Genomic DNA, 54,819 nt, shown 5'->3' with positions numbered 1-54,819 from the left:
GCTGGTGAACAACGCGGGGTTCGGCAACAAGGGCCGGTTCCTGGAAGTGTCGATGGCCGACGAGCTGAAGATGCTGAAGGTGCACTGCGAGGCGGTGCTGCGGCTGACCTCGGCGGCGGCGGACTCGATGCGGACGCGGGGGCGCGGCGGGGTGGTGAACGTCGCGTCGGTGGCCGCGTTCGTGCCGCGCGGGACCTACGGGGCCTCGAAGGCGTGGGTCGTGCAGTTCACGCAGGGCGCCGCGCGGGACCTCGCCGGGAGCGGGGTGCGGCTGATGGCGCTGTGCCCGGGGTTCGTGCGGACGGAGTTCCACCAGCGGGCGGGGATGGGGACGGACAACATCCCGGGCTGGATGTGGCTCGACGCGGACAAGCTGGTCTCCGCGGCGCTCGCCGATCTGGCCCGGGGGCGGACGCTGTCCATTCCCGATCCCCGTTACAAGGCGCTGATGGGTGTGGTGAAGCTGGCCCCGCGCGGGCTGCTCGGCGGGGTGTCCTCCAAGGCGGGTCGCAAGTACGGCCCGAAGTAGGGACAGAGGGCTCCCGGCGAGGGCGAGGGCGAGAGCGGGCGCGGGCGCGGGGCGGGCTCAGTTCACGCCCGGGCCCTCGTACGCGCCGATGTTGGGCGGTGAGGTCGCCGGCACGGCGTTGCCGAACCAGTCCCTGCCGCCGTTGTCCTCGATCGGGGTGCCGGCGGACAGGGCCGGGGAGCCGGTGGCGAGCCTCAGGTCGGGGCGGAGCAGGGGGTCGGCCGTGAGGCCGCCGGGGTTCGGGCGGGTCATGGCGATGCCGTCGAAGAGGTTGTGGGAGAAGGCCAGGCCCGGGGTGGGGTTCTTGAAGGCGTAGCCGCCCGGCGTGCCCTCGTTGACGAAGATGTTGTTGGTGAGGGCGAGTTCGTGGCGGGTGGTGGCGGGGCTTCCCGCGTCGTCCTGGACGAGGTAGGCGGGGACGGTCGTCCGGTTGACGAAGGTGTTGTTGTGGATGCGGGTGTCGAGGATGGGGCCCCAGCAGTTCTGGACGAGCCGGGCGCCGTCGTCGACGCTGAGGTTGTAGCGCACGACGGTGCCGAGGGTGCGGGCGCCGCTGTAGGGGCAGATGAGCAGGAAGCCGCCCTTGTTGTCGTGGCTGTGGTTGTACTGGAAGACGGTGTCCTGGGAGGCGCCGTCGGCGTCGAAGGACATCCCGTCCTTGGTGTTGCCGCCGCCCGAGACCTCGTTGTACTCGACGGTGGTGTCGTCGGTGTTGAAGGTCCAGATGCCGGCGTTGGCGGCCTGGGAGCGCAGTTGGAAGCCGTCGACGCGGTTGTGGTCGACGCGGGCGCCACGGGTCGTGTCGATCTTGATGCCGTCGCCGGCGATCGAGGTCAGCGTGTTGTGGTGGACGCGGACGTTCAGGCTCGGTGTCCAGGGGCCGGGGAAGGCGACCGGGTCCTGCTGGCTGCCGACCAGGTCGCGCTTGGAGAACCGGGACTTGAAGTAGACGCCCTCGCGGTCGACGTCCCGGATGTCGTTGTGGTGGATGTCCAGGCCGTCGTACCAGCTGGGGACGGTGGTGCCCTCGACGGCCACGTGGATGGCGCTGGAGCCGGTGATGGTCTTGAAGTCGCCGCCGCGCACGTCGTGGATGGCGAGGTGGTCGAGGGTGATGTCCTTCGCGACGCCGTGGTCGGTCAGACGCAGCCGGACGCCGTTGCGTTCGGTGCCGGGGGCGGCGGCGTTGGTGATCTCCAGCCGGGTGAGGCGGAGGTACTGCGTGTCGGCGAGGAGTACGGCGTCGTGGGCGCCGTTGCCGTCGATGACCGCGCGCCCGGGCGCCGCGCCGTAGTCGGCGATGGTGAAGGGGGCCCCGGGAGCGCCCCCGCCCCGGGGCGCGAGGGTGCCGGTGCAGGTGGTGCCGCGCCTGAACAGGAGCCGGTCGCCGGGCCCGTAGGGGTGGGCGTTGGCCTCGGTCAGGGTGGTCCAGGGGCGCCGGAGGCTGCCGTCGCCGGGGGCGGTGGCCGAGCAGTCGACGTAGTGGGGGGCGCCGGGCGGGGCGGCGGCCCGGGCGGGGGCGGTGGTCAGCAGCGGTAGTGCCAGGGCGGCGGCGAGGGCCGCGTACGTACGGCGCTGGGTCACTGGTCCTCCGGATCGGGTGCGTCGAGGGCGATACGGGCGGTGGTGCCGTTCCGCCAGGTCACGGTGAGCGCCCGGGCGCCGGTGACCTGGACGTGCGCGAGCTGGGCGACGGGGGCCGGGGCGGGTTCCGCGGTGAGGGAGACGAGCGCGGCGAAGAGGGTGGCGGGGCCGCTCGTGGTGCCGTGCAGGGCGGGGGTGCGGGTGGGTCCGGGGCCCTGGAGGGTGGCGCCGGTGGGGAGTTCGGCGACCTGGGGGGCGTAGCCGTGGACGGGGTGGAGCTGGGAGGTGGGGCCGTCGGGCGCGGTGGTCCAGCCGGTGAGCCGTACGGGGGTCCCTTCCGGGGCGCCCAGGACGAGGTGGGCGCGGAGTTCGGCGCGGCCGTGGACGAGGACGGCGGAGACGACGCGGACGCCGGGGAGCGGGGTGTGCAGGGAGACGGCCCGGTCGGGGCCGGTGCCGAGCGGGGTGGCGGGCCCCCGGGCGGTGGCCGTGCCGTCCGCGGCGAGCAGGGCGAAGTGGTTGTCGGCCGGGTCGGTTCCCGTGGTGGGCCCGGTGCGGGTGGAGTAGGCGTGTCGGGAGTAGCCGGGGTCGTCGGTCCCGGGGTCTCCGACGTGGTTGCTGCCGTGGTTGTGGAGGCGGACGAGTCCGTCGGCGGCGGTGCTCTGGACGAGGAGTCCGGTCGGGCCGAGGGCCCGGACGGTGTCGGCGCGTTCGGCGGGCAGGGGTTCCTCGGGGTCGGTCCAGGCGGGGTGGTCGGCGGGGAGGAGAAGGCCGAGGAAGCCCTTGGACGCCCAGTAGGGGCTGCCGGGGCCCGAGTAGGTCTGCAGGACGGGCTCGTAGGGGCCGTGCCAGCCGAGGGTGAGCAGCCCGCGGGCGTCGGTGGCGCCGCGGTCGAGGAAGTACCGCAGGGTGCCGGAGGCGAGGCGGCGGGTGGCGCCGGGGGTGAGCGGGGTGTGGCCGGTGAGGGCGCCGAGCCAGGGGGCGGCGGCCGCGGCGAAGCGGTAGGTCAGGGACCGCCCGTACGGGAGGGGGGCGCCGTTGGCGTCGAAGAGGCGGGTGTGGGCGTCGAGCTGGGCGCGCAGCCGGGGGCCGTAGCGGTCCAGGAGGGCGCGGTCGCCGGAGAGGTGGGCGTGCAGGACGGGGTAGAAGTGCAGGGCCCAGGCGTTGTAGTGGTCGAAGGCGCGGTTGTCGCCGTCGCTGTACCAGCCGTCGCCGAGGTACCACTTCTCGATGCGTTCGAGGGCGCGGTCGACGGTGGCGGCGGCCCGGTCGGTCTCGATGCCGGCGTCCTGGAGGAAGCCGGCGACGGTGAGGCCGAAGAGCCACCAGTTGTTGTCGACGGGGGACGGGCCGAGGGCGGGGAGCAGCCAGTCGACGGTCCGCTCGCGGACGCGGGCGTCGAGGCGGTCCCAGAGCCGGCCGCGGGTGAGGCGCAGGGCGAGGGCGACGGAGGCGGACTCGACGAACGCCTGGCGGGTATCGGCCAGGCGGGGCCAGGCGTCGGGTCCTTCGGTGCCGGGCTCGCGGGTGCCGGCGGCGAGTCCTTCGGCGTAGCGGTCGAGGTGTCCGTGCGGGTCGTCGCCGTGCGCGGCCCGCAGGGCGGCGAGCAGGAAGGTGCGCGCGTATCCCTCCAGGCCGTCGGAGCGGGCGCCGGACCGGCTGGGGCGCGGTCCCGGCAGGTCGATCAGGCCGCCGCCGGGCGAGGCGTGGGGGCGCACGGCGAGCAGGAGGCGGTCGGCGGTGGTCTCCCAGTGGGCACGGGTCCAGCCGGTGTACGGGCTGAGCTCACGGTTCTCGGGCGGCGTGGGCATGATGCTCCCTGGGATTCCGAGCTTCCGCGCGGTGACGGCGGCGTCGCCCGGAATCCTGGAGACGCTTCGATCGAACGTCAAGGGGAAGCGGAGCGAATGATCGAAATTCCTTCCGTTCGATCATTCGGGTCCGGTCTGCTCTAAGGTCGGGGAAACGACCACCACCGCCAGGGGAACCGAGGGGAACCGCACCGTGCGCGAGAGTGCTGCCGAACGACACGACCGACTGCTGGCCCTGGTGCGCGAGCGCGGCACGGTCCGCGTCTTCGACCTGGCCGGACTGCTCGGGGTCTCGCCCGTCACCGCGCGCCGCGACGTCGAGGCGCTGGCCGCCAAGGGCCTGCTCGACCGGGTGCACGGACAGGTCTCCTGGCCCCGGAGCCAGGGCCCGGCGGGGCCCAGGGGCGGCGGCCTGGTGCTCGGCCTGCTGGCGCCCTCCGCCACCTACTACTTCGCCGAGGTCATCCGGGGCGCGCACGAGGCGGCGGCCCGGGCCGGCGCCCGGCTCATCCTGCGGATCTCCGACTACCGCCCCGAGGAGGACCGGGCCCGCACCGAGGGCCTGCTCGCGGCGGGCGCCGAGGGCGTGCTCGTCGCACCGGGCTGGCGGGGCCCGGAGGACCGGCTCGCCTACGGCGACTGGCTGGCCGAACTGCCGGTGCCCGCGGTGCTCCTGGAGCGCCGGGCCGAGCCGGGCACCCCGCTCGACGGCCTGGACCGGGTGTCCTCCGACCACGCCCACGGCGTGCTGCTCGCCCTGCGCCACCTGCTCGGCCTCGGCCACGCGACCCCGCTGCTCGTGGCGCGCGGGGACAGCCCGACGGCGCTCGCGGTGCGCGCGGGGTACGCGGAGGCGCTGCGGGTGCTGGACCTGCGGGCGCCGCGGGCCGTGATCGACTCCGTACCCGCCGAGAACGACCCCGAGGGCTTCGAGCGGGCGGTGCGGGCCCTGCACGAGGCGGTGGAGTCGGGGCGGGCGAGCGCGGCGCTCGTCCACAACGACGTGGACGCCATCCAGATCGTGCAGCGCCTGGCCGAGCTGGGCGTACGCGTACCCGAGGACCTGGCCCTGATCGCGTACGACGACGAGGTCGCCGCGCTCGCCGACACCCCGCTGACCGCGGTGGCCCCGCCCAAGCGCCAGGTGGGCCGGCACGCCACGGAGCTGCTGGTGGAGCGGGTCTCGAAGAGCGGGGACGAGGAGGCGGCGCGGCGGCATCTGAGCCTGCTGCCGAGCCTGCGGGTGCGGTCCTCGTGCGGGGCGCCCTCCCCCACCGGATTCTGATCTTTTTTCGATCATTCAATCTTTCGCTCTTGACTTCGGTCATGAACGGTCACAGGATCACGGCCAACCCCGTCCGTGCCGCCGTGTCAGGAGCCGTGCCGTGCCCCGTAGTCGGAGAAGCACCCGTGTCGTCATAGCCGCCACCGCCACCGCCACCGCCCTGGCCGTCCTCACGGCCTGCGGCGGCGGGGGCGGTGACGACTCCCCGGCGAAGTCCTCCGGTCCCGTGACCATCACCTTCTGGGGCTGGGCGAAGGGCTCGAAGAACGTGGTCGACGCGTTCAACGCCTCCCACAAGGACATCCAGGTGAAGTTCGAGGAGATCCCCTCCGGCACCGCCGGCGGCTACGCCAAGATCTCCAACGCCGTGAAGGCCGGCAACGCACCCGACCTGGTCTCCATCGAGTACTCCTCGCTCCCCGAGTTCGTCTCCTCGGGCGCCCTGCAGGACATCGGCGGCGAGTTCACCGAGCAGGACCGCGCCAAGCTGCTGCCCCAGGCCGTGCAGCTCACCACCCTCGGCGGCAAGAACTGGGCGGTGCCCTTCGACGCCGCCCCGCAGGCCTTCTTCTACCGCAAGGACCTCTTCGCCAAGTACCGGATCGCCGTCCCCAAGACCTGGGACGAGTTCAGGACGGCCGCGGAGAAGGTGAAGAAGGCCGACGCCAAGGCCCGGATCGCCACCTTCTTCCCCGACGACCCGACCACCTTCGAGGCCATGGCATGGCAGGCCGGCGCCCAGTGGTTCAAGGCCGAGAACGACACCTGGAAGATCGACACCACCGACCCCGCGACCACCAAGGTGGCCGGCTACTGGCAGGGCCTCCTCGACGCCGACCTCGTCCACAAGAACGCCTCCTTCAGCCCCGAGTGGACCGGCTCCCTGAAGAACGGCACCACCATCGGCTATCTCGGCGCCTCCTGGGGCGCCGGCGTGCTCAAGGGCACCCTGCCCGAGCAGAGCGGCAAGTGGGCCGTCGCCCCCATGCCGAACTGGAACGGCACCCCCGCCAGCGGCATGCTCGGCGGCACCTCCTTCGCCGTCACCAAGGACAGCGGCAAGAAGGCCGCGGCCGTCGAGTTCGCCGAGTGGATGTCCACCACCGAGGCGGGGGTCAAGGCCCGCATCGCCTCCGGCACCTCCAGCGCCTTCCCCGCCGCCACCGCGCTGCGCCCCGTCGCCAAGCAGGTCTTCGACGCGAGCTACTACGGCGGCCAGGACATCTACGCCCTCTTCGAGCAGTCCGGCGCCTCCATCGCCCCCGGCTGGGCCTGGGGACCGACCACCGGCACCACCAACACCACCATCAAGGACCAGTTCGGCAAGATCGCCAAGGGCGGACCGGGCATCACCGACGCGATCAAGGCCGGCCACGACGCCACCGTCGCCGAACTCACCAAGCGCGGACTGAAGGTCGAGGGCTGAGCCGGTGAAGGCCCGCACCCGCGCCGCCGCGACCCTGCTGACCCCGTTCTTCCTGCTGTTCACCGCGGTGATGGTGGTGCCGATCGGATACGCGGTCTGGCTCAGCCTCTTCACCGAGAAGCAGTCGGGGCTCGGCTTCGGCGGCACCGAGACCGTCTTCAGCGGACTCGACAACTACACCGCGGCGCTGGGTGACCGGGCCTTCCTCGAAGGCTTCGGCGTGCTGCTCGGATACTGCCTGCTCTACATCCCGCTGCTGCTCGCCGGGGCCCTCGGCCTCGCGCTGCTGCTCGACTCCGCGCTCGCCCGCGCCCGCCGCTTCTTCCAGCTCGCGCTCTTCCTGCCGCACGCCGTCCCCGGCATCATCGCCGCGCTGATCTGGGTCTACCTCTACACCCCCCAGCTCAGCCCGGTCGTCCGGGCCATGGAGGCCGGCGGCGTCGGCTTCGACTTCTTCTCGCCCGCGGGCGCCCTCCCCTCCGTCGTCAACATCGCGCTGTGGGAGTGGCTCGGCTACAACATGGTGATCTTCTACGCCGCCCTGCAGGCCATCGACCGCTCCGTCCTGGAAGCCGCCACCGTCGACGGCGCCGGCGCCTGGCGGATCGCCCTCTCCATCAAACTCCCGCTGATCAGGGCCTCGCTGACGATGGTCGCCCTCTTCACCGTCATCGGCTCGCTCCAGCTCTTCACCGAGCCGCTGATCCTCAACAAGGGCACCGGATCCGCCGTCACCTCCACCTGGACGCCCAACATGTACGCGTACACCGCCGCCTTCGACCGCAACGACTACGGGCTCGCCGCGGCCGCCTCCGTCCTGCTCGCCCTGACCGCCGCGCTGCTCTCCTTCGCGGTCACCCGCCTGACCGGCCGCCGCGCCGGCCGCAGGAAGGAGAAGACGGCATGACCGAACGCCCCGAACGCCCCGGCCGCCCCGAACGCCCCGGCCGCCCCGGCCGCCCCCGGAACGTCTGGCTGTCGAAGACCGCCGTCAACGGCGCCCTCGTCCTCGCCGTCGTCTACATGCTCTTCCCGCTCGTCTGGCTGCTCACCGCCGCCACCAAGGACGCCGGCGGACTCCTCGCCGGAAACGCCTTCTCCTTCGAGGGCTTCGACCTCGGCGGCAACCTCTCCCGCCTCGCCGAACACAACGACGGCATCTACTTCCACTGGTACCTCAACAGCCTCCTCTACGCGGGTCTGGGCGCCCTCGCCTGCTCGCTGGTCAGCGTCGCCGCCGGCTACGCCTTCGACAAGTACGACTTCCGGGGCAAGGAGAAGCTGTTCGGCGTCGTCCTGCTCGGCGTGCTCGTCCCCACCACCGCACTCGCCCTGCCCATGTACCTGCTCGCCAGCGAGGTGGGCATCGTCAACACCTACTTGGCCGTCTTCGTCCCCGTCCTCGTCAACCCCTTCGGCGTCTACCTCGCCCGCGTCTTCAGCGCCGGCTACATCCCCGACGAGGCCCTGGAGGCCGCCCGTATCGACGGGGCCGGCGAGCTGCGCACCTTCTGGTCCATCGGTCTGCGCATGGTCATGCCCGGCTTCGTGACCGTCTTCCTCTTCCAGTTCACCGCGATCTGGAACAACTTCTTCCTCCCCCTGGTGATGCTCTCGGACCAGAAGCTCTTCCCGCTGAGCCTCGGCCTGTACGCGTGGAACAGCAACGCCCACGCCGAACCCGAGTACTACCCCCTCGTCGTCACCGGATCCCTGCTCGCCGTCGTCCCCCTCGTCGTCGCCTTCGTCTCCCTCCAGCGCCACTGGAAGGCGGGTCTGACCGCCGGCAGCGTCAAGTGAGGAGCACAGATCCCACGATGCACCCGACCACTGACAACCGCCCCCGACTCCTGCTGGCCATGGGGCCGGGCATCGCCGAACGCCTCCTCACCGACGCCCACCGGGAGCGCCTCGCCGCCCTCACCCGCACCGACCCGCACCTCGTCGCCCACGACCTGGCCGCGCCCGACCCCCGGGCCGCCGCCGCCCTCGCCGAGGCCGAACTCCTCCTCACCTGCTGGGGCGCCAGCCCGCTCACCCCCGAGGTGCTGGCCCGCGCCCCGCGCCTGAAGGCCGTCGTCCACGCGGCCGGCTCGGTCAAGCACCACATCACCGACGCCTGCTGGACCCGCGGCATCCGGGTCACCTCGGCCGCCGCCGCCAACGCCCTGCCCGTCGCCGAGTACACCCTCGCCGCGATCCTCTTCGCCGGAAAGCGGGTGCTGCGCTCCGCCCAGCAGTACGCGGAGCTCCGCACCGACCAGGCCTGGCTCGACGCGTCCACCGCCTGGGGCAACTACCGCCGCACGGTCGGCATCATCGGCGCCTCCCGCATCGGCCGCCGCGTCATCGAGCTCCTGCGCCCCTTCGACTTCGAGGTCCTGCTCTACGACCCGTACGTGACGAGCGCGCCGCCCGGCGTGGAGCTCGTCCCCCTCGACGAGCTCTGCGCCCGCTCCACCGTCGTCTCCGTCCACGCCCCCCAACTCCCCTCCACCCACCACATGCTGGGCCCCGCCCAGCTCGCCGCGATGCCCGACGGCACCACCCTGATCAACACCGCGCGCGGCTCCCTCGTCGACGAGGAGGCGCTGCTCGGCCACCTGACGAAGGGCCGCCTGCACGCCGTACTCGACGTCACCGACCCCGAACTCCCCTCCCCCGAATCCCACTTGTGGACCCTGCCCAACGTCCTGCTCACCCCGCACGTGGCCGGCTCGCTGGGCAACGAGCTGCACCGGATGGCTGACCAGGCGATCGAGGAGGTGGCGCGGTACGGGAGGGGGGAGGCGTTCGCGGACGAGATCAGGGCGGCCGATCTGACGCGCTCGGCCTAGGCCCCCTCCTGGAGGGGGCCTAGGCCGCGCAGCAGCGCCCGCAGCCGCTCGCCCTCCGCGAGCACCTCCTCCACCGCCCCCGGCTCCCGTCCCAGCACGGCCGGCAGGGCCTCGTACCAGTGGCCCAGGTGCAGGGAGAGGGCGGTGAGCTCGCGCGCGCGGCGGGGGTCGGGGTGCTCGACGGCCAGCACGGTGTACGAGGCGGCGCACTTCGGGCCCAGGTGGTGCAGCCCGGCGAGGACCTCCGCGGCCCGCTCGTGCTCACCGGCCCTGGCCAGGTCGGCGGCGAGCGGCGGCAGCGCCTTCTCGACCGCGTCGGGCTCCAGCTCCCGCGCGAGCCCGAGGGCGTGGTCGTAGGCGCCGAGCAGGACCCACGCGTGCAGCAGGTGCTCGGGCTGGAGCGAGCCGTAGCGGGTGAGCCAGGCCCGGGTGGCCTTCCGCAGCAGCGCCGTCGCCTCGTCCGGGCGGCCGAGGGCGAGCTGGGCGCGGACCAGACGGGGCAGCATGATCGCGGTGGTCGCCGTCAGGGGCCAGGCCAGCTCCACGGCCCGGTCCAGCCACTCGTCCGCCTCCGCGCGGCGGCCAGGGAGGTTCAGCGCATGGGCCAGCGCGGCGGAGGCCTCGATCGTCTCCAGCTCGGTGGACATCCCCGGCACCAGCGCGGCGGCCCGGTCCGGCTCGCCGATCTCCGCGTAGGCGACGGCCACGGCTTCGGCGACGCGGTACCCGCCGGTCAGGGCCAGGGCCTCCGCACGCGCGAAGTCCCCCCGCGCGACCCAGGCGGCGCCGACCTTCAGGATCGGGTTCTCGAACTCCTCGACGAGCCACGCCTGCTCCTCGGCCTCCTCGGTCCGCCCGACGGCGAGCAGCGCCGACACCACGACGCTCTCGCCTCCGTCCTCGTCGAGGTCCAGGGCGTCGAGGAGGGCCGAGGCCGCCTGCGGGTGTCCCGCCTCCGCGAGGGCCTCGGCGGTCCGCGCCAGTCGCCGCACGACCACGCGCCGGGGCGCCCTTCGGCTCCCGGCCTCGGCCGACACCAGCAGGGCCCGCGCCTCGGCGACGTGCCCCGCGTCGTGCAGGGCCTCCGCCGCCGGTCCGATCAGCGCGGAGCTCAGCCGCAGCTCGTGCTCCGGCCCGCTCATGCGCACCACCACTCCGCGCGCCTGCTCGACCCGGCCCCGCGCGGCCAGCTGCCGGACGCACGCGCCGATCGCGGCAAATCCCCGGGCGCTGTCGGTGAGCCGGTCGAGCAGCGGCAGGACGGCGTCCGGTTCTCCCCTTGCCAGACGGGTCTCGGCGATCACCTCCCACAGGTCCTCGACCCACCCGTCCAGCTCCCGGCCCATCTCCTCGGCCTCTCCGTCCTGCCCGGCCCTGGCCATGGCCACGGCGAAGCGGGCCAGGACACCGTCCACCCAGTCCCCCGGCAGTTCGTCGACGGCCTCCCAGGCCCGGTCCCAGGCGCCGATCCCGGCCAGGGCCACGGCGTACTCCTCCGCGTCGAGCGTGCCGCGCGGACCGCTCCGCGGGCTGCGCGCCCGGTCGAACTCCCCCGCCTGCACCAGCGCCTCGGTCAGCTTGCGCTGAATCCCCAACCGCGACTCGTCGGGCGCCATCGCACGCCACTCGTCCAGCCCTTCGGCCAGGAGCGCGGCGCCCGGTCCGGTCTCCCCCGCATCCCGCAGCGTGGTCGCGGCCCGGATCAGGACCACGGCCCGGACCGCATGGTTCGGGTCCGCCTCGCGCGCCACCCGCTCGGCGTCGCCGGTCCGACCCGCCCGCGCCAGGGACCGGACCGCCTCGGAGCGCACATTGGCCCGCAGCCGGAGGTGCGGCTCCTCGCGCGCGAGGTCGAGCACCCGCTCGTACTCCCCCGCCGCGCAGTAGGCGCGGGCCAGGTCGTACAGCGGCCGGTGGCGCTCCAGGTCATGGCCGATCCGCCGGATCTGGCGCCCGGCCCGCTCGTGGAAGCCGAGCGCGACCAGCAGCGAGGCGGCCTCCGACGCCGCGCGGTCCCGGCCGCGGCTCTCCCGGTCCCGCAGCGCCAGTGTCTCCGCCTCCTCCGCCAGCCGGACCGCCGCCGCCCGGTCGCCGCGCTCCAGCAGCTTCGCCGCCACCGCGCACAGCCCGGCGACCGCCCGCTCGTCCCCGGCGGCGCGCGCGAGGGCCACCGCCCGGTCGACCTCGCCGACGGCGGCCCATCCGGCGGCGAGCTCGGGCCGGACGAGCCCGCCGCTCAGTTCCAGGCCGTCGCGGCAGAGCGCGAGTCGCAGCATCAGCGGCACCAGGTCGGGCCGGTCGCCGCCCGCGAGCAGGGCCTCCGACGCCGCCCGCACCTCCGCGAGTGCCGCGCCGTCGCCGCCGGTGACGGAGCGCAGCCGGTCGTGCCGCCCGGCGTCCAGCGCGCAGGCCACGAGCCGTTCGACGTCCCCGGCCGCCCGCAGCCCGGCCATGTACCCCCGCAGCAGGTAGTCGGGCGTTCCCTCCGGCCAGCCGCGCTCACGCCACCGCTCCGCCCAGGCGTGCAGCCGGGACCGGAAGCCGAGCAGTTCACGGACGCCGAGCATCTCGCGGGCCTGGGCGGCGAGTTCCTCGTGGGCGAGGAGGTAGGCGTGGCCCGCGGGGGCGAAGGTGCGGCCGGGGCCGGTGCGCAGCACGTCGCGCACCCGGTACGGCACCTCGCCGGTCAGCTCCGCGAGGTCGTCCGCCGTCAGGCCGCCGCCCGCGGCCGAGAGCAGGGCGAGGAGTTCGTACGGCAGGCCGCCCCCGGCGAGGAGGTGCTTCAGCTCGCGTTCCGCCTCGACGCGGATCGCGCGGGCCGACGGGGACGGGGTGAGGACGCGGACGGCAGCCGAGTCCCGGAGCGGATGCCCCTCCGGCACGTCCGCCGGCAGCGGCGGGTTGAGGCGCCCCGAGACGATGAGCGGCAGGTCGTGCGGGAGCAGGGCCGCGATCGAGTGGGCGTCGGGGCCCGTGGTGACGCCCCGGTCCTCGTCCAGGCCGTCGACGAGCAGCACGAGCCGTTCGCCGCGCCCGGCGCAGGCGCGGGCCGCCGCGCCGTACAGGCGCAGCAGGTGGGCCTCCCGGGTGGCGGCGGTGAGGAGCGCGGGCAGCGGTTCGTCGGCCAGTTCGGCGAGTTGTTCCAGGACGACGTCCGTGTAGGCCGCCGCGTCGTTCTGGGCGGCCCAGCGGGCGGTGACGAAGAAGGGGACGATCCGCACGCCCGGCGGCGGGTTCAGCGCGAAGGCCGCCATGAGCGCGGTCTTGCCGGCCCAGGCGTCCGCCCGCCACCACAGACAAGCGGCCCCGGGCGCCCGGCAGAAGGCGGCGAGCTCCGCCAGTTCCGTCTCCCGGTCGACCAGTTCGGCGGGGGCGATGCGGCGCACCTGTTCCCAGTAGGCGGACCGGACGGCGGGCGCGGCCGTGGCCACGACCCGGTTCCCGTCCCCGACCACGACGATCCCCGTGTCGTTGTCGACCGTGACCGACCGCTCCCCCGGCTGCTCCCGCATGCCCTCATGCTGCCAGGGCACCGGGCGCCCGCGGACCTAAACTGGAAGGGTCCGCCCCGGCCCGGGAGGCGTCATGAGTTTCGTACAGATAATCGACTGCAAGACCAGCCGGATCGACGAACTGAACCGGCTCATGGACCGGTGGGTCGAACAGACCAAGGGCAAGCGCACCGCCACCCACAGCATCGTCGGCACGGACCGCTCGGACGCCTCCCATGTCGTGGAGATCGTCGAGTTCCCCTCGTACGACGTGGCCATGCGCAACTCGCAGCTGCCCGAGACCGACCGGATCTTCCGCGAGATGGTCGCGCTCTGCGACGAGATGCCGACCTTCACCGACCTCGACGTGGTGCGGGACGAGGCGCTCTACAAGGCGAACTCGCGCCGGTTCCTGGAGATGCTCGGCGGCGGGGAGGAGGCGGCGCTGCTCGACGAGGTGCTCGCCGAGGGGTATCACGACCACGATCCGTCGAGTCCGACGGACGCCATCGGGATGGACGCGATCCGGCGCGAGGTGGAGATGTGGCGGGGCGGCTTCGACTTCGCCTTCACCATCGAGGACCAGATCGCCGAGGGTGACCGGGTGTGCACCCGCTGGACCTGGAACGCCAGCCACACCGGCGACTTCATGGGGCTCCAGCCCACCGGCATGGCGGTGGAGATGACCGGGACGCTGATCCAGCAGTTCGGCGAGGACGGCAAGGCCGTCGCGGGGTGGTGGCAGTACGACATGCTCGGGCTGATGGGGCAGCTCGGAGCGGTCGAGGCCTGACCGGGGCGGCGGGAACGGCCGAGACCCGACCGGGGCGGCGGGAACAGCCGAGGCCCGACCGGCGCGGCGGGAACAGCCGAGACCCGACCGGCGCGGCGGGAACAGCCGAGACCCGACCGGGGCGGCGGGAACAGCCGAGGCCCGACCGGGCGGTGGGAACGGGCGAGGCCCGGTGCCCCCGCGACGGGGGCACCGGGCCTCGGCGATCGGCTACCGGACTCAGTGCGAGTGGCCGTGGCCGTGGCTGTGGCCCGCGTCCGCCGGCTCCTCTTCCTTCTTCTCGACGACCAGGGTCTCGGTCGTGAGCAGCAGGGAGGCGATCGAGGCGGCGTTCTCCAGGGCGGAGCGCGTCACCTTCACCGGGTCGATGACGCCGGCCTTGACCAGGTCGCCGTACTCGCCGGTCGCGGCGTTGAAGCCCTGGCCCTTGTCGAGCTCCGCCACCTTCGAGGTGATGACGTAGCCCTCGAGGCCGGCGTTCTCGGCGATCCAGCGCAGCGGCTCGACGGCGGCGCGGCGGACCACGGCGACACCGGTGGCCTCGTCGCCGGTCTTGTCGAGGTTGCCCTCGAGGACCTTGACGGCGTGGACCAGCGCGGAGCCACCACCGGAGACGATGCCCTCCTCGACCGCGGCGCGGGTCGCGGAGATGGCGTCCTCCAGACGGTGCTTCTTCTCCTTCAGCTCCACCTCGGTGGCGGCGCCGACCTTGATGACGCACACGCCGCCGGCCAGCTTCGCGAGGCGCTCCTGGAGCTTCTCGCGGTCCCAGTCGGAGTCCGTGGACTCGATCTCGGCCTTGATCTGGTTGACGCGGCCGAGGACGTCCTCGGAGGAGCCGGCGCCGTCCACGATCGTGGTGTCGTCCTTGGTGACGGTCACGCGGCGGGCGGTGCCCAGCACGTCCAGACCGGCCTGGTCGAGCTTGAGGCCGACCTCCTCGGAGATGACGGTGGCACCGGTGAGGGTGGCCATGTCCTGGAGCATCGCCTTGCGGCGGTCACCGAAGCCGGGCGCCTTGACGGCGACGGCGTTGAAGGTGCCGCGGATCTTGTTGACGACGAGGGTGGAGAGGGCCTCGCCCTCGACGTCCTCGGCGATGATCAGCAGCGGCTTGGAGCCACCGGCCTGGATGACCTTCTCGAGCAGCGGCAGGAGGTCCTGGATGGAGGAGATCTTGCCCTGGTTGATCAGGATGTACGGGTCGTCGAGGACGGCCTCCATACGCTCCTGGTCGGAGACCATGTACGGGGAGAGGTAGCCCTTGTCGAAGGCCATGCCCTCGGTGAACTCCAGCTCCAGGCCGAAGGTGTTGGACTCCTCGACGGTGATGACGCCGTCCTTGCCGACCTTGTCCATCGCCTCGGCGATGAGCTCGCCGACCTGCTGGTCCTGCGCGGAGAGCGCGGCGACGGCGGCGATGTCGGACTTGTCGTCGATCGGGCGGGCGGTCGCGAGGAGCTCCTCGGACACGGCCTTGACCGCGGCGTCGATGCCCTTCTTCAGGGCGGCCGGGGAGGCGCCGGCGGCGACGTTGCGCAGGCCCTCGCGGACCAGGGCCTGGGCGAGCACGGTGGCGGTGGTGGTGCCGTCACCCGCGATGTCGTTGGTCTTGGTCGCCACCTCCTTGACCAGCTGGGCGCCGAGGTTCTCGTACGGGTCCTCGATCTCGACCTCGCGGGCGATCGTGACACCGTCGTTGGTGATGGTGGGGGCGCCGAACTTCTTGTCGATGACGACGTTGCGCCCCTTGGGGCCGATCGTCACCTTCACCGTGTCGGCCAGCTTGTTGACGCCGCGCTCAAGGGCGCGACGGGCGTCCTCGTCGAACTTCAGGATCTTCGCCATGGGAGCGGTTCAGCCCTCTCGGAAATCGTTGAAAGAAAACTGCGCCCCTGGACGCCCACGGGAAGCCAGGGGTCAGGGGCGCAGCTCAAAGCATCTGTACAGGTGCCTTGGTGACTTACTTCTCGATGACCGCGAGCACGTCGCGAGCCGAGAGGACGAGGTACTCCTCGCCGTTGTACTTCACCTCGGTGCCGCCGTACTTGCTGTACAGCACGATGTCGCCGGTCTGGACGTCGAGCGGCAGGCGCTCGCCGTTCTCGAAGCGGCCCGGGCCCACGGCGAGGACGACGCCCTCCTGGGGCTTCTCCTTCGCGGTGTCCGGGATGACCAGGCCAGAGGCGGTGGTCTGCTCGGCGTCGAGCGGCTGGACCACGATGCGGTCCTCAAGCGGCTTGATGGCAACCTTGGAGCTGGTGGTCGTCACGATCCGACCTCCCCCTTCGGAGATCTCACGGGGTTAACTGTCTGAGGTGGCGACCAGCTGGATCCGTCGTCGCGGGTGCCGGACCTGCCCGTCGCTGTTTGGCACTCTCCAGTGGGGAGTGCCAGAGCCGAGACTATGACCGCGATTAGCACTCGGTCAAGCGGAGTGCCAATTCACGACCCCGTGGCGTGAGCGGAGGGCACGGCCGGAAGAACGCACGGCCGGGGCTCGTGGTTCCGTACGAGGGCTCGGAGCGGGCCCGGGCCACGCGCGCCGGGTGCGGCGAGACCTTCTCCGCGGCCTTGCGGCCGAGCCGCTCGATCGGGTCGACGGAGGACGCGCAGGCCGGGAGGGTGAACAGCGCGCCGGTCAGGGCCAGGGCGGCTGTCAGCCGGCGCGCCCGGCTCATACGTAGTCCTCCAGCCTGGCCACCGCGTACCCCTTCGCCGTGATCGTCTTCATCACCCGCCGGATCATGTCCGGCATGGTGCCCTTCCAGTCCTCCTTGCCGCGGAAATGGGTGAGGATGATGTCGCCGGGGTGCAGGTCCCGGTCCCACTCGCGCCACTCCATGTGGTCGGGGAAGGCCTCGGAGGCCCACAGCGGGACCGCCTTGACCCCGCAGCTCTTCGCGGCCCGCAGGGTGTCCTCGTTGTAGTTGCCGTAGGGCGGCCGGAAGAGCGGGGGCCGCTTGCCGAACTGCTTCTCGATGACGTCCTGCATCCCGCAGATCTCGCGCTTCTGGTCGTCGTAGTCGAGACCGGGCAGATAGCGGTGGTGGAGCGTGTGGTTGTGCAGGGCGACCCCGGAGTCCCGCATCCTGCGGAAGTAGCCGTAGTCCTCCTTGACCAGGTAGTCGCTGAGGAACGCGCTGTACGGGATCTTGAGCTCGCTCATCATCCGCAGCAGCGCCGGGTCCTTCTCCGCGCCGTCGTCGATCGTCAGGAAGACGACCTTCTGCTTGGTCGGCACGGTGGTGAAGACCGGCGGCAGCCCCTCCCCGTCGGTCTCGAAGCCCTTGCGGGTGGTGATCCTCGGCTTCACCGCGGGCGGCTCGGGCGCTTCGAGCGGCGGCTTGGCCAGGCCCCACTTCTTCGCCGCGGCCACCCGGGCGGCGCGCGCGGCCCGGACCCGTTCGACGTACGCGTTCAGCGCGCCGGCCGCGTTCTGCGCGGGCTGCTGTCCGGCGGCGGGCTTCGCCGGCGCGGGCCGCCCCTCGCCGCCGGGGCCCGCACAGGCGGAGCCGAGCGCGGCGACGAGGAGGGCGACGCCGATCGCGCGCACGGAGCGGCCGGACCCGAACGACGGCCTTTGTTCCTTTTGTCTGACTAGCTGCATGGCGCCGCATCCTGTCAGCGCCGGACCCCTCCCGGGCCCCGACACCACCGGCGCCGCCCGCACGGTCCCCCGGGCGGCCCACACCGCCCCCGCGCCCCTCAGAATGGGACGGGTGACCGACCTCGCCGCCTTCACCGCCCTGCTCGCCCCCGAGGGGCAGGCCCTGCTCGCCGCCCTGCGCGACTACGACCCCGCCCAGGAGCTGGCGGTCGCCTCCCGGCTGCGCCGCGACCACCCCGCCGAACTGGTCTCGGCCGCGCTCGGCCAGGCCCGGCTCCGGCAGCGCGCGGTGGCGAAGTTCGGCGCCGAGGACGCGTACCGGATGTACTTCACGCCCAACGGCGTCGAGCAGTCCACCCGGGCCACCGTCGGCGCCTACCGGGCGGCCCGCCTCAAGGCGCTCGGCGTGCGCGCCGTGGCGGACCTGTGCTCCGGCATCGGCGGGGACGCGATCGCACTCGCCCGCGCCGGGATCAGCGTGCTCGCCGTCGACCGGGACCCGCTGACCGCCGAGGCGGCCCGCGCCAACGCCGCCGCACTCGGGCTGGCCGATCTGATCGAGGTGCGGTGCGCGGACGTGACCGAGACCGACACCAGCCCGTACGACGCGGTCTTCGTCGACCCCGCGCGGCGCGGCGGGCGGGGCCGGATCTTCGACCCCGAGGCGTACTCGCCGCCGCTGTCCTGGGCGGTGGACGCGGCCCGCAAGGCCCCGCACGCGGCCCTGAAGATCGCCCCCGGCATCCCGCACGAGGCGGTGCCCGAGGAGGCCGAGGCGGAGTGGATCTCGGACGGCGGGGACGTGAAGGAGGCGGTGCTCTGGTTCGGCACCGAGCCCGGCGCCCGCCGCGCGACCCTGCTCCCCGGCGGCGCCTCGCTCACCGGCGGCACGCTCCCCGACCCGGCGGTCCGGCCCGTCGGCCGCTATCTGTACGAGCCCGACGGCGCCGTCATCCGCGCGCACCTGGTCGCGGAGGTGGCGCGGGAGCTCGACGGCGGACTCGTCGACGGGACCATCGCGTACATCACGGCGGACGAGCTGCGCCCGACCCCGTACGCCGCCGCCTACGAGATCACCGACGAACTCCCCTTCAACCTCAAGAAGTTGAAGGCCCTGCTGCGCGAGCGCGAGGTCGGCGTGCTGACCGTGAAGAAGCGCGGCTCGGCCGTCGAACCCGAGGAGATCCGGCGCAAGGTGAAGCCCAAGGGCCCCAACTCCGCGACCGTGCTGCTCACTCGGGTCGCGGGTGCTCCGACGATGCTGATCGGACACCCGGCCGGCCGGTGAGCCGGACGGCCATCCGGTAGTGGCCCGCCGCCTTCGCGAGACCGGTCAGACCCGTCACCCACAGGATCATCGCGGCGCCCATGCCATAGGCGACGGCGCCGTAACCGCCGTCGTCCGGGCCGGTGTTGAGCGGCACCGCGAAGGCCGTCCACAGGCCGACCGCGCACAGCGCGAAGGACAGCACCAGCCAGCTCGCGCTCAGCAGCGGGGCCCGCAGCCGTGCGTCGGAGGGCCCGTGCCGGTCGAGCGCGGCCCACTGCACGAGCCGCTCGCGCGCCTCCCGGTCCTGGCGCAGACTGCGCAGGGTCAGCCACACGGCGGGCACGAACACGGCGATCCCGAGGGCCGCGCAGACCACCGCGAAGAGCATGCCGATCGGGTCCACGGCACCGCCCTCGCCGAGCGAGACGAGCAGCACGCCGATCAGCGACCAGCCCAGCTGGAGCAGCCCGAACCAGACCAGGAACAGCACCAGTCGGGCGCCGCCGAGCAGCCGGCGGGCCAGCTCGTCCATCGCGAGCGCCCGGTCGGCGAGCCGCGCCTCCCGGTCGGGCCAGTTCCGTATCTCGGCAGGGGGCGGCGGCGGGGGCAGCGGGGTGCGGCGGGACATGCGGGGAGCTTAACCGGCGGCCTTCCGCCGCAGCAGCGCCCGCTCCCGCTCGTTGCGGGTGAGCTCCGCCGCCCGCTCGAACTCCGCCCGCGCCTCCGCGTCCCGGCCGAGCCGGGCCAGCAGCTCGCCCCGGACGCTGGGCAGCAGGTGGTAGCGGTCCAGGGCCGGTTCGGCGGCGAGGGCGTCGACGAGCGCGAGGCCCGCCTCGGGGCCCTCGGCCATCGACACGGCGACCGCCCGGTTCAGCTCGACGACCGGGGAGGGCGCGACGGCGGCGAGCTGCCGGTAGAGGGCGGCGATGGTGCGCCAGTCCGTCTCCTCGTAGCTCGCCGCCCGCGCATGACAGGCGGCGATGGCGGCCTGCAGGGCGTACGGGCCGGTGGCGCCGCCCTCCTCGACGGCCCGCCCCAGGGCGGCGAAACCGCGCCGGATCAGCAGCCGGTTCCAGCGCCGCCGGTTCTGCTCGGCGAGCAGCACCGGCTGCCCGTCGGGCCCGGTCCTGGCGCCCGTCCGGGAGGCCTGGATCTCCAGGAGCGCGACCAGGCCGTGCACCTCGCCCTCCTTGGGCATCAGCGCGGCGAGCACCCGGGCGAGGCGCAGCGCGTCCTCGCACAGGGCCGGACGCAGCAGGTCGTCGCCCGCGGTCGCCGCGTACCCCTCGTTGAAGATCAGGTAGATGACCTCCAGGACGGAGCCGAGCCGGGCGGCCCGGTCCTGCCCGTACGGCACCTCGAACTCCACCCCGCTCCTGGCCAGGGTCCGCTTGGCCCGGGTGATGCGCGCGGCGACCGTCGGCTCCGGTACGAGGAAGGCGCGGGCGATCTCGTCCGTGCGCAGCCCGCCGAGCAGGCGCAGGGTGAGCGCGGTGCGGGCCTCGGCGGACAGCACCGGGTGGCAGGTGGTGAAGACGAGCCGCAGCACGTCGTCGTCGATGTCCCCGGGTCCCGAGGGCTCGGGGTCGTACGCCTCCTCTCGAAGCTCGCGGCCGGCCTCCGCGAGCTTGCGGGCGTACGTCTCGCGCCGCCGCACGAGGTCGACGGCGCGGTGTTTGGCGGTGGCCGTGAGCCAGGCGCCCGGGCGGTCCGGGACACCGGTCTCCGGCCACTGTTCGAGGGCGGCGACGAGCGCGTCCTGGGCGATCTCCTCGGCGATCCCGACGTCCCGGACGATCCGCGCCACGGTGGCGATGATCCGGGCGGATTCGATGCGGAAGACCGTGTCCAGCGTGCTCTCGACCGTCACCCCCACACTCTGCCCCAGGCGGGCCCGAATCGGGGCGCTATCCCTCGTCGACCTGGCGGAGCTCGATGCCGACCGTCCACTCCCGGGGGTGGACCTCCAGGAAGCGGCGGCCCCACTCCAGGGCCTCGGCCTTGTCCTTGCACTGCATGAGCGCGTAGCCGCCGACGACCTCCTTGGTCTCGGTGAACGGGCCGTCGGTGTAGCTCAGCTTGCCGTCGGACCAGGTGACCCGGGTGCCCTCGGAGGTCGGCAGGAGCCCGGCCGTGTCGAGCATGACCCCGGCCTTGGTGATCTCCTCCAGGAGCGCGCCCATGCGGTCGAAGAACGCGGGGTCGGCCGTCTCCATGTCGATGGTGTTCTCCTCGATGCGGACGAGGGAGAGGAAGCGGGGCATGGTGACTCCTCGGTGTGCGGGGGCGGGGCCGTTCCCCGCCTTCCACTCATACGTCGATCGGGAGCCGGCCGCATCGACAACGTCCCGGGATTTTTTTCAGAGGTAGTCCTCCAGGCGCGCCACCGTGAAGCCCTGCTCCTCGATGTGGCGCAGCAGATTGGCCGTCATCTCGGTCATCGTCGTGCCCTTGAGCTCGGACGGGCCGCGGAAGTGGGCCAGGATGATGTCGCCGGGGTGCAGCTTCTTGTCGCCGCGCTGGTACTGCATGTTCTTGATCTGCATGGACTCGCGCCACAGCACGATCGCGTCCACCCCGCACCGGGCGGCGGCGGCCCGGGTGGACTCGTTCCAGTTGCCGTAGGGCGGGCGGAAGAGCCGCGGGCGCTTGCCGTACTCGGCGGCGAGCTTGTCCTGCTGGCCGCAGATCTCCCTGCGCTGGGCCTCCGGGGAGAGGGCGCGCAGGTTGGGGTGGGTGAGGGTGTGGTTGGCGACGCCGTGGCCCTGGGCGACGAGCGGGGCGAAGTAGCGGTAGTCGGAGCGGATGGCCGCGTCGGTGAGGAACATCGTCACGGGCACCTTGAGGTCCCGCATCATCGCGACGAACTCGGGGTCCTTCTCGGCGCCGTCGTCGATCGTGAGGAAGACGACCTTGTCGCGGGTCGCGATGTCGCTCACCACCGGGACGGGTCCGCCGACGGCCCGCGTGACCGGCTTCTTCGCGGGCGGGGCCGGCGGCTCCGGGAGCGGCTTCAGGCCCCACTTCGCGTAGGCGGCGGCCCGCTGGTCCGGGGTGGCGGCGCCGGAGGCCTTGTCACCGGACGACGGGGTCACGGAGGCGGCGTTCGGGGCGGCCGGGGTGTCGGCGTCGGCGACGGCGCAGCCGGTCGCGAACAGGGCCACGGCGGTCAGCGCCGCCCACAGCGCGAGGGTCTTCTTCACGCGCTGTGGGATGCCCGAATCGTTCGAAAGGTTGCTCGGACCGTGCCGTTGATACGCCTATCCGACTGATTCGAAGCGCCAGCGGTGGACCGGACGGGTGACGAGACCCGCCTCCGGCTCCGGCAGCTCCGGCAGCTCCGCGTCCAGCCCGTCCGGCGTCTCCCACCAGGTCAGGACGAGGACCCGGTCCCCCGGCGCGCGGAAGGTCTCGCGCCGCAGCGGCTCCGCCGGCAGCTCCCGGGCGCGCGCCCAGGCGAGGAGCTCCGCCCCCCGGCCCTCGGCGGCACGCGCCTCCCACATCAGCGTGACCCTCATGAGTACAGGTTGTCCTTGCTGACCTCGTGCACATGGTCGTGGTCGTGCACATGGGCGTGCGCCCCGGGCACGTGCGGGTCGGTCACCGGCAGCGAGGAGTCGGCCGACAGCTCCAGGTCGGAGGCGGCCCGGTTGCGGGCGACCATCTCGGCTCCGAGGGCCGCGACCATCGCGCCGTTGTCGGTGCACAGCCCCGGCCGCGGCACCCGCAGCCGGATGCCGGCCCGCTCGCAGCGCTCCTGGGCGAGCGCCCGCAGCCGCGAGTTGGCGGCCACGCCGCCGCCGATCATCAGGTGGTCGACGCCCTCGTCCTTGCAGGCCCGCACGGCCTTGCGGGTGAGCACGTCGACGACCGCCTCCTGGAAGGACGCGGCGACGTCCCGCACCGGCACCTCCTCGCCGGCGTTCCGCTTGGCCTCGATCCAGCGGGCCACGGCCGTCTTCAGACCGGAGAAGGAGAAGTCGTACGCCGGGTCCTTGGCGCCCGACAGGCCGCGCGGGAAGGCGATCGCCTTCGGGTCGCCCTCCCTGGCGAGCCGGTCGATGACCGGTCCGCCGGGGAAGCCGAGGTCGAGCACCCGGGCGATCTTGTCGAAGGCCTCGCCCGCGGCGTCGTCGATGGTCGCGCCCATGGGCCGCACATCGGAGGTGATGTCGGAGGACAGCAGCAGCGAGGAGTGGCCGCCGGAGACCAGCAGAGCCATCGTCGGCTCGGGCAGCCGGCCGTGCTCCAGCTGGTCGACGCAGATGTGCGAGGCGAGGTGGTTGACCCCGTACAGCGGCTTGCCGAGGGCGTACGCGTACGCCTTGGCCGCCGAGACGCCGACGAGCAGCGCGCCCGCGAGGCCGGGCCCCGCGGTGACGGCGATGCCGTCGAGGTCCTTCGGGGAGACCCCGGCCTCCTTCAGGGCGCGCTCGATCGTCGGGACCATCGCCTCCAGGTGGGCGCGGGAGGCGATCTCGGGCACGACACCGCCGAAGCGGGCGTGGGTGTCGACGCTGGAGGCGACGGCGTCCGCGAGGAGGGTGGTCCCGTGGACGATGCCGACGCCGGTCTCGTCGCAGGAGGTCTCGATGCCGAGTACGAGCGGTTCGTCAGCAGCCATCAGAATCAGTCTCAGTTCCTTGAACGGTCAGTCGCATCACGAGCGCGTCCACGTTTCCGGGCTGGTAGTAGCCGCGCCGGAAACCGATGGGCTCGAAGCCGAAGCGCTCGTAAAGCTTCTGGGCCCGGGTGTTGTCCACGCGCACTTCGAGCAGGACCTCGTCGCACTCGAAGGCCGTGGCGTGCTGGAGCAGGTCGGTCAGGAGCCGCCCGCCGAGGCCGCTGCCCCACTGCTCGCGGGCGACGGCGATGGTCTGGACGTCGCCGAGGCCACCGGCCGCGGCGAGCCCCGCGTAGCCGACGATCCGGCCGGCACCGCCCTCGGTGGACTCGGCCACCACATAGCGGCGGGTCGCGCGCGGGCCGCGGGAGTGGGCGAGCTCCGACCAGAACATCCCCGCGGACCACGCGTCCTCGGGGAACAGCTCGGCTTCCAGGGCGAGCACGGGGGCGATGTCCCACCACCGCATCTCGCGCAGTTCCACGCCGCTCACTTCGGCGTGACCACCTTGTAGTTCTTGGGCACCTGCGCGTCGGGCCGGCGCAGGTACATCGGCAGCGGGTCGAGGAAGCCGCCGGCGCCCGCGGCGAGCCGCTCGGCCGCGAGGGCGGCGAGCGCGGCGGCGGACTGGTGCTCGGGGTCGCGCGCGTCCGGGAACGCCTCCGGGTACAGCCGGGCGCCGGCGCCGACCACGGGCAGCCCGGCGAGCTGCTCGGCGATGTCGGCGGGCCGGTCGACGGCCGCGTCGCCCACCCGGGTGCGGCGGTCGTCGTAGCGCGCCCAGTAGACCTCCTTGCGGCGCGCGTCCGTCGCGACGGCGAACGGCTCCTCGATCCCGGAGGCGTAGGCGAGTCCGTCGAGGGTGCACAGTCCGTGCACCGGGACGCCGAGCGCGGAGGCGAAGGAGGCGGCGGTGACGAGGCCGACGCGCAGACCGGTGTAGGGGCCGGGGCCGACGCCGACCACGAGCCCGGTCACGGCGTCCAGCTTGAGCCCGGCCTCCTTCAGGACCCGGTCGACGGCGGGCAGCAGCAGCTCCCCGTGCCGGCGGGCGTCGACCTGACTCGACTCGGCGACGACGGTGTCGCCGTCGTGCAGGGCGACGGTGACGGCGGGCGTGGCGGTATCCATGGCGAGCAAGAGCACGCGAACAGCCTACGGCGCCGGAGCGCAGGGCGTGTCCGGCGTACGGCGCCCCGCCCGCACGGGGCGGCGGCTGCTACGGTCAGGCACCGATACGTAGGTACGACAGAAGGTGGGCGCGCGGTGGCAAGGAGCAGCTCGGGATTCGTGGCCGGGCTCACCGCGGCCGCCGTGGCCGTGGTCGGCTTCCTCGCCTACCAGGCCTCGGCGAACGTGCCCTCGGCCGCCGACCTGGCGGCCAGGCCGCAGTCGCCGAGCTCGGCCCCCGCGGTCTCGGCGAAGCCGAAGCAGCCGGCCAAGGACCCGCTCGCGCTGCCCGCGAACTCCGGCAAGGGCGAGCGCGTGGTCTACGCCCTGTCCGACCGCCGGGTGTGGCTGGTGGACGAGAAGGGCCAGGTCACCCACACCTTCTCGGTGATGCCGAGCACGGTCTCGCCGCCGCCCGGCGTGTACGCGGTGACCTCGCGCTCCGGCGCGGTGCGCGGCTCGGACGGGGTGCAGATCGAGCACGTGGTGCGGTTCGCGACCGTCCAGGACGTGTCGATCGGCTTCAGCGCGGCGGTGGACGGCTCGACGCCGAAGCCGGACCCGTCGAAGAAGACCGGCGGCGTGCGGATGAAGCGGGCGGACGGCGACGCGCTGTGGACGTTCGCGGTGATCGGCGCGAAGGTCGTCGTCGTCGCGTAGACGCCGCCTGCCGCGCTCCGTACGGCCTCGGCCGCGTGCGCGGCCCGTGCGCTGGCCGCGCCCTACGCGACCTCCCCCCGCGTGCGCGCCCTTGGCGCTCTACGCGGCCTCGCCCGGCGTGCGCGCCCGCCGCGCTCTACGCGGCCTCGTCGCGTACCGAGGGCTCCGGCTCGTCCGCCGGCCGTTCGGCCTCGCGGGGCGGGGTCGACACGGCGCTGGCCGCGGCGCAGGCGGCCAGCAGCTCCCCCATCGAGACGCTGTCCGCGGTGTGGTCCGGCCGACCGGCGTGCTCCGGCGTCGCCATGAATGCCTCCCGTAGGTTAGGTACACCTAACCAGCTCGTGATTCCATGTCACCACGGCCCGGAGCCCTCACGCAACATTTTCCCGACATGTTGTCGGAACCTCTGTACGTTCAGCCCAGCAGCAGGTCCTCGTCGGCCCACCGCGCGCCGATCCCGTTGAGCACGACGGTCCGCCGGTCGTCCTCGGCATCCGCGGTGTCGCCCACCACCCGGTGGATCAGCACGTGCAGCCGGTCGTCCGCCAGCTCCTCGACCTTGCCGTCGCCCCACTCGACCACCACGACCGAGTCCGGCAGCGAGACGTCGAGGTCCAGGTCCTCCATCTCCTCCAGACCGCCGCCCAGCCGGTACGCGTCGACGTGGACCAGCGCGGGACCGCCGACCAGGGACGGGTGGACGCGGGCGATGACGAAGGTCGGCGAGGTCACGGCCCCCCGGACGCCCAGACCCTCGCCGAGACCACGGGTCAACGTCGTCTTCCCGGCGCCGAGCTCGCCGGTGAGCATGACGAGATCGCCGGGGCGCAGCAGCTTCGCGAGACGGCGGCCGAGCTCCTGCATGCGCTCGGGGGAGTCGACTTCGAGGGTGGTCTGGATGTGCGGAGTGTCCATGGGCGCCAACCTACCTACCCGCCGAGGACTCCTGCTCCCACCCTCCCGAGGAGGTCGCCGAGCCGGTCGGTGACCGCCTCCGGATGCTCCAGCATCACCAGGTGCCCCGCGTCGGGCACGATCACCAGCTCCGCGCCCGGCAGCAGGTCGGCGATGGCCTCGGTGTGCGAACTGGGCGTGACCAGATCGCGGTCGCCGGCCAGCGCCAGCACGGGCAGCCCGTCCAGGACGGCGAGCGCCGCCGTCTTGTCGTGCTCCACGAACGCCGGATAGAACTCGGCGACCACGTCGATCGGCGTCGACTCGATCATCCGCTCCGCGAACCGCACGACCGCGGGATCGACGTCCTTCGACGAGAACGAGTACTTCTTGATCAGCCCGGCGAACAGATCGGCGGTGACCCGCCGCCCCCGCTCCACCAGGTCCACCTGCGAGCCCAGCGCCCGCAGCACGCCCGGCAGCACCCGCCGCACGGCGTTGACCCCGGCCATCGGCAGCCCGTAGCTGATCTCGTCGAGCCGCCCCGCGGAGGTCCCGACGAACGCGGCCCCGACCACCCGCTCCCTGACCAGCTCCGGATACCGGTCGGCCAGGGCCATCATCGTCATCCCGCCCATCGAGTGCCCGACCAGCACCAGCGGGCCCTCGGGGGCGGCGGCGTCGATGACGGCCTTGAGATCGCGCCCGAGCCGGTCGATGGAGACGGGCACACCGTCCGCCCCCGACTGCTCGACCCCCCGGTCCGACCGCCCGTGACTGCGCTGGTCCCAGTAGACGGCCCGGACCAGGCCGCGCAGCGCGGCCCGCTGGAAGTGCCAGGAGTCCTGGTTGAGGCAGTAGCCGTGGCTGAAGACGACGGTGACGGGCGCGGGCGCCTTCCGCCCGAAGAGCCGCCGCCGGCGCGGGGCGGGCGCGTCGCCCGCCACCTCGTCCACCTCGTAGTAGAGCGCCGTCGAATCGTCGGCGACCGCCGTCCCCGGGGTGCCGCGCAGCGCCCCGTAGGGCCCCTCGGCGTCCAGGGCGAGCCGGGCCTTCTCCCGTACGGACCGCCCCACGGTGAGCCGCTCGACGGCGACACCGGCGGCCGCGCCGGCCGCGAGCACGCCTATCGCGGCACCGGCCCAGCCGGCCCGCCGCCAGGTCTCCTCGCCCACGGCCGCCCTCCCCCGCTACTCGCCGAGATAGACGCGCGGGACGCGCGCGCCGATCCGGGTGACGATCTCGTACGCGATGGTGTCGGCGGCCTCGGCCCAGTCCTGCGCCGTCGGCTCGCCCCGGTCACCGGGCCCGAAGAGCACCGCCTCGGTGCCGGGCTCGGGCCGGTCGCCGCCGAGGTCGACGACGAACTGGTCCATGGCGACCCGCCCGGCCACCGTCCGCACCTTGCCGTCGACGAGCACGGGCCCCCGCCCGGAGGCGTGCCGCGGAATCCCGTCGGCGTACCCGATCGGCACGAGCCCCAGCGTCGTCTCACCCGGCGTCGTGTAGTGGTGCCCGTAGGACACCCCGTGCCCGCCGGGCACGTCCTTCACCAGGGCGACGGACGCCTTGAGGCTCATCACCGGCCGCAGCCCCAGCTCGGCGGAGGTGCCGATCTCCGGCGCGGGCGACACGCCGTACATCGCGATGCCCGGCCTGACCAGGTCGAAGTGCGTCTCGGGCAGGGTCAGCGTGGCCGGCGAGTTGGCGATGTGCCGCACCTCGGGCTCGACCCCCGCCTTCTCGGCGAAGTCGAGCATCCCCCGGAAGACGTCCAGCTGCGCGGCGATGGACGGATGCCCCGGCTCGTCCGCGCAAGCGAAGTGCGACCACAGCCCCGTCACCTTGACGAGCCCCTGCGCCTCGGCCTTGAGCGCCTCGGTGACCAGCTCGGGCCAGTCGGCGGGCTGACAGCCGTTGCGCCCGAGACCGGTGTCGGCCTTGAGCTGGATCCTGGCCCGCCGCCCGGTCTCCCGCGCCGCCTCGACGACCTCGGCCAGCGCCCACATGCCGCTCACCGACATGTCGAGCCCGGCCTCGATGCCCTCCGCCCAGGGATCCCCCGGCGTCCACAGCCAGCACATGATCCGCACGTCCACGAGCCCGGCCGCCCGCAGCGCGAGCGCCTCGTGCGGAGTGGCCGTACCCACCCAGGTCGCCCCCGCCTCGACGGCGGCCCGGGCACAGCGCACGGCGCCGTGCCCGTACGCGTCGGCCTTGACCACGGCCATGATCTGAACATGCGGGTCGACCCGGGCGCGCAGCGTACGGATGTTCGCACGCAGCGCACCGAGGTCGATCTCGGCACGGGCTCGGCGGGGCAGCGGTGTCTCAGTCATCGCCGCCAGTCTCTCAGGTTTGACGTGCGACCCGTCCTAAGGGACGGGCCTCCCTGCCACGGCCGGTCGGCCGTCTCGGCGGCTTCCTGCTTCAACGCGCTGCGCCGGGAGTCCCGCCCCGGTCTTACCCGCGCTCGGCGAGGCGTTTCGCGTCTCCGCCCGTCCGGCGGCGACGATACGTCGTCCTTCGAAGAGGACGTTCCGCCCTGCGTTGTGATCACGGTCATGCGCGGTGCCGCACCGGGCGCACGTCCACTCCCGGACGTGGAGCGGCTTGGGACCGTCCCGGTGCCCGCAGACCGAGCAGATCTGCGAGGAGGGAAACGCCCGACCGACCCTGACGAAGGTGCGGCCGTGTCTGGCGGCCTTGTACTCCAGCATGCGGACGAACTGGGCCCATGCCGCGTCGTGTACGGACTTGGCGAGTCGGGTGCGGCCCAGGGCCCGGACGGACAGCGTCTCCACATACACCGCTTGGTTGTCGCGGATGATGCGGGTGGAGAGCTTGTGGTGCCAGTCCCGGCGCCGGTCCGCCACGCGGGCGTGCTGGCGTGCCACCTCGGTACGCGCCCTGGCGCGGTTGTTGCTTCCCCTGATCTTGCGGCTGAGTCCCTTCTGCATGCGCTTGAGCTTCTTCTCCGCCCGGCGCAGGAACCGAGGGCTGTCGATCTTCGTGCCGTCGGCGAGTACGGCGAAGTGGTTCAGCCCCAGGTCGATTCCGGTGTCGGCCTCCGGCCCGTCCAGGACGTCCGGCTCGGTTTCGACGACGAACGAGGCCCAGTAGCGCCCCGCCGCGTCCAGGATGAGCGTGACACTGGTCGGCGTCGTGGGGAGGGAACGGGACCAGCGCACGCGGAGTTCGCCGACCTTCGCCACGTACAGCCGGCCGTTGTCACGAAGGCCGAATCCGTTTGCGGTGAGCCTGATCGACTGCCGCCGGTCCTTCCTCGACTTGAACCGAGGCGGCCCGACCCCCGGCCCCTTGCGCCGCCCCGTGACCGAGGAGAAGAAGTTCCGGTAGGCCGTATGCAGATCTCGAAGCGACTGCACCAGAACCACCGAGGACACCTCCGACAGCCAGGCTCGCTCGTCGGTGCGCTTGGCAGCGGTGATCACCCGCTTCTGCAGGTCGCCGTCCCTGATGTACGGCAGTCCCGCCTCGTGGGCTTCCTGGCGGGCCCGAAGTCCGTCGTTGAAGACCACGCGGGCGCACCCGAAGGCCTTCGCCAGCTCTCGGCGCTGGCCAGGCTCCGGATACACGCGGAAGTTGTAGCGAAGCTGCACAGCCGTGACGGTATGCCGCCTCCGGTGCGGCACGGCCCCCATGGCGAGTACTCGCCGGGACGGGATCGCCGATCAGCGCTCGGGCCGCTTACCCCAGATGTAGACCCGGTCACCCTTGCGCAGCGCGTCCCAGAGTCGCTTCGCGTGGTCGTAGCTCAGATTGACGCAGCCGCGGCTGCCGGTGGGCGTGGCGAGCGGGCCGTAGACGGCGTGGAAGGCCTGGCCGCCGTCGAAGAACTGGGAGTAGGGCATGGGGGTGTCGTAGATGGAGGACCAGTGGTCCTTGTGCCGCCAGTAGATCTCGTGCCAGCCGGTCCGGGTCCGGTAGCCGGGTCGGCCGCTGCGGATGTTGACCACCGCGTACGTCACCCGCTTCCCCTTCTGCACCCACATCAGCTCCCGGTCGAGGTCGACGCAGGCGACGGTGTACGAGCGCACGGGGCAGCGGCCGGCCGCGTTGGGGTTCCTGCGGGCGGCCAGCAGCTCGGCGCGTCCCCAGGTGACGGGTCCGGCGTAGCCGTTCGCGGGCTTGATCTTCTCGCGTTGCTGGAAGGCCCGGATCGCCCGGCAGTCCGCCGCGGACTGCTTCCCGTCGGCCTTCAGGCCGAGGAGCCGCTCCACCCGGCGCTGGTGCGGCCCGGCCGAGGCCGTGCAGGCCGCGCCGGCGGCGCTGCGCGGCAGGTACTCGACGAGCTCGTCGACCGGCTGCTCCGGCTCGGGCACCGGCACCTCGCCCTCGGGCTGCTGCGGGGGCAGCACCTGGTCGGGCGTGTCCATCGGGTACTCCGCCCGGCCGGCGCCGGCCACTCCGGGCACGAGCGGTTCGGGGGCGTCGGCGGACGCGGGCAGGGGCGGCAGGGACGTCACGGCGCACAGCAGCAGGCCGGCGGCCCATGTCTTCGTTCTCCAACTGATCACCCGCCCATCCCACGACGCACCGCCCCCACGCGCCTGCGCTGCACCACGTGCGGCCCAACACGTTCCCCCGAGTGGCGGGGTGCGGGGTCGGGCTCAGCCGCCCGTCACGTCCCGCCACGCCCCCGGCAGCCCCGCCGCCACGTCGCTCGCGGACACCGGCGCGCCCCGCGCGGCGCGGCGGGCCGACAGGCCGTGGAGGTAGGCGGCGGTCGAGGCGGCCTCCAGCGGCGGGAGGCCGGTGGCGAGGAGGGAGCCCGCCAGGCCCGACAGGACGTCGCCGGAGCCCGCCGTCGCCAGCCAGGAGGTGCCCGTCGGGTTCACCCGGACCGGGCCGGCGCCGCCCGCGCCGCAGACCAGCGTGGTCGAGCCCTTGAGGAGGACGGTGGCGCCGAAGCGGGCGGCCAGTTCGCGGACGGCGTCGAGGCGGCCCGCCTCGACCTCCTCGCGGGAGGCGCCGAGCAGGGCCGCCGCCTCGCCCGCGTGGGGGGTGAGGAGGGTGGCGGCGGTACGGGACTTCACCGCCTCCGGGGTGAGGTCGCGCAGTCCGTCCGCGTCGACGAGGACGGGGACGTCCGTGGCCAGGACCTCCGCCACGCCCGGCTCGTCGCCGAGCCCCGGGCCGACCACCCACGCCTGGACGCGGCCCGCCTTCGCCGGCGGCCCCGCGTGCACCAGGGTCTCGGGGTGCGCGGCGATCACCGCGTCGCCGGCCGGTCCCACGTACCGCACCGCGCCCGCGCCGCCGCGCAGCGCGCCCTCGACGGCGAGCACCGCGGCGCCGGGGTAGCGGGCGGAGCCGGCCACCAGGCCGACGACCCCGCGCCGGTACTTGTCGCTCTCGGCCGACGGCGTCGGCAGCCGCCGGGCCACGTCCTCGTGCTGCAGGGCCTCCAGGTCCGGTACGGAGGGGAGCGTGGCGCCGAGGCCGATGTCGACGAGCCGCACCACGCCCGCGTACTCCCGGGCCGGGTCGACGAGCAGCCCCGGCTTGTACGCGCCGAAGGCGACGGTCGCGTCGGCCGCCAGCGCCTGCCCCGTCACCTCCCCGGTGTCCGCGTCGACGCCGCTCGGCAGGTCCACGGCGACCACGACCGCGTCGGAGCCGCGCGCCGCCCGGGCGACGGGCACGGCGTCGGGCCGCAGGCCGCCGCGGCCGCCGATGCCGGTGATCCCGTCGAGGACGAGATCGGCGACGGCCAGCACCTCATAGGGGTCGTCGGCGACCCGTCCGCCCGCCGCCCGCAGCGCGGCGAGCCCGCCCTCGTGGGCGCGCGCCCCGAGCAGGACGGCCGTCACACCGGCCCCGCGCCGGGCGAGGCGGGCGCCGGCGTAGAGCGCGTCGCCCCCGTTGTCGCCGCTGCCGACGAGCAGGACGACCCGTGCCCCGTAGACCCTCGGCAGGAGGGAGGCGCAGACGGCGGCGAGGCCGGCCGCGGCCCGCTGCATGAGCGTGCCTTCCGGCAGTCGTGCCATGAGTGCGGCCTCGGCGGCCCTTACGGTCTCCACGCGGTAAGCGGTACGCATGGCACCACCCTCCCCGTTCGGCGCGGAGCCCGCCACCAGCCCGCCACCGGCCCGCGACCGGCCCGGCGCAATCCCGCCGCTGTCCCGCCGCAATCCCGCCGCTGGTCCCGCCGCTGTCCCGCCGCTGGTCCCGCCGCGGTCACCCCGCCGCTGTCACCCCTCCGCGATCACCACCGCCGACGCCACCCCCGCGTCATGGCTGAGCGAGACGTGCCAGTGCCGCACCCCCAGCTCGGCGGCGCGCGCCGCGACCGTCCCCTTCACCCGCAGCCGCGGCTGCCCGGTGTCCTCGACGTACACCTCGGCGTCCGTCCAGTGCAGGCCGGCCGGGGCGCCCAGGGCCTTCGCGAGGGCCTCCTTGGCCGCGAAGCGCACGGCCAGGGAGGCGGCGCCCCTGCGTTCGCCGCTGGGCAGCAGCAGCTCGCGCTCGACGAAGAGGCGCTGCAGCAGCCCCGGCGTACGTTCCAGCGACGCGGCGAAGCGGTCGATCTCCGCCACGTCGATCCCCACCCCGATGATCATCTGTCCACTCACTCCACCGTCACTGATTTGGCCAGGTTGCGCGGCTGGTCGACCTCGTTGCCCCGTGCCGTCGCCAGTTCGCAGGCGAAGACCTGGAGCGGCACGGTGGCGACCAGCGGCTGGAGAAGCGTAGGCGTAGCGGGGATGCGGACGAGGTGGTCGGCGTACGGGACGACGGCCTCGTCGCCCTCCTCCGCGATCACGATCGTGCGGGCGCCCCGCGCCCGGATCTCCTGGATATTGGAGACGATCTTGTCGTGGAGGACCGAACGGCCGCGCGGCGACGGTACGACGACCACCACCGGCAGGCCCTCCTCGATGAGGGCGATCGGCCCGTGCTTGAGCTCGCCGGCCGCGAAGCCCTCCGCGTGCATGTAGGCGAGCTCCTTGAGCTTGAGCGCGCCTTCGAGGGCCACCGGGTAGCCGACGTGCCGGCCGAGGAACAGCACGGTGTCCTGGTCGGCCAGGGTGCGCGCGAGGGCGCGGACCGGCTCCATGGTCTCCAGGACCCGCTCGACCTCGTCGCCGATGCGGGACAGCTCTCGGACGACGGCGAGGATCTGGTCGCCCCACTGGGTGCCGCGCACCTGGCCGAGGTAGAGCGCGAGCAGGTAGCAGGCGACGAGCTGGGTGAGGAAGGCCTTGGTGGAGGCGACGGCCACCTCGGGTCCGGCGTGCGTGTAGAGGACGGCGTCCGACTCCCGCGGGATGGTCGAGCCGTTGGTGTTGCAGACGGCGAGCACCTTGGCGCCCTGTTCGCGGGCGTGCCGCAGGGCCATCAGGGTGTCCATGGTCTCGCCGGACTGGGAGATGGCGATGACGAGGGTGCGCTGTCCGAGGATCGGGTCGCGGTAGCGGAACTCGCTGGCCAGCTCCACCTCGCAGGGGATCCGGGTCCAGTGCTCGATGGCGTACTTGGCGATGAGCCCGGCGTGGAAGGCGGTGCCGCAGGCGATGACGACGATCTTGTCGGCCTCGCGGAGCACGGCGTCGGGGATGCGCACCTCGTCGAGGTGCAGGCGTCCCTCGGCGTCGATCCGGCCGAGGAGGGTGTCGGCGACGGCCTTGGGCTGCTCGGCGATCTCCTTGAGCATGAAGGAGGCGTAGCCGCCCTTCTCGGCGGCGGAGGCGTCCCAGTCGATGTGGAAGGCCCGTACGTCCGCGGGGGCGCCGTCGAAGTCGGTGACGGTGACGCCGTCGCGGGTGAGCTCGACGACCTGGTCCTGGCCGAGCTCGATGGCGGAGCGGGTGTGCGCGATGAAGGCGGAGACGTCGGAGGCGAGGAAGTTCTCGCCCTCGCCGACTCCGACGACGAGCGGGGAGTTGCGCCGGGCGCCGACGACGACGTCCGGCTGGTCGGCGTGGACGGCGACGAGGGTGAAGGCCCCGTCGAGTCGCCGGCACACCAGCCGCATGGCCTCGGCGAGGTCGCCGACGGAGGAGAACTCCTCGGCGAGCAGATGGGCCACGACCTCGGTGTCCGTCTCGGAGGCGAGCCGGTGGCCGCGCTCGGCGAGCTCGGCCCGCAGGACGGCGAAGTTCTCGATGATGCCGTTGTGGACGACGGCGACGCGGCCCGCGTTGTCGAGGTGGGGGTGCGCGTTGGCGTCGGTGGGCCCGCCGTGCGTGGCCCAGCGGGTGTGGCCGATGCCGGTGGAGCCGCTCGGCAGCGGGCGGTCCACCAGCTCCTTCTCCAGATTGACGAGCTTGCCGGCCTTCTTGGCCGCGGCGAGCCCTCCGTCGGAGAGCACCGCGACCCCGGCCGAGTCGTAGCCCCGGTATTCGAGTCTCTTCAGGCCCGCGATCACGACATCGAGCGCCGACTGACCGCCTACGTAGCCCACGATTCCGCACATAGGGCGCAGCCTACGGCGGAACCCCCTCGACCGGCCGGACTCAGCGCAGCTTGGCCGCCTGCGCGTCGACCAGGTCCTTGGGCAGCTCCTTGACCTTGCCGGTGAGGCTGATGGTGGAGAAGGTGGCGAGGTTGTTGCCCTTGCGGAAGGCGGCCAGCGTGCTGACGAAGGGCTTGGCCTCCATCTTGCTGACGACGGTGAAGGCCACGCCCTCGTCGCCCGCGGTCAGCGCCTCCGGCGTCACCTTCACGACCTGGGTCTTCTCGCCGCTGGCGCTGATGGTGAAGCCGTTGCCGCAGGCGTCGCCGGCGGCCTTGAGCGAGGCGAGGGCCTGCTGGGCGCCCTGCCCGGCGTAGGAACCGAGCGTGACCGAGGTCGCCGGCGCGCCGAGCGCGCTCATGATGTCGTCCGGGGAGGCGGCGGTCTTCTTCTTGGCCTGGACGGCCTGCCGCTGCGCACTGGCGCCGGGCGTGCCGGGCGCGACCGAGGACATGGCCTCGGCGAGCGCCTCGCAGGCGGCCTTGTCGGCACCGACGTCGCCGCCGTTCACGATGTCCTCGGCCGCGGGCTTCTGCACCTTGTAGCCCGGCAGGTCCGCCTGCGCCACGACGAGCTTCTCCAGCTCGGCCGCGCTCAGCGCCTTGACGTCGGGCTTGGCGGCGGCGGACGCGGAGGCGTCGTTGTCCCCCTTCGGCTTGCCGTCGTCGGCTTGGCCACAGGCGGCGAGGAGCAGGGCCAGGGAGGCGGCGGCGGTGGCGGACAGGGCGGTACGTACAGACATGCGCATGACCGAATGATCACGGTCCGGGCCGGTGCCCCACAACCCGTATCCCGCGTGACCCACCCCACGGCCCACGACGGCCCCGCACCCACGACAATGGCTGCGTGATCACTTCGCCGCCACGAAGCCCGAACGGTCCCGCCGGCAACGGAGCCCGGCGGGGGGCCGAGCCGACGCCGTACGTCGATCTCACTCGGGCCGAGTGGAGCGCGCTGCGGGACAAGACGCCGCTGCCGCTCACCGCCGAGGAGGTCGAGCGGCTGCGCGGGCTCGGGGACGTCATCGACCTCGACGAGGTGCGGGACGTCTATCTGCCGCTGTCGCGGCTGCTGAACCTGTACGTGCAGGCCACCAGCGGGCTGCGGGGGGCGCTGAACACCTTCCTCGGGGAGCGCGGCGAGCAGCGCGGGACGCCGTTCGTCATAGGGGTGGCCGGGTCGGTCGCGGTCGGGAAGTCGACCGTGGCCCGACTGCTGCAGGCGCTGCTCGCGCGCTGGCCCGAGCACCCGCGGGTGGAGCTGGTCACCACCGACGGGTTCCTGTATCCGATGGAGGAGCTCAAGGCGCGCGGTCTGATGTCCCGGAAGGGTTTCCCCGAGTCGTACGACCGGAGGGCGCTGACCCGGTTCGTCGCGGACATCAAGGCGGGCAAGGAGGAGGTCACCGCGCCGGTCTACTCGCACCTGATCTACGACCGGGTGCCCGGTGAGCGGCTCGTCGTGCGCCGCCCGGACATCCTCATCGTGGAGGGGCTCAACGTCCTCCAGCCGGCGCTGCCCGGCAAGGACGGGCGGACCCGGGTGGGCCTCGCGGACTACTTCGACTTCTCGGTGTACGTGGACGCCCGCGCCGAGGACATCGAGCAGTGGTACCTCAACCGCTTCCGCAAGCTGCGCGAGACCGCCTTCCAGGACCCCTCCTCGTACTTCCGGCGCTGGACGCAGGTCTCCGAGGAGGAGGCGCTGGACTACGCCCGCACGATGTGGCGGACCGTCAACAAGGTCAACCTGCTGGAGAACGTGGCCCCGACGCGGGGCCGGGCGACGCTCGTGGTGCGCAAGGGGCCCGATCACAAGGTGCAGCGACTGAGCCTCCGTAAGCTCTGAGGATGCTGCACCTTCGGATGATCGTTCCGCCCGACCGTACCGAGGCGGCCGTCGCACTCATCGACCGGACGGTGGGCACCACCCATGTGGTGGTGCTGCCGGGCGCCGCCCGCGAGCCGGCCGGGGACCTCGTGATGTGCGACGTCGCCCGCGAGGCCGGCCACGAACTCATCAACGGGATGCGGGACCTGAGGATCGACCAGGACGGGTCGATCGCCGTCGAGGACATCGACCTCTCGCTGTCGAAGCGGGCCACGGCGGCCGAGGAGGAGGCCCCCGGTCAGGCCGCCGACGCGGTCGTCTGGGAGCAGCTGACCGACGCCACCCACGAGGAGTCGACGCTCACCATCACCTACAGCGCCTTCATGATCCTGGCGACGATGATCGCGGCCTGCGGTGTGGTCCTCGACAACGCGATCCTGATCGTGGGCGCGATGGCGGTCGGCCCGGAGTTCGGCCCGCTCGCCGGCATCTGCACGGGGATCGTGCGGCGCTCCGCGAAGCTGGTGCTGCGCTCCTCGTACGCGCTGGTCGTGGGCTTCGCGGCGGCGATCGTCGCGACGACCGTCTTCAGCCTGGGCATGGACGCGCTCGGCCTGTTCTCGGTCGAGCAGCTCGACGCGCCGCGCAGCAACACCGGCTTCATCTGGAAGCCGGACCCGTTCTCCTTCGTCGTCGCCCTCCTCGCGGGCGCGGCCGGCACCCTCTCGCTCACCTCGACGAAGTCGGGCGCGCTGATCGGCGTCGCGATCTCCGTGACGACCGTGCCGGCCGCCGCCAACGCGGCGGTGGCGCTCAGCTACGGGCAGTACGGCCAGATGTGGGGCTCGGTCGAGCAGCTGGTGCTCAACCTGACGGGCATCATCCTGGCCGGCACCCTGACGCTGTTCGGACAGGTGCTGCTGTGGCGTACGCAGCGGGGGCACTGGATCCGCAAGGGGAGGGGCTCGAACGGGACGGGGCCGGCGGCCTGAGACGGCGTCGACCCCCTCCCGGCGGGGGAGGGGGTCGACGGGGTGCCGTTACCCGGGGGGGGACGGAACGTCAGCCGGGCCGGGGGCGGGGCGACGGACGGGCGTCGGTCAGACCGCCGGTCGGCCGACGAGGCGTCAGGCCGGCACGGGCGGTCAGACGGCACGTCAGCCGACCGGGGCCGGTCGGGCCCTGCGTCAGCCGGTCTGGCCGAGGGCCGACTTCACGACGTCGGCGAGTCGCCCGGCCACCGCGCGGGCCTGCTCGATGTCGGCCGCCTCGACCATGACCCGCACCAGCGGCTCGGTGCCGGAGGGGCGCAGCAGCACGCGGCCGGTGGAGCCGAGCTCGCGCTCCGCCTCGGCGACGGCGGTGGCCAGCTCGCCCGAGGTGCCGACCCGGGACTTGTCGACGTCCGGGACGTTGACCAGGACCTGCGGCAGCCGCTCCATGACGGCGGCGAGCTCGGTGAGGGACTTGCCGGTGGCGGCGACCCGGGCGGCCAGCATCAGGCCGGTCAGGGTGCCGTCGCCGGTGGTGGCGTGGTCGAGCACGATGACGTGCCCGGACTGCTCGCCGCCGAGCGCGTAGCCGTGCTCCTTCATGGACTCCAGGACGTAGCGGTCGCCGACCGCGGTCTGGACGAGGGCGAGGCCCTCGCGCTCCATGGCCAGCTTGAAGCCGAGGTTCGACATCACGGTGCCGACGACGGCGTCGCCGCGCAGGGTGCCGGCCTCGCGCATGGCGAGGGCGAGCACGGCGAGGATCTGGTCGCCGTCGACCTCCTGGCCGGCCGCGTCCACGGCCAGGCAGCGGTCGGCGTCGCCGTCGTGGGCGATGCCGAGGTCGGCGCCGTGCTCGACGACGGCGGCCTTCAGCAGGTCGAGGTGGGTGGAGCCGCAGCCGTCGTTGATGTTGAGGCCGTCCGGCTCGGCGCCGATGGTGACGACGGTGGCGCCGGCCCGGGAGAAGGCCTCGGGCGAGACGCGGGCCGCGGCGCCGTGCGCCTCGTCGAGGACGATCTTCAGCCCGTCGAGCCGGTTGGGGAGGACGCCGATGAGGTGGGCGACGTACTTGTCGAAGCCCTCGTCGTAGTCGCGGACCCGGCCGACGCCGGAGCCGGTGGGACGGTCCCAGGGAGCGCCGGTGCGGTGCTCCTCGTAGACGGACTCGATGCGGTCCTCCAGCTCGTCGGCGAGCTTGTGGCCGCCGCGGGCGAAGAACTTGATGCCGTTGTCGGGCATGGCGTTGTGCGAGGCCGAGAGCATCACGCCGAGGTCGGCGCCGAGGGCGCCGGTGAGGTACGCCACGGCGGGCGTCGGCAGCACGCCGACGCGCAGGACGTCCACGCCCGCGCTGGCGAGGCCCGCGACGACGGCGGCCTCGAGGAACTCTCCCGAGGCACGCGGGTCACGGCCCACGACGGCGGTCGGCCGATGGCCCTCGAAGGTGCCCGCCTCGGCGAGCACGTGCGCGGCCGCGACCGACAGGCCGAGCGCCAGCTCCGCCGTCAGGTCGGCGTTGGCAACGCCGCGGACCCCGTCCGTGCCGAAGAGTCGTCCCACAGCTGTCCTCCGAAGTGCTCCGAAAAATGCGATCCCCTGACCGGCTGATGCCCGTTTCTACGTCGGAGCCGTCCAGGAAGTGCCCAGGGTTGTGCCCAAGATTATGAAACCAAGATGCGAAAAAGCCGTACGCCCCGGCAGCACGGGCAGTGCCGCCGGGGCGTACGTACAAGCAGACCGAGCAGGCGATTAACGCTTGCTGTACTGCGGAGCCTTACGGGCCTTCTTGAGACCGGCCTTCTTGCGCTCGACCGCACGGTCGTCGCGGGAGAGGAAGCCGGCCTTCTTCAGCGCCGGGCGGTTGTTCTCGACGTCCGCCTCGTTCAGCGCACGGGCCACACCGAGGCGCAGGGCGCCGGCCTGGCCGGACACGCCGCCACCCGCGATGCGGGCGATGACGTCGTAGCGGTTGTCGAGCTCGAGCACCTTGAAGGGCTCGTTGACTTCCTGCTGGTGGACCTTGTTCGGGAAGTAGTCCTCGAGCGTACGCCCGTTGATCTTCCACTTGCCGGTGCCCGGAACGATCCGGACGCGGGCGATGGCGTTCTTGCGACGGCCCAGGCCGGCGGCCGGCTGCGGGTCGCCGAAGCGGGACGCGAGGGACTCGGAGGTGTAGTCACCCTCGACGATCTCGGTCTCGGTGGTGTACTCCTCGACGCCCTCGAACTCGTCGACGGGGGTCTCGGGGGTGGTCTCGGCCACGATGCTCCTCAGATTTCTTTCGTTCTTAGGGGGTGTGGCCGGAACTACTGCGCGACCTGGGTGATCTCGAACGGGACCGGCTGCTGGGCAGCGTGCGGGTGGTTCTCGCCCGCGTAGACCTTCAGCTTCGAGAGCATCTGACGGCCCAGGGAGTTCTTGGGGATCATGCCCTTGATGGCCTTCTCGACGGCCTTCTCGGGGTTCTTGTCCAGCAGCTCGTCGTAGCGGACGGAGCGCAGACCACCCGGGTAGCCAGAGTGGCGGTAGGCCATCTTCTGGGTCTTCTTGTTGCCGGACAGGTGGACCTTGTCAGCGTTGATGATGATGACGAAGTCGCCCATGTCCATGTGGGGGGCGTAGACGGGCTTGTGCTTGCCTCGCAGGAGGTTCGCAGCCGTCGTCGCCAGACGGCCCAGGACGATGTCCTGCGCGTCGATGATGTGCCACTGGCGAGTGACATCGCCGGGCTTGGGGCTGTACGTACGCACTTCGTAGCCTTCGCTTCTTCAGTGGATGGAGTCCAGACACACCTGAAGCGATCATGCAGCTGGGGCCTGCACTGCCGGGACCGATGCCCGTATGCGAGCCACTGGTAACTGCTCCAGGGAACTTGCGTAAGGGCTCTTTCGCGTGAGAACGACGAAGCCAATACGCATACGAAGCAGAAGCGTACCCGGGCTCCCCCGAGCGGGTCAAAACGCGGCGGCTCCGGCGTCGTAGGCCTCCCGCGCCGAGGCGACCTCCTCGATGTGCCCGTCCGCCCACTCCTTGATGGCCCGCACCACCGGCAGCAGGCTCACCCCGAGCGGAGTGAGGGCGTAGTCCACCCGCACGGGTACGGAGGGCGTGACCGTACGGGCGACGAGCCCGTCCCGCTCCAGCCCCCGCAGGGTCTGCGTGAGCATCTTCTGGCTGACCCCGGCGACCTTGCGCCCCAGCTCGGCGTAGCGGCGGGGGCCGTCCGCCAGGGCGTTCAGGAGCAGCGTGACCCACTTGTCGGAGATCCGGTCGAGGAGCTGGCGGGCGGGGCACTCGGCGAGATACGCGTCATAGGCGCGACGGGCCTCGTCGCGGCGCTCGGCGGCGGTGCGGGTGGGCATGGGCGCGCTCCTTCCGGTGCGGTACGCACTTCCGGGTACGTACTTACCGACGGAGAGTAGCTCTCCCTAGGTTCGGGGGGACCCGGCGGAGCCGCCCGCTCCACCCCGCTCTCGTCGGAAGGCCCCGGCCATGCCCGTCATGCGTGCCCTCGTCATCGACTCCTTCGGCGGCCCCGAGGTGCTGCGGCTCGCCGAGGTCCCGGTGCCCGTCGCGGGACCCGGAAGGGTCCGGATCAGGGTGGAGGCCGCCACCGTCCACCCGGTCGACCTCGCCACCCGCGCGGGCGTGCTCGCGGAGGCCGGTCTGATGGCGGGGCGGGGCCGCACCGGCCTCGGCTGGGACGTCGCCGGCGTCGTCGAGGAGACCGGCCCGGGGGTGACCGGGTTCGCCCCCGGCGACCGGGTGATCGGCATGAACGACCGGCTGGACGTGCCGCTCGGCACCCAGGCGGAGTACGTGGTCCTGGACGCCCACGCGGTGGCCCCGGCCCCCGTGGGGCTCGCCCCGCAGGCCGCCGCGACGCTGCCGCTGGCCGGCCTCACCGCCCTCCAGGCCCTGGCCGCGCTCGACCTGCCGGCCGGGGAGACCCTGCTGGTCACGGGCGCGGCGGGCGCGGTCGGCGGGTACGCGGTGCAGCTGGCCGCCGCGCGCGGCCTACGGGTGGTGGCGACGGCCCGTGCGGGGGACGAGGCGCTGGTACGGGGCCTGGGCGCCGAGCTCTTCGTGTCCGCCGACGCGCCACGGCTGGGCGAGGCGGTGCGGGAGCTGGTCCCCGGCGGCGTCGCCGGGGCGCTGGACGGGGCGGTCCTCGGGGCCGCGGCCCTGGACGCCGTCCGCACCGGCGGGGCCTTCGCGGCGCTGGTGGCGGGCGGCGCCCCGTACCCGCTGCGGGGCGTCCGGGTCGTCCCGGTGTGGGTCCGCGCGGACCCCTCGGACCTGGCCCACCTGTCGAAGCTCGCCTCCGCGGGCACCCTCACCCCGCGCGTGGCCGACACCCTGCCCCTCAGCCACGCGGCCGAGGCCCACCACCGCCGGGCGGAACCCGGCCTCCGCGGCAGCCTGGTCCTGCTCCCCTGACGCCGCGGCGGCTGGTTCTAGCGCGCTCGCTCCACCCGGCGTTCGTCCCACACCGGCTCCGGCGTCTCCCGGACCACCCCGTCCGAGCCGAAGACCAGGTACCGGTCGAAGGAGCGGGCGAACCAGCGGTCGTGGGTGACGGCCAGGACCGTGCCCTCGTAGGACTCGAGCCCGTCCTGGAGCGCCTCCGCCGACTCCAGGTCCAGGTTGTCGGTCGGCTCGTCCAGGAGCAGCGCCGTCGTGCCGGCGAGCTCCAGCAGGAGGATCTGGAAGCGGGCCTGCTGGCCGCCGGAGAGCTTGTCGAAGGGCTGGTCGCCCTGCTGCTCCAGCTCGTACCGCCGCAGCATCGACATCGCGGCCCCGCGGTCCTTGGCGTGGTCCGACCACAGGATGTCGACGAGGGAGCGGCCGAAGAGCTCCGGGTGCGCGTGGGTCTGGGCGAAGTGCCCGGGGACCACGCGGGCGCCGAGCTTCCAGGTGCCGGTGTGGGCCACCGACGGGTCCCCGGCCAGCAGGCGCAGGAAGTGGGACTTGCCGGAGCCGTTGGAGCCCAGGACGGCGACCCGCTCCCCGTAGAAGATCTCCAGGGAGAACGGCTTCATCAGGCCCGTCAGCTCCAGGTTCTCGGCCGTGAAGGCCCGCACCCCGGTCCTGCCGCCCCGCAGCCGCATCCGGATGTCCTGCTCGCGCGGCGGCTCCGGCGGCGGGCCCGCCTCCTCGAACTTCTTCAGACGGGTCTGCGCGGCCGCGTACCGCGAGGCCATCTCGTGGCTGACCGCGGCCGCCTGCCGCAGGTTGACCACGAGCTTCTTCAGCTGGGCGTGCTTCTCCTCCCAGCGCCGCTTGAGCTCCTCGAAGCGGGCGAACCGCTCCCGCCGCGCCTCGTGGAAGGTGTCGAAGCCGCCGCCGTGCACCCACACGTCGGACCCGGCCGGTCCCGGCTCGACGGCCACGATCTTCTGGGCGGCCCGGGAGAGCAGCTCCCGGTCGTGGGAGATGAAGAGCACGGTCTTGCGGGTCTCCCGCAGCCGCTCCTCCAGCCACCGCTTGCCGGGCACGTCGAGGTAGTTGTCCGGCTCGTCGAGCAGCAGCACCTCGTCGCCGCCGCGCAGCAGGTACTCCAGGACCAGCCGCTTCTGCTCGCCGCCGCTGAGCGTGCGCACCTCGCGGAACTGCGCCTTGTCGTACGGCACGCCCATCGCGGCCGTCGTGCAGATGTCCCAGAGGGTCTCGAACTCGTAGCCCTGGACCTCCGCCCAGTCGCTGAGGGCCTGCGCGTACGCCATCTGCGCGGCCTCGTCGTCGACGGTCATGATGCGGTGCTCCGCCTCGTCGACTGCCTTCGCGGCGGTCCGGATGCGCGCGGGCGCCACCGAGACCAGCAGGTCGCGGACCGTGGACTCGTCCCGTACGGAGCCGACGAACTGCGGCATCACGCCCAGTCCGCCGCTGACGGTGACGGTGCCTCCGTGCGGCTGCAGCTCGCCGGAGATCATCCGGAGCAGGGTCGTCTTCCCGGCGCCGTTGGCGCCGACCAGGGCGACGACGGCGCCCTCTCCGACCCGGAAGGAGGCGTCCCCGAGGAGCACCCTCCCGTCGGGAAGGTAGTACTCCAGATGCGCGGCCTCGACATGTCCCATGAGGGGCATTGTCACCGCCGGACCCGTCCGATCCCAAGCCGATTAGGATGCGCGGCATGAGCTTTGGGGGACCGCAGTGGCCGCAGCAGGGCCCGGGACAGCAGCAGCCGTACGGACAGCAGCAGCCGCAGGCGTGGCAGGGATCACCCCAGCAGCCGCAGCAGCCGAACCCCTTCCCGGGCGCGCAGGCCGCGGGCACCCCGGACTGGGGCGCCCTCGCGGAGGCCTCCGCCGCGCGGAGCAAGCGCAAGCGGGGCCTGCTGATCGGCGGCGGCGTCCTCGCGGTGCTCGCCGTGGGCGCGGTCGTCGCGACCGCGGTGGTGCTGACCAACAAGAGCAACGAGGCGGCCAAGAACGGCGGCCCCTCCCCCACCGGCTCGGCCGGCCCCACGGACACCGCCGCCCCGGCGCCGACCTTCTCCTCGGTCGCGCCGCTGCCCCCGCCGAACCCGCTGGACTACATCTCCGACGCGAAGAAGGACAAGGCGCCGCTGAGCGCCGAGGGCCTCTTCCCCGGCAAGAAGCTGACCATGAACGGGCGCCCGTACCAGAAGGGCGCGACCTCCTCGACGACGAAGTGCGCCGCCGTCACCCAGGGCGGCCTGGGCTCGGCCCTCACGGCCAACGGCTGCACGCGCGTGATCCGCGCCACGTACGAGAAGGACGGGATCGCCGTCACCGTCGGCGTGGCCGTCTTCCCCACCGACGAGCAGGCGCTCAAGGCGAAGAAGCAGGCCGGCGGCGGGATCGCCCCGCTCACCGGCGCGGGCGTGAACGAGTTCTGCCTCCACAAGACGGTGTGCCTGCGCCGCACCAACGCGATCGGCCGCTACGTCTACCTCACCCAGACCGGCTACACCAGCGGCAAGAAGGTCACCGCGGGCGACAAGGCCGTCTTCACGACCGCCGACGACCTGGGAAGCTTCGCCTTCAACCAGCTCTACGCCCGCGGCCGCACCCAGGCCTCAGCAGCAGCCGGCGCTCCCGGGGAGTGAGCGCTTGTTGCGCGCCTCCTTGTTGCGCGCGGCGAGCTGGTCGTCGGCCGGGTAGCCGACCTCTTCGAGGGTGAGGCCGTGCGGCCGTACGACGTGTACGGCCGAGTCGCGCACGCCGGCGGCGAGCACCTTGCCGGGCCACTCCACCGGGCGGTGCCCGTCGCCGACGAAGAGCAGGGCGCCGACCAGCGAGCGGACCATGTTGTGGCAGAAGGCGTCGGCCTTGACCGTCGCCTCGAGGATCCCGTCCGGCCGGCGCTCCCAGCGCAGCTCCTGGAGCGTGCGGATGGTGGTCGCGCCCTCGCGCTTCTTGCAGTAGGCGGCGAAGTCGTGTTCGCCGACGAGCCGCTCGGCGGCGGCGTTCATCGCGTCCATGTCGAGCGCCCAGTCGTGCCACAGGACGTGTCCGCGCAGCAGCGGGTCGACGCCGCCGGGGTTGTCGGTGACGCGGTAGGCGTAACGGCGCCAGACCGCCGAGAAGCGCGCGTTGAAGCCCTCGGGGGCCTCGGTCAGCCTCCACACCCGGACGTCGTGGGCCAGGCGCCCGGCGAGCCGCCTGAGCAGCTTCTCGCGGTGCTCCTGCCACAGCTCGACGGGCAGGTCGACGTGGGCCACCTGACCGCGGGCGTGCACCCCGGCGTCGGTGCGGCCGGCGACGGTGAGCTCGTACGTCTCCTTGGAGCGGGTGACCGTCTTCAGCGCGTCCTCGATGTCGCCCTGCACGGTGCGCTGTCCATGGGCCTGCTTGGCCCAGCCGGAGAAGTCCCTGCCGTCGTACGAAAGGTCGAGCCGTACGCGTACGAACCCGGGCTGAACGTCATCACTCACGCCGTAAATCCTCTCAAACACACGGAACGGGCCCGCACCCCGAGGGGTGCGGGCCCGGCCACGAGATCGTCAGAACGCTCAGGCGTCCTGCGCGTCCTCGGTGGTCTCCTCGGCCTTGGCGGCCTCGTCGGCCTCCTTGACGGCGCGCTTGGTGGCGGCCTCGGCCTCGGCGACGGTCGCCTTCTTGGCGATCTCGCCCTCGACGAGCTCGATCACGGCCATCGGCGCGTTGTCACCACGGCGGTTGCCGATCTTGGTGATACGGGTGTAACCACCCGGACGCTCCGAGTAGCGCGGGGCGATCTCGGTGAAGAGGGTGTGGACGACGCCCTTGTCGGTGATCGTCTGCAGCACCAGGCGACGGTTGTGGATGTCGCCCTTCTTCGCCTTGGTGATGAGGCGCTCGGCGACGGGACGCAGACGGCGGGCCTTGGCCTCGGTCGTCGTGATGCGGCCGTGCTCGAACAGCGACTTCGCCAGGTTGGCGAGGAGCAGCTTCTCGTGAGCGGCGGAACCGCCGAGGCGGGCACCCTTCGCGGGACGCGGCATGGTGTTTCTCCTTGGTGTCTGCCCCGGCCGTGTGAGGTACCGGGGTCAGTATCCGAGCAGGCGGTCGCCTGTCGGAGATCCGGGAGCGGCCCCGAAGGGCGCTCCCGGAGGGTACGGACCGTGAGGCCCGAGCTCTCAGTACTGCTCGGTCTCGACGAAGCCCGCGTCCGCGTCGTCGTCGGCGCCGAAGGCGTCGGCGGCGGCGGTCGGGTCGAATCCGGGCGGGCTGTCCTTGAGGGCCAGGCCCATGCCGGCCAGCTTCGCCTTGACCTCGTCGATCGACTTCGCACCGAAGTTGCGGATGTCGAGCAGGTCGGCCTCGGAACGCGCCACGAGCTCACCCACGGAGTGGATGCCCTCGCGCTTGAGGCAGTTGTAGGAGCGGACCGTGAGCTCCAGCTCCTCGATCGGCAGCGCCAGGTCGGCGGCGAGGGCGGCGTCCGTGGGGGACGGGCCCATGTCGATGCCCTCGGCGTCGATGTTGAGCTCGCGCGCCAGACCGAACAGCTCGACCAGGGTCTTGCCGGCGGACGCCATGGCGTCGCGCGGGCGCATGGCCTGCTTGGTCTCGACGTCGACGATCAGCTTGTCGAAGTCGGTGCGCTGCTCGACTCGGGTCGCCTCGACCTTGTAGGTGACCTTGAGAACCGGCGAGTAGATGGAGTCGACCGGGATACGGCCGATCTCCTGGCCCACCTGCTTGTTCTGCACGGCGGAGACGTAGCCGCGACCGCGCTCGACGGTCAGCTCCATCTCCAGCTTGCCCTTGCCGTTGAGCGTGGCGAGGACGAGGTCGGGGTTGTGCACCTCGACACCGGCCGGGGGCGCGATGTCGGCGGCGGTGACCAGACCCGGGCCCTGCTTGCGCAGGTACATCACGACCGGCTCGTCGTGCTCCGAGGAGACGACCAGCTGCTTGATGTTCAGGATGAGGTCGGTGACGTCCTCCTTGACGCCCGGCACGGTGGTGAACTCGTGCAGGACGCCGTCGATGCGGATGCTGGTGACAGCAGCGCCGGGGATCGACGAGAGGAGGGTGCGGCGGAGCGAGTTGCCGAGGGTGTAGCCGAAGCCCGGCTCCAGCGGCTCGATGACGAACCGGGAGCGGAACTCGTCGACGACCTCTTCGGTCAGCGAAGGACGCTGAGCGATAAGCATGTCTTCGTTTCCTTCGTTTGTGGACGCCCACTATTTGACGTCCGACAGGAACTGCAAGGTACTGCCAAGGGTACGGGCGGTACGTCCCTTCACAGGGTCGTACCGCCCGGACACTCAAAGACGCACAGGCGTCGCTGCGTCAGACGCGGCGGCGCTTCGGCGGACGGCAGCCGTTGTGCGGGGTGGGGGTGACGTCCTGGATCGAGCCGACCTCGAGGCCGGTGGCCTGGAGGGAGCGGATCGCGGTCTCACGGCCGGAGCCGGGACCCTTGACGAAGACGTCGACCTTGCGCATGCCGTGCTCCTGCGCGCGGCGGGCGGCCGACTCGGCGGCCATCTGCGCGGCGAAGGGGGTGGACTTGCGCGAGCCCTTGAAGCCGACGTGGCCGGCGGAGGCCCAGGAGATCACGTTGCCGGACGGGTCCGTGATCGAGACGATCGTGTTGTTGAACGTGCTCTTGATGTGCGCGTGGCCGTGAGCGACGTTCTTCTTTTCCTTGCGGCGCACCTTCTTGGCAGCGCCCTGACGACCCTTGGGGGGCATCTCTTACTCCTACGGGAGGTGGTCGGTCCTACAGCGAAGACCGCTTGGTCAAGCGTCCGCTGAGGACTACTTCTTGCCCGGCTTCTTCTTACCGGCGATGGCGCGACGCGGGCCCTTGCGGGTACGAGCGTTCGTGCTGGTGCGCTGGCCGCGGACGGGCAGGCCACGACGGTGGCGCAGACCCTGGTAGCAGCCGATCTCGACCTTGCGGCGGATGTCGGCGGCGATCTCGCGGCGGAGGTCACCCTCGGTCTGGAGGTTGGCGTCCACGTACTCGCGGATCTTGACGAGGTCTTCCTCGGCAAGGTCGCGGACACGGGTGGACGGGTTCACGCCGGTGGCGGCGAGGATCTCCTCGGACCGGGTACGCCCGATGCCGAAGACGTAGGTGAGTGCGACCACCACACGCTTTTCGCGCGGGATGTCAACACCGGAAACGCGTGCCATTCAATGGCTCCTGTGTTCTCGGGGGTCTGCTGCAGAACCGGTCCCGGCTGCCGTATGAGGTACAGGTCGGGTCCCCGGCCCCCGCCGGAGGTGTCGCCGGCCCTGACGGGCTGGGCGGGCTCTGCTTATGTACGTGTTGCTATGCGTCGCGCGAAGACTGCGAGATGCAGGTCGGTCGGCGTGCGTCAGCCCTGGCGCTGCTTGTGGCGCAGGTTGTCGCAGATGACCATGACCCGACCGTGGCGGCGGATCACCTTGCACTTGTCGCAGATCTTCTTGACGCTCGGCTTGACCTTCATGGGATGTGAGGTTCTCCGGGTCAGTGCCACCACCCGCGCGGAATGCGGGGTGCGGGCAAGATCTACTTGTAGCGGTAGACGATCCGGCCACGCGTCAGGTCGTACGGAGAGAGCTCCACCACGACCCGGTCGTCCGGGAGGATACGGATGTAGTGCATCCGCATCTTGCCGGAGATGTGCGCGAGGACCTTGTGACCGTTCTGGAGCTCCACCTTGAACATGGCGTTCGGGAGGGACTCGATCACGGTGCCCTCGATTTCGATGGCACCTTGCTTCTTGGCCACGCTTCGCCTTTCGAATCGGCTACCTTGATCGACTCTTGCTTCCGGGTGCGGACACACGGGTACACGAGAGCCGACGCATCAGTCTACGTCAGGGCCTTCCAAAAGACGAATCCGGGAAGTCTGCCCACCGTAGAAGATCGTTACGCGGCGCTCAGGCCAGCGGATCCGGGGCCGCCGTCACGCCCAGCTCCGCGAGCTTCGCCTTGCCGCCGTCGACCGCGGTGAGGACCAGCGGGCCCTCCTCCGTCAGGGCGACCGAGTGCTCCCAGTGCGAGGACCAGGTGCCGTCCGTCGTGATGACCGTCCAGTCGTCGGCCAGGACCTCGGTGCGCGGGGTGCCCAGGGACACCATCGGCTCGATGGCCAGGCAGAGGCCGGGCACCAGCTTCGGGCCCTTGCCGCGCTTGCGGGAGACGTAGTTCAGCAGGTGCGGGTCCATGTGCATCTCGGTGCCGATGCCGTGGCCGCCGTAGTCCTCGATGATGCCGTAGCGGCCCAGGCTGTGGTCGCCCACGGCCGGACGCGGCTGGCGCTTGATGTACGTCTCGATCGCCTTCGAGATGTCGACCAGGCGGTTGCCGAGCTTCATCGCCGCGATGCCGGCCCACATCGACTCCTCGGTCACCCGGGAGAGCTCGACCAGCTCGGGAGCGTGCCCGGTGCCCACGAAGGCGGTGTAGGCGGCGTCGCCGTGCCAGCCGTCGACGATCGCGCCGGCGTCGATCGAGATGATGTCGCCGTCCTTGAGGACCGTCTTCTCGTCCGGGATGCCGTGGACGACGACCTCGTTCACCGAGGTGCAGATGGTCGCGGGGAAGCCGCCGTACCCGAGGAAGTTCGACTTCGCCCCGTGGTCGGCGATCACCTTGCGGGCGACCTCGTCCAGGTCCCTCGTCGTGGCACCCGGCACCGCCGCCTCACGGGTCGCCGCGTGGATGGCCGCGACGACCAGCCCCGCCTCGCGCATCTTCGCGATCTGCTCGGGGGTCTTGATCTGCACCATCGTGGCCGCGGCCTTTCCATCGAGAACGGGAACAGAACAACGATACGGCCGCGGCGCCCCTGAGGGGCACCGCGGCCGTATCGCACGAACCGGGGTTACTTCTTCAGCGCGTCCATCGCCTTGGCGGTGACCTCGTCCACCTTGCCGAGCGCGGAGATCGTCTCCACCAGGTTCTGCGCCCGGTAGTAGTCGATGATCGGCTCGGTCTCGGTGTGGTAGACCGCCAGACGCTTGCGGACGGTCTCCTCGGTGTCGTCCTCGCGCTGGTACAGCTCGCCGCCGCAGGCGTCGCAGACGCCCTCGGTCTTCGGAGCGTTGTACGTCACGTGGAACACGTGGGAGGAGTCGTTGCGGCAGATGCGGCGACCCGCGATCCGCTTCACGACCTCGTCCTCGGGGACCTCGAGGTCCAGGACCGCGTCGAGCTGCACACCGGAGGCCTTGAGGATCTCGTCCAGGGCCTCGGCCTGAGCCACGTTCCGCGGGAACCCGTCGAGCAGGAAGCCGTTCGCGGCGTCCTCCTGCTGCATGCGGTCCCTGGCCATCCCGATCGTCACGGAGTCCGGGACCAGCTGGCCGGCCTTCATGTACGACTGCGCCTCGACTCCCAGCGGCGTGCCCTGCGAGATGTTCGCTCGGAACAGGTCGCCCGTGGAGATGTGCGGGATGGCCAGGTTCTTGGCAAGGTACGCGGCCTGCGTACCCTTGCCGGCCCCGGGCGGTCCGACGAGGACGATTCGCATCAGCGGAGGAACCCTTCGTAATTGCGCTGCTGGAGCTGGCTCTCGATCTGCTTCACGGTCTCAAGACCCACACCCACGATGATGAGGATGCTCGTCCCGCCGAACGGGAAGTTGGCATTGGCGCCGCCGAAGCCTGCCAACGCCATCGTCGGCACAAGAGCGATCAGACCCAGATACAGCGAGCCCGGCCAAGTGATCCGGTTGAGCACGTAGCTCAGGTACTCGGCAGTAGGACGACCAGCCCGGATACCCGGGATGAAGCCACCATACTTCTTCATGTTGTCGGCGACTTCCTCGGGGTTGAACGAGATCGCCACGTAGAAGAAGGCGAAGAACACGATCAGAAGGAAGTACGCGGCGATGTAGTAGGGGTGGTCACCCTTGACGAAGTGGGCTTCGATCCAGGTCTTCCACCCGGCGGTCGAGTTCGAGAACTGCGCGACCAGCGCCGGGATGTAGAGCAGCGACGAGGCGAAGATGACAGGAATCACACCTGCCTGGTTCACCTTCAACGGGATGTAAGTGGACGTACCGCCGTACGACCTGCGGCCGATCATGCGCTTCGCGTACTGCACCGGGATGCGGCGCTGGGCCTGCTCGACGAAGACGACGAGGGCGACCATCACGAAGCCGATGAGGATGACGGTGCCGAACTCGATCCAGCCGTCGGCCAGGTCGCCGCTCTTCTTGATGGCCCAGAGGGCACCAGGGAAGCCGGCGGCGATCGAGATGAACATCAGGATGGACATGCCGTTGCCGATGCCGCGGTCGGTGATGAGCTCACCGAGCCACATGACCACGCCGGTGCCGGCGGTCATCGTGATGACCATGGTGGCGGTGGTGAAGATCGACTGGTCCGGTACGACCTGGCTGGCGACGGAGCAGCCGCTGAAGAGCGCACCGGTACGGGCGGTGGCGACGAGGCCGGTGCCCTGGAGGATGGCGAGGGCGACCGTCAGATAACGCGTGTACTGCGTGATCTTGGCGGTGCCGGCCTGTCCCTCCTTCTTGAGGGCTTCCAGGCGCGGGATCACGACGGTCAGCAGCTGCAGGATGATGCTCGCCGTGATGTACGGCATGATGCCGAGCGCGAAGATGGTGATCTGCAGCAGCGCCCCGCCACTGAACATGTTGACCAGGCCGAACAGGCTGTTGTTGCCCTGGCTCGCCTGGTCCACACACTGCTGCACGGCCTCGTAGCTGACGCCCGGGACGGGGATGTGGGCCCCGAGGCGGTACAGCACGATGATGCCCAGCGTGAAGAGCAGCTTCTTGCGCAGGTCGGGCGTCTTGAACGCCCGGGCGAACGCGGTGAGCACGGTGCCTCCTGCGACCCCCGCGCACGTGCGTCAGAGGTGACGGTCTTGAGGTTCGACGAATAGTGGTTCGTCCGGAGAAACCTGCGGGCACACCGCAGGCACTCTAGGACAGTGGAGGCCACCTTACCGGCGACTATGGCTCCCTAGGAACGACCAACCGGGGATGCCCCATTTGAGAGGCATCCCCGGTCGGATGTTCAAGCCAACGAGTCGTCTCAGACGAGCTCGGTGACGGTGCCGCCGGCGGCGGCGATCTTCTCCTTGGCGGAGCCGGAGACGGCGTCGACCGTCACCTGCAGCGCCACGGAGACCTCGCCGGTGCCGAGCACCTTGACGAGCTGGTTCTTACGAACCGCACCCTTGGCGACCAGGTCGGCCACCGTGACCTCGCCACCCTGCGGGTAGAGCGCGGCCAGCTTGTCCAGGTTCACGACCTGGTACTCGGTGCGGAACGGGTTCTTGAAGCCCTTGAGCTTCGGGAGACGCATGTGGAGGGGCATCTGGCCACCCTCGAAGCGCTCCGGAACCTGGTAACGGGCCTTGGTGCCCTTCGTACCACGACCGGCCGTCTTACCCTTCGACGCCTCACCACGACCCACACGGGTCTTGGCGGTCTTGGCGCCCGGGGCGGGACGGAGGTTGTGGACCTTCAGCGGGTTGTTCTCCGCCATGTCAGTCGACCTCCTCGACCGTCACGAGGTGGCGGACGGTGTGCACCATTCCGCGGAACTCGGGGCGGTCCTCCTTGACGACCACGTCGTTCAGGCGCTTGAGCCCGAGCGAACGCAGGGTGTCGCGGTGGTTCTGCTTGCTGCCGATGTACGACTTCGTCTGCGTGATCTTGAGGCGAGCCATTACGCACCCGCCCCGGCACGCGCACGAAGCAGAGCCGCGGGAGCGACGTCCTCGAGGGGCAGACCACGGCGAGCCGCGATCTCCTCGGGACGCTGCAGGCCCTTCAGGGCCTCCACGGTCGCGTGCACGATGTTGATCGCGTTGTCGGAGCCGAGCGACTTCGACAGGATGTCGTGAACGCCGGCGCACTCGAGCACGGCACGCACCGGGCCACCGGCGATAACACCGGTACCGGGGGAAGCCGGCTTGAGCAGGACGACGCCCGCGGCCTTCTCACCCTGGATCGGGTGCGGGATGGTGCCCTGGATACGGGGGACCTTGAAGAAGTGCTTCTTGGCCTCCTCAACACCCTTGGCGATGGCGGCCGGCACCTCCTTGGCCTTGCCGTAACCGACACCCACGGTGCCGTCACCGTCGCCCACCACGACCAGCGCGGTGAAGCTGAAGCGACGACCACCCTTGACAACCTTGGCGACGCGGTTGATCGCGACTACGCGCTCAACGTACGCGGTCTTCTCGGCGGCGGCAGCGCCACCGTCGCGGCCCTTCCGGTCCCGCCGCTCGCCGCCACCGGCACCGCTGCCGCGGCGCTGGGGTCCAGCCATTGGATTACCTCTCTCTGTTACGTCCGTTAGTCCCGGAACCGGGGCTTAGAACTTCAGCCCGGCTTCGCGGGCGGCGTCAGCCAGAGCGGCAATGCGCCCGGCGTACCTGTTGCCACCACGGTCGAACACGACGGCCTCGACGCCGGCGGCCTTGGCGCGCTCAGCGACCAGGGCACCGACCTGCTTGGCCTGCGCGGACTTGTCACCCTCGCCACCGCGGACAGACGCGTCCAGGTGCGACGCCGACGCCAGGGTGTGACCCTTGAGGTCGTCGATGACCTGAGCGGTGATGCCGCGGTTGGAACGCGTCACGACGAGGCGCGGACGCTCCGCCGTACCCGACACGTTCTTGCGGATGCGCAGGTGACGGCGCGCCTTGGCAGCGCGCTTGTAAGCGTCGCCCTTGGCGATCTTCACACCGTATGCCATGGCTTTACTTACCAGCCTTTCCGACCTTGCGGCGGATGACCTCGCCCGCGTACTTGACACCCTTGGCCTTGTACGGGTCGGGCTTCCGCAGCTTGCGGATGTTGGCGGCGACCTCGCCGACCTTCTGCTTGTCGATGCCCTCGACCGAGAACTTGGTCGGCGACTCGACCTTGAAGGAGATGCCCTCGGGGGCCTCCACCAGGATCGGGTGGCTGTAGCCGAGCTGGAACTCCAGGTTGGAGCCCTTCGCGGCCACGCGGTAACCGACACCGCTGATCTCGAGCGCCTTCGTGTACCCCTGGGTCACACCGGTGATCATGTTGGCCACCAGCGTGCGGGACAGGCCGTGCAGGGCCTTGTTCTGACGCTCGTCGTTCGGGCGGGTGACGTTGAGAACGCCGTCCTCGCCCTTAACGATCTCGATCGGGCTGGCGACGGTGTGGGTCAGGGTGCCCTTGGAACCCTTCACCGTGACCGTGCGGCCCTCGATGGTGACGTCCACGCCGGCGGGAACCGGGATGGGGAGCTTGCCAATGCGAGACATAGCTTTTCCTCCGTTCCCGACTACCAGACGTAGGCGAGGACTTCCCCACCCACGCCCTTCTTCTGCGCCTGCTGGCCGGTCAGGAGACCGTGGGACGTGGAGATGATCGCCACGCCCAGGCCGCCGAGAACCTTCGGCAGGTTGGTGGACTTCGCGTAAACCCGGAGGCCCGGCTTCGAGATCCGCTTGATGCCCGCGATGGAGCGCTCACGGTTCGGACCGAACTTCAGGTCGAGAACGAGGTTCTTGCCGACCTCGGCGTCCTCGACCTTCCAGCCGGTGATGAAGCCCTCCTGCTGGAGGATTTCCGCGATGTGCGACTTGATCTTGCTGTGCGGCATCGTCACGGTGTCGTGGTACGCCGAGTTCGCGTTACGCAGACGCGTGAGCATGTCTGCGATCGGATCAGTCATGGTCATGAATTGGCCTTCGGCCTCTCTCGCCGGGGTTTCCTGGTGCACCATCCCTCTCCCCGATCCGAGACGGGGCGGGTGCGGTGCGGTGGACCTACGGCGTAGTAAGTCGTACGGGCGGCGGACGCCCAACCCCACTAGCCTAAGCCATGCGGGGCTGGACGGCCGCCAACCCAATGCTTACCGAGAGACTCCGGTCATTCGCCAACGCCCAGAGGGCGAAGGGGAATTACCAGGAGCTCTTGGTCACGCCCGGCAGCTCGCCACGGTGAGCCATCTCACGAAGGCACACGCGGCAGAGGCCGAACTTGCGGTACACGGAGTGAGGACGACCGCAGCGCTGGCAGCGGGTGTACGCACGCACACCGAACTTGGGCTTGCGGGCAGCCTTCGCGATGAGAGCCTTCTTCGCCATCTCGCTTACGCCTCCTTG

Annotated in this window: 60 protein-coding genes (2 of these 60 running past the window's edge); 13 read left to right on the top strand and 47 right to left on the bottom strand. The window is 71.9% G+C overall.

The annotated features are described in order from the left end of the window. Positions 1-529: the 3' portion of an SDR family NAD(P)-dependent oxidoreductase gene (locus ACH414_RS16735; RefSeq protein WP_382532421.1), read on the top strand. Its footprint begins 245 nt before the window's first position; 529 of the gene's 774 nt are visible here — the last part of the coding sequence; its start codon lies off the left edge, out of view; its stop codon occupies positions 527-529. 57 nt (positions 530-586) lie between these two features. Here the strand turns inward: ACH414_RS16735 and ACH414_RS16730 are convergent, their stop codons facing one another. Together ACH414_RS16730 and ACH414_RS16725 are read right to left on the bottom strand one after the other, a co-directional pair. After that, entirely contained in the window at positions 587-2,113 is a 1,527-nt protein-coding gene (locus ACH414_RS16730; RefSeq protein WP_398942210.1) for a right-handed parallel beta-helix repeat-containing protein, read from the bottom strand. Continuing rightward, positions 2,110-3,924: a DUF2264 domain-containing protein gene (locus ACH414_RS16725; RefSeq protein ID WP_398942207.1), complete on the bottom strand. Its 1,815-nt coding sequence runs from the start codon at positions 3,922-3,924 to the stop codon at positions 2,110-2,112. The genes ACH414_RS16730 and ACH414_RS16725 overlap by 4 nt, the downstream gene beginning before the upstream one ends. 193 nt (positions 3,925-4,117) lie before the next feature. Here ACH414_RS16725 and ACH414_RS16720 point away from each other — a divergent pair, with 193 nt between their 5' ends. The 5 genes from ACH414_RS16720 (at position 4,118) to ACH414_RS16700 (ending at position 9,472) form a co-directional block, all read left to right on the top strand. After that, complete coding sequence (locus ACH414_RS16720; RefSeq protein ID WP_382532427.1) at positions 4,118-5,209, top strand: substrate-binding domain-containing protein; 1,092 nt, start codon at positions 4,118-4,120, stop codon at positions 5,207-5,209. Between the two features lie 100 nt (positions 5,210-5,309). Beyond that, entirely contained in the window at positions 5,310-6,635 is a 1,326-nt protein-coding gene (locus tag ACH414_RS16715) for an ABC transporter substrate-binding protein (RefSeq protein ID WP_382532429.1), read from the top strand. A 4-nt stretch (positions 6,636-6,639) separates the two neighbouring features. Then, positions 6,640-7,542, top strand: a complete 903-nt coding sequence (locus ACH414_RS16710; protein WP_382532431.1) for a carbohydrate ABC transporter permease — start codon at positions 6,640-6,642, stop codon at positions 7,540-7,542. After that, a complete protein-coding gene (locus tag ACH414_RS16705; protein ID WP_398942204.1) occupies positions 7,539-8,435 on the top strand; it encodes a carbohydrate ABC transporter permease in 897 nt (298 codons plus the stop codon). Before ACH414_RS16710 ends, ACH414_RS16705 begins: the two co-directional genes overlap by 4 nt. 17 nt (positions 8,436-8,452) lie before the next feature. Further along, a complete protein-coding gene (locus ACH414_RS16700) occupies positions 8,453-9,472 on the top strand; it encodes a hydroxyacid dehydrogenase (RefSeq protein WP_398942202.1) in 1,020 nt (339 codons plus the stop codon). Here the strand turns inward: ACH414_RS16700 and ACH414_RS16695 are convergent. Next, complete coding sequence (locus tag ACH414_RS16695; protein WP_391769246.1) at positions 9,469-12,984, bottom strand: hypothetical protein; 3,516 nt, start codon at positions 12,982-12,984, stop codon at positions 9,469-9,471. The genes ACH414_RS16700 and ACH414_RS16695 overlap by 4 nt on opposite strands. 73 nt (positions 12,985-13,057) lie before the next feature. Between ACH414_RS16695 and ACH414_RS16690 the strand changes: the two genes are divergently transcribed. Next, positions 13,058-13,756 (top strand): ester cyclase, encoded by a 699-nt coding sequence (locus tag ACH414_RS16690; RefSeq protein WP_386568300.1) that lies wholly within the window; start codon positions 13,058-13,060, stop codon positions 13,754-13,756. A 219-nt stretch (positions 13,757-13,975) separates the two neighbouring features. Here the strand turns inward: ACH414_RS16690 and groL are convergent, their stop codons facing one another. The 3 genes from groL to ACH414_RS16675 all read right to left on the bottom strand — a co-directional run bounded on the left by groL (position 13,976) and on the right by ACH414_RS16675 (position 17,303). Continuing rightward, complete coding sequence (groL, locus tag ACH414_RS16685) at positions 13,976-15,604, bottom strand: chaperonin GroEL (protein WP_382532441.1); 1,629 nt, start codon at positions 15,602-15,604, stop codon at positions 13,976-13,978. A 115-nt stretch (positions 15,605-15,719) separates the two neighbouring features. Next, complete coding sequence (gene groES, locus ACH414_RS16680; RefSeq protein ID WP_382532443.1) at positions 15,720-16,028, bottom strand: co-chaperone GroES; 309 nt, start codon at positions 16,026-16,028, stop codon at positions 15,720-15,722. Positions 16,029-16,433: 405 nt separating this feature from the next. Beyond that, positions 16,434-17,303, bottom strand: a complete 870-nt coding sequence (locus ACH414_RS16675) for a polysaccharide deacetylase family protein (RefSeq protein ID WP_398942265.1) — start codon at positions 17,301-17,303, stop codon at positions 16,434-16,436. A gap of 166 nt (positions 17,304-17,469) precedes the next feature. On the opposite strand from ACH414_RS16675, the gene ACH414_RS16670 reads away from it, so the two are divergent. Then, positions 17,470-18,654, top strand: a complete 1,185-nt coding sequence (locus ACH414_RS16670; RefSeq protein WP_391769393.1) for a methyltransferase domain-containing protein — start codon at positions 17,470-17,472, stop codon at positions 18,652-18,654. Here ACH414_RS16670 and ACH414_RS16665 read toward each other — a convergent pair. The 8 genes from ACH414_RS16665 to tsaB all read right to left on the bottom strand — a co-directional run bounded on the left by ACH414_RS16665 (position 18,599) and on the right by tsaB (position 24,406). Next, positions 18,599-19,264 carry a hypothetical protein gene (locus ACH414_RS16665; RefSeq protein ID WP_382532449.1) on the bottom strand — a complete coding sequence of 222 codons (666 nt, stop codon included), beginning with the start codon at positions 19,262-19,264 and terminating at the stop codon, positions 18,599-18,601. The two genes, ACH414_RS16670 and ACH414_RS16665, sit on opposite strands and share 56 nt — an antisense overlap. A 9-nt stretch (positions 19,265-19,273) precedes the next feature. Continuing rightward, positions 19,274-20,506: an RNA polymerase sigma factor gene (locus ACH414_RS16660; protein WP_386568303.1), complete on the bottom strand. Its 1,233-nt coding sequence runs from the start codon at positions 20,504-20,506 to the stop codon at positions 19,274-19,276. Between the two features lie 37 nt (positions 20,507-20,543). Further along, positions 20,544-20,900 (bottom strand): YciI family protein, encoded by a 357-nt coding sequence (locus tag ACH414_RS16655; protein WP_382532450.1) that lies wholly within the window; start codon positions 20,898-20,900, stop codon positions 20,544-20,546. 96 nt (positions 20,901-20,996) lie between these two features. Then, positions 20,997-21,839 (bottom strand): polysaccharide deacetylase family protein, encoded by an 843-nt coding sequence (locus ACH414_RS16650; protein ID WP_398942198.1) that lies wholly within the window; start codon positions 21,837-21,839, stop codon positions 20,997-20,999. A gap of 57 nt (positions 21,840-21,896) precedes the next feature. Then, entirely contained in the window at positions 21,897-22,154 is a 258-nt protein-coding gene (locus ACH414_RS16645) for a hypothetical protein (protein ID WP_382532454.1), read from the bottom strand. Continuing rightward, positions 22,151-23,260: a tRNA (adenosine(37)-N6)-threonylcarbamoyltransferase complex transferase subunit TsaD gene (gene tsaD / locus ACH414_RS16640; protein ID WP_382532456.1), complete on the bottom strand. Its 1,110-nt coding sequence runs from the start codon at positions 23,258-23,260 to the stop codon at positions 22,151-22,153. The genes ACH414_RS16645 and tsaD overlap by 4 nt, the downstream gene beginning before the upstream one ends. Next, entirely contained in the window at positions 23,250-23,729 is a 480-nt protein-coding gene (gene rimI / locus ACH414_RS16635; RefSeq protein WP_382533319.1) for a ribosomal protein S18-alanine N-acetyltransferase, read from the bottom strand. The genes tsaD and rimI overlap by 11 nt, the downstream gene beginning before the upstream one ends. Positions 23,730-23,749: 20 nt before the next feature. Then, positions 23,750-24,406 (bottom strand): tRNA (adenosine(37)-N6)-threonylcarbamoyltransferase complex dimerization subunit type 1 TsaB, encoded by a 657-nt coding sequence (tsaB, locus tag ACH414_RS16630; RefSeq protein ID WP_382532458.1) that lies wholly within the window; start codon positions 24,404-24,406, stop codon positions 23,750-23,752. Positions 24,407-24,526: 120 nt separating this feature from the next. On the opposite strand from tsaB, the gene ACH414_RS16625 reads away from it, so the two are divergent. Then, entirely contained in the window at positions 24,527-25,090 is a 564-nt protein-coding gene (locus tag ACH414_RS16625) for a L,D-transpeptidase (RefSeq protein ID WP_382532460.1), read from the top strand. Between the two features lie 136 nt (positions 25,091-25,226). Here the strand turns inward: ACH414_RS16625 and ACH414_RS16620 are convergent, their stop codons facing one another. From ACH414_RS16620 to ACH414_RS16575, 10 genes are all read right to left on the bottom strand, one after another. Continuing rightward, the gene (locus ACH414_RS16620; RefSeq protein ID WP_382532462.1) at positions 25,227-25,394 is read right to left on the bottom strand and encodes a hypothetical protein; all 168 of its coding nucleotides are present in this window, start codon (positions 25,392-25,394) and stop codon (positions 25,227-25,229) included. Between the two features lie 110 nt (positions 25,395-25,504). Next, positions 25,505-26,005, bottom strand: a complete 501-nt coding sequence (gene tsaE, locus ACH414_RS16615; protein WP_382532464.1) for a tRNA (adenosine(37)-N6)-threonylcarbamoyltransferase complex ATPase subunit type 1 TsaE — start codon at positions 26,003-26,005, stop codon at positions 25,505-25,507. Positions 26,006-26,019: 14 nt separating this feature from the next. Then, a complete protein-coding gene (locus tag ACH414_RS16610; RefSeq protein WP_382532466.1) occupies positions 26,020-27,159 on the bottom strand; it encodes an alpha/beta fold hydrolase in 1,140 nt (379 codons plus the stop codon). A gap of 15 nt (positions 27,160-27,174) precedes the next feature. Next, positions 27,175-28,323, bottom strand: coding sequence for an alanine racemase (gene alr, locus ACH414_RS16605; RefSeq protein WP_382532468.1), 1,149 nt, complete (start codon positions 28,321-28,323; stop codon positions 27,175-27,177). A gap of 36 nt (positions 28,324-28,359) precedes the next feature. Beyond that, positions 28,360-29,607, bottom strand: coding sequence for an RNA-guided endonuclease InsQ/TnpB family protein (locus ACH414_RS16600; RefSeq protein ID WP_398942263.1), 1,248 nt, complete (start codon positions 29,605-29,607; stop codon positions 28,360-28,362). Between the two features lie 72 nt (positions 29,608-29,679). Next, entirely contained in the window at positions 29,680-30,525 is an 846-nt protein-coding gene (locus ACH414_RS16595) for a L,D-transpeptidase family protein (RefSeq protein WP_382532470.1), read from the bottom strand. A 93-nt stretch (positions 30,526-30,618) separates the two neighbouring features. Then, positions 30,619-32,049 (bottom strand): NAD(P)H-hydrate dehydratase, encoded by a 1,431-nt coding sequence (locus ACH414_RS16590; protein WP_398942194.1) that lies wholly within the window; start codon positions 32,047-32,049, stop codon positions 30,619-30,621. A 153-nt stretch (positions 32,050-32,202) separates the two neighbouring features. Further along, positions 32,203-32,571: a holo-ACP synthase gene (locus ACH414_RS16585; protein WP_382532474.1), complete on the bottom strand. Its 369-nt coding sequence runs from the start codon at positions 32,569-32,571 to the stop codon at positions 32,203-32,205. 8 nt (positions 32,572-32,579) lie between these two features. After that, positions 32,580-34,427, bottom strand: coding sequence for a glutamine--fructose-6-phosphate transaminase (isomerizing) (glmS, locus tag ACH414_RS16580; protein ID WP_398942192.1), 1,848 nt, complete (start codon positions 34,425-34,427; stop codon positions 32,580-32,582). A gap of 40 nt (positions 34,428-34,467) precedes the next feature. Further along, positions 34,468-35,208 (bottom strand): hypothetical protein, encoded by a 741-nt coding sequence (locus ACH414_RS16575; RefSeq protein ID WP_398942190.1) that lies wholly within the window; start codon positions 35,206-35,208, stop codon positions 34,468-34,470. 104 nt (positions 35,209-35,312) lie between these two features. Between ACH414_RS16575 and coaA the strand changes: the two genes are divergently transcribed. After that, positions 35,313-36,314, top strand: a complete 1,002-nt coding sequence (coaA, locus tag ACH414_RS16570) for a type I pantothenate kinase (RefSeq protein ID WP_382532479.1) — start codon at positions 35,313-35,315, stop codon at positions 36,312-36,314. Positions 36,315-36,316: 2 nt separating this feature from the next. Beyond that, a complete protein-coding gene (locus ACH414_RS16565) occupies positions 36,317-37,288 on the top strand; it encodes a DUF389 domain-containing protein (protein ID WP_382532481.1) in 972 nt (323 codons plus the stop codon). Between the two features lie 195 nt (positions 37,289-37,483). On the opposite strand, the gene glmM is transcribed toward ACH414_RS16565, so the two are convergent. The 4 genes from glmM to ACH414_RS16545 all read right to left on the bottom strand — a co-directional run bounded on the left by glmM (position 37,484) and on the right by ACH414_RS16545 (position 40,653). Then, on the bottom strand, positions 37,484-38,851 hold the full coding sequence (gene glmM / locus ACH414_RS16560) for a phosphoglucosamine mutase (RefSeq protein WP_382532483.1): 1,368 nt from the start codon (positions 38,849-38,851) through the stop codon (positions 37,484-37,486). A 189-nt stretch (positions 38,852-39,040) separates the two neighbouring features. After that, the gene (rpsI, locus tag ACH414_RS16555; RefSeq protein WP_030750225.1) at positions 39,041-39,553 is read right to left on the bottom strand and encodes a 30S ribosomal protein S9; all 513 of its coding nucleotides are present in this window, start codon (positions 39,551-39,553) and stop codon (positions 39,041-39,043) included. Positions 39,554-39,597: 44 nt separating this feature from the next. Then, positions 39,598-40,041, bottom strand: a complete 444-nt coding sequence (gene rplM / locus ACH414_RS16550; RefSeq protein ID WP_365337593.1) for a 50S ribosomal protein L13 — start codon at positions 40,039-40,041, stop codon at positions 39,598-39,600. Positions 40,042-40,245: 204 nt separating this feature from the next. Further along, the gene (locus ACH414_RS16545) at positions 40,246-40,653 is read right to left on the bottom strand and encodes a winged helix-turn-helix transcriptional regulator (protein ID WP_382532486.1); all 408 of its coding nucleotides are present in this window, start codon (positions 40,651-40,653) and stop codon (positions 40,246-40,248) included. A 130-nt stretch (positions 40,654-40,783) separates the two neighbouring features. Between ACH414_RS16545 and ACH414_RS16540 the strand changes: the two genes are divergently transcribed. Next, on the top strand, positions 40,784-41,731 hold the full coding sequence (locus ACH414_RS16540; RefSeq protein ID WP_398942186.1) for an NADP-dependent oxidoreductase: 948 nt from the start codon (positions 40,784-40,786) through the stop codon (positions 41,729-41,731). A gap of 17 nt (positions 41,732-41,748) precedes the next feature. On the opposite strand, the gene ACH414_RS16535 is transcribed toward ACH414_RS16540, so the two are convergent. After that, a complete protein-coding gene (locus ACH414_RS16535) occupies positions 41,749-43,371 on the bottom strand; it encodes an ABC-F family ATP-binding cassette domain-containing protein (protein ID WP_391769251.1) in 1,623 nt (540 codons plus the stop codon). A gap of 56 nt (positions 43,372-43,427) precedes the next feature. On the opposite strand from ACH414_RS16535, the gene ACH414_RS16530 reads away from it, so the two are divergent. Next, complete coding sequence (locus ACH414_RS16530; RefSeq protein ID WP_398942185.1) at positions 43,428-44,366, top strand: hypothetical protein; 939 nt, start codon at positions 43,428-43,430, stop codon at positions 44,364-44,366. On the opposite strand, the gene truA is transcribed toward ACH414_RS16530, so the two are convergent. The 18 genes from truA to rplE all read right to left on the bottom strand — a co-directional run. Further along, positions 44,337-45,194, bottom strand: coding sequence for a tRNA pseudouridine(38-40) synthase TruA (gene truA, locus ACH414_RS16525; protein ID WP_382532494.1), 858 nt, complete (start codon positions 45,192-45,194; stop codon positions 44,337-44,339). The two genes, ACH414_RS16530 and truA, sit on opposite strands and share 30 nt — an antisense overlap. A 78-nt stretch (positions 45,195-45,272) precedes the next feature. Beyond that, positions 45,273-45,743, bottom strand: coding sequence for a 50S ribosomal protein L17 (gene rplQ, locus ACH414_RS16520; RefSeq protein ID WP_382532495.1), 471 nt, complete (start codon positions 45,741-45,743; stop codon positions 45,273-45,275). A gap of 135 nt (positions 45,744-45,878) precedes the next feature. Beyond that, positions 45,879-46,901 (bottom strand): DNA-directed RNA polymerase subunit alpha, encoded by a 1,023-nt coding sequence (locus ACH414_RS16515; RefSeq protein WP_003966937.1) that lies wholly within the window; start codon positions 46,899-46,901, stop codon positions 45,879-45,881. Positions 46,902-47,040: 139 nt separating this feature from the next. Continuing rightward, on the bottom strand, positions 47,041-47,445 hold the full coding sequence (gene rpsK / locus ACH414_RS16510) for a 30S ribosomal protein S11 (protein ID WP_003956432.1): 405 nt from the start codon (positions 47,443-47,445) through the stop codon (positions 47,041-47,043). A 66-nt stretch (positions 47,446-47,511) separates the two neighbouring features. Then, positions 47,512-47,892 (bottom strand): 30S ribosomal protein S13, encoded by a 381-nt coding sequence (gene rpsM, locus ACH414_RS16505; RefSeq protein WP_015035595.1) that lies wholly within the window; start codon positions 47,890-47,892, stop codon positions 47,512-47,514. Between the two features lie 185 nt (positions 47,893-48,077). Beyond that, positions 48,078-48,191, bottom strand: a complete 114-nt coding sequence (gene rpmJ, locus ACH414_RS16500) for a 50S ribosomal protein L36 (protein ID WP_003956441.1) — start codon at positions 48,189-48,191, stop codon at positions 48,078-48,080. A 62-nt stretch (positions 48,192-48,253) separates the two neighbouring features. Continuing rightward, positions 48,254-48,475 (bottom strand): translation initiation factor IF-1, encoded by a 222-nt coding sequence (gene infA, locus ACH414_RS16495; RefSeq protein ID WP_003956442.1) that lies wholly within the window; start codon positions 48,473-48,475, stop codon positions 48,254-48,256. 151 nt (positions 48,476-48,626) lie between these two features. Continuing rightward, positions 48,627-49,478, bottom strand: coding sequence for a type I methionyl aminopeptidase (gene map, locus ACH414_RS16490; RefSeq protein ID WP_382532497.1), 852 nt, complete (start codon positions 49,476-49,478; stop codon positions 48,627-48,629). A 95-nt stretch (positions 49,479-49,573) separates the two neighbouring features. Beyond that, positions 49,574-50,221, bottom strand: coding sequence for an adenylate kinase (locus tag ACH414_RS16485; RefSeq protein WP_382532499.1), 648 nt, complete (start codon positions 50,219-50,221; stop codon positions 49,574-49,576). Continuing rightward, positions 50,221-51,540, bottom strand: coding sequence for a preprotein translocase subunit SecY (gene secY, locus ACH414_RS16480; protein WP_382532500.1), 1,320 nt, complete (start codon positions 51,538-51,540; stop codon positions 50,221-50,223). The genes ACH414_RS16485 and secY overlap by 1 nt, the downstream gene beginning before the upstream one ends. 215 nt (positions 51,541-51,755) lie before the next feature. Continuing rightward, entirely contained in the window at positions 51,756-52,211 is a 456-nt protein-coding gene (gene rplO, locus ACH414_RS16475) for a 50S ribosomal protein L15 (RefSeq protein WP_137993928.1), read from the bottom strand. A 1-nt stretch (position 52,212) separates the two neighbouring features. After that, entirely contained in the window at positions 52,213-52,395 is a 183-nt protein-coding gene (gene rpmD, locus ACH414_RS16470; RefSeq protein WP_005313525.1) for a 50S ribosomal protein L30, read from the bottom strand. Continuing rightward, positions 52,395-53,000, bottom strand: a complete 606-nt coding sequence (gene rpsE, locus ACH414_RS16465) for a 30S ribosomal protein S5 (RefSeq protein WP_030201551.1) — start codon at positions 52,998-53,000, stop codon at positions 52,395-52,397. The genes rpmD and rpsE overlap by 1 nt, the downstream gene beginning before the upstream one ends. 45 nt (positions 53,001-53,045) lie before the next feature. Next, positions 53,046-53,429 (bottom strand): 50S ribosomal protein L18, encoded by a 384-nt coding sequence (rplR, locus tag ACH414_RS16460; protein WP_362523678.1) that lies wholly within the window; start codon positions 53,427-53,429, stop codon positions 53,046-53,048. Positions 53,430-53,433: 4 nt separating this feature from the next. Continuing rightward, entirely contained in the window at positions 53,434-53,973 is a 540-nt protein-coding gene (rplF, locus tag ACH414_RS16455) for a 50S ribosomal protein L6 (protein ID WP_382532502.1), read from the bottom strand. Positions 53,974-53,993: 20 nt separating this feature from the next. Then, positions 53,994-54,392 carry a 30S ribosomal protein S8 gene (rpsH, locus tag ACH414_RS16450; protein WP_132912404.1) on the bottom strand — a complete coding sequence of 133 codons (399 nt, stop codon included), beginning with the start codon at positions 54,390-54,392 and terminating at the stop codon, positions 53,994-53,996. 223 nt (positions 54,393-54,615) lie between these two features. Beyond that, positions 54,616-54,801: a type Z 30S ribosomal protein S14 gene (locus tag ACH414_RS16445; RefSeq protein WP_003956452.1), complete on the bottom strand. Its 186-nt coding sequence runs from the start codon at positions 54,799-54,801 to the stop codon at positions 54,616-54,618. A 5-nt stretch (positions 54,802-54,806) separates the two neighbouring features. Then, positions 54,807-54,819, bottom strand: the final stretch of a protein-coding gene (gene rplE / locus ACH414_RS16440) for a 50S ribosomal protein L5 (protein ID WP_382533320.1). It continues 545 nt past the right edge of the window; only the last 13 of its 558 coding nucleotides appear in the window; its start codon lies off the right edge, out of view — the gene reads right to left on this strand; it ends in the stop codon at positions 54,807-54,809.

This window comes from Streptomyces sp. NPDC020422 (genome assembly GCF_044386705.1).
Taxonomy (GTDB): Bacteria; Actinomycetota; Actinomycetes; order Streptomycetales; family Streptomycetaceae; genus Streptomyces.
The sequence above is the reverse complement of the archived record's forward strand: the minus strand, read 5'-3'. Positions and strand labels throughout refer to the sequence as shown.

Excerpts from the sequence above, each read along its gene's own strand:
- ACH414_RS16725 (WP_398942207.1), bottom strand. The coding sequence starts at position 3,924 with ATGCCCACGCCGCCCGAGAACCGTGAGCTCAGCCCGTACACCGGCTGG.
- ACH414_RS16705 (WP_398942204.1), top strand. The coding sequence starts at position 7,539 with ATGACCGAACGCCCCGAACGCCCCGGCCGCCCCGAACGCCCCGGCCGC.
- ACH414_RS16700 (WP_398942202.1), top strand. The coding sequence starts at position 8,453 with ATGCACCCGACCACTGACAACCGCCCCCGACTCCTGCTGGCCATGGGG.
- ACH414_RS16695 (WP_391769246.1), bottom strand. The coding sequence starts at position 12,984 with ATGCGGGAGCAGCCGGGGGAGCGGTCGGTCACGGTCGACAACGACACG.
- ACH414_RS16690 (WP_386568300.1), top strand. The coding sequence starts at position 13,058 with ATGAGTTTCGTACAGATAATCGACTGCAAGACCAGCCGGATCGACGAA.
- groL (WP_382532441.1), bottom strand. The coding sequence starts at position 15,604 with ATGGCGAAGATCCTGAAGTTCGACGAGGACGCCCGTCGCGCCCTTGAG.
- ACH414_RS16670 (WP_391769393.1), top strand. The coding sequence starts at position 17,470 with ATGGGACGGGTGACCGACCTCGCCGCCTTCACCGCCCTGCTCGCCCCC.
- ACH414_RS16665 (WP_382532449.1), bottom strand. The coding sequence starts at position 19,264 with ATGTCCCGCCGCACCCCGCTGCCCCCGCCGCCGCCCCCTGCCGAGATA.
- ACH414_RS16655 (WP_382532450.1), bottom strand. The coding sequence starts at position 20,900 with ATGCCCCGCTTCCTCTCCCTCGTCCGCATCGAGGAGAACACCATCGAC.
- ACH414_RS16645 (WP_382532454.1), bottom strand. The coding sequence starts at position 22,154 with ATGAGGGTCACGCTGATGTGGGAGGCGCGTGCCGCCGAGGGCCGGGGG.
- tsaD (WP_382532456.1), bottom strand. The coding sequence starts at position 23,260 with ATGGCTGCTGACGAACCGCTCGTACTCGGCATCGAGACCTCCTGCGAC.
- rimI (WP_382533319.1), bottom strand. The coding sequence starts at position 23,729 with ATGCGGTGGTGGGACATCGCCCCCGTGCTCGCCCTGGAAGCCGAGCTG.
- ACH414_RS16620 (WP_382532462.1), bottom strand. The coding sequence starts at position 25,394 with ATGGCGACGCCGGAGCACGCCGGTCGGCCGGACCACACCGCGGACAGC.
- tsaE (WP_382532464.1), bottom strand. The coding sequence starts at position 26,005 with ATGGACACTCCGCACATCCAGACCACCCTCGAAGTCGACTCCCCCGAG.
- alr (WP_382532468.1), bottom strand. The coding sequence starts at position 28,323 with ATGACTGAGACACCGCTGCCCCGCCGAGCCCGTGCCGAGATCGACCTC.
- ACH414_RS16590 (WP_398942194.1), bottom strand. The coding sequence starts at position 32,049 with ATGCGTACCGCTTACCGCGTGGAGACCGTAAGGGCCGCCGAGGCCGCA.
- ACH414_RS16585 (WP_382532474.1), bottom strand. The coding sequence starts at position 32,571 with ATGATCATCGGGGTGGGGATCGACGTGGCGGAGATCGACCGCTTCGCC.
- glmS (WP_398942192.1), bottom strand. The coding sequence starts at position 34,427 with ATGTGCGGAATCGTGGGCTACGTAGGCGGTCAGTCGGCGCTCGATGTC.
- ACH414_RS16575 (WP_398942190.1), bottom strand. The coding sequence starts at position 35,208 with ATGTCTGTACGTACCGCCCTGTCCGCCACCGCCGCCGCCTCCCTGGCC.
- ACH414_RS16565 (WP_382532481.1), top strand. The coding sequence starts at position 36,317 with ATGCTGCACCTTCGGATGATCGTTCCGCCCGACCGTACCGAGGCGGCC.
- ACH414_RS16545 (WP_382532486.1), bottom strand. The coding sequence starts at position 40,653 with ATGCCCACCCGCACCGCCGCCGAGCGCCGCGACGAGGCCCGTCGCGCC.
- ACH414_RS16540 (WP_398942186.1), top strand. The coding sequence starts at position 40,784 with ATGCCCGTCATGCGTGCCCTCGTCATCGACTCCTTCGGCGGCCCCGAG.
- ACH414_RS16535 (WP_391769251.1), bottom strand. The coding sequence starts at position 43,371 with ATGGGACATGTCGAGGCCGCGCATCTGGAGTACTACCTTCCCGACGGG.
- ACH414_RS16530 (WP_398942185.1), top strand. The coding sequence starts at position 43,428 with ATGAGCTTTGGGGGACCGCAGTGGCCGCAGCAGGGCCCGGGACAGCAG.
- rplQ (WP_382532495.1), bottom strand. The coding sequence starts at position 45,743 with ATGCCGCGTCCCGCGAAGGGTGCCCGCCTCGGCGGTTCCGCCGCTCAC.
- ACH414_RS16515 (WP_003966937.1), bottom strand. The coding sequence starts at position 46,901 with ATGCTTATCGCTCAGCGTCCTTCGCTGACCGAAGAGGTCGTCGACGAG.
- rpsK (WP_003956432.1), bottom strand. The coding sequence starts at position 47,445 with ATGCCCCCCAAGGGTCGTCAGGGCGCTGCCAAGAAGGTGCGCCGCAAG.
- rpsM (WP_015035595.1), bottom strand. The coding sequence starts at position 47,892 with ATGGCACGCGTTTCCGGTGTTGACATCCCGCGCGAAAAGCGTGTGGTG.
- rpmJ (WP_003956441.1), bottom strand. The coding sequence starts at position 48,191 with ATGAAGGTCAAGCCGAGCGTCAAGAAGATCTGCGACAAGTGCAAGGTG.
- map (WP_382532497.1), bottom strand. The coding sequence starts at position 49,478 with ATGGTGCAGATCAAGACCCCCGAGCAGATCGCGAAGATGCGCGAGGCG.
- ACH414_RS16485 (WP_382532499.1), bottom strand. The coding sequence starts at position 50,221 with ATGCGAATCGTCCTCGTCGGACCGCCCGGGGCCGGCAAGGGTACGCAG.
- rplO (WP_137993928.1), bottom strand. The coding sequence starts at position 52,211 with ATGGCGGAGAACAACCCGCTGAAGGTCCACAACCTCCGTCCCGCCCCG.
- rpmD (WP_005313525.1), bottom strand. The coding sequence starts at position 52,395 with ATGGCTCGCCTCAAGATCACGCAGACGAAGTCGTACATCGGCAGCAAG.
- rpsE (WP_030201551.1), bottom strand. The coding sequence starts at position 53,000 with ATGGCTGGACCCCAGCGCCGCGGCAGCGGTGCCGGTGGCGGCGAGCGG.
- rplR (WP_362523678.1), bottom strand. The coding sequence starts at position 53,429 with ATGGCATACGGTGTGAAGATCGCCAAGGGCGACGCTTACAAGCGCGCT.
- rplF (WP_382532502.1), bottom strand. The coding sequence starts at position 53,973 with ATGTCTCGCATTGGCAAGCTCCCCATCCCGGTTCCCGCCGGCGTGGAC.
- rpsH (WP_132912404.1), bottom strand. The coding sequence starts at position 54,392 with ATGACCATGACTGATCCGATCGCAGACATGCTCACGCGTCTGCGTAAC.
- ACH414_RS16445 (WP_003956452.1), bottom strand. The coding sequence starts at position 54,801 with ATGGCGAAGAAGGCTCTCATCGCGAAGGCTGCCCGCAAGCCCAAGTTC.